This window comes from Anaerovibrio slackiae (assembly GCF_009695585.1).
GTDB classification, from domain to species: Bacteria; Bacillota; Negativicutes; order Selenomonadales; family Selenomonadaceae; genus Anaerovibrio; species Anaerovibrio slackiae.
The window spans coordinates 1-49008 of record NZ_VUNR01000022.1; the positions used below are offsets into that span (position 1 = coordinate 1).

Here is a 49008-nt window from a genome sequence, read left to right on the forward strand (position 1 = left end):
CATAATATTTACAAACATGCCTTTGGGATTTTTGCTTATAATCCTGAAGGTTTGTTAAGTGCACTTTATTTCAAGAATTTGCTTCAAAAACTTTTGAGAAAACCTGTTGACATATTACCAGGTTGCTTATGAAACACTTTAAAATGACACCGAAGCACCGTTACAAAAATAAAAAATTCCTCTGTAACAGTGCTTTTCTTTTTTCAGAGTTTTTTCATTTTTCCCAAACACTTCTACCAAGACACAAAAAAATAAGGACACAGCCCAAAACTGCATCCTCATTAGCAAGCCAAATACCCTGCCCAAAATATGAAACATGAATCATGAATCATCAAATATCAAATATGAATCATGAATCATCAAATATCAAATATGAAATATGAAATTTCAAATACCAAATTTTACATTTCAAAGCTCATTCATCTTATTCAGAAGCTCTTTTTCCAGCACAACAAAAGCCGCAATAAAGCTGTCCCTTATCAACAGCAACATTTCATCTACCTTATCTTCATCGTACATATGCGCAGCCATATTACGCTTTTTCAGCATCATCAGCCACACAGCTTCATCATTGATAAAACCATGCCTATAGGCAAGCTGCAAAATTTCCCTAGGAGAGCCTGTAGCAGCCCCCTCTACCCCATGCAGGCGCAAAGCTTCACCAACGGCTTTCCAAGCAAGTTCAAAAGTAAGATTAAACTGACCTATTACACCAGTACGATAAATTTCATCCTGCGTTGCCATCACAAAATCAGCACGCTTCAACACCTGTAAACAATTAGAAAAATTATCCAGTTTTTTCATAAAGCGTAATTCCGTCCCTTTCTATCTCACATTTCAACCCATCTGAAATTCCTTTATCCAGCTCCACAATATCAAACATAAGCAGTGAGAAAATCTTTTCCTTCACATCCCAATAAAAGCCGTCAAAATCCCCCCCGGCAACGGCAATGTCCACATCGCTTCTATCCACATTCGTTCCTCTAGCGCGGGAGCCAAACAATATCACTCTTTCAATCCCTCTAGCTTTGGCAAATTTCATAATATCTTTCAACACTCTATCAGGAAGATTATATCTCATAAGCAGCCCACCTTGCTTTTATCCAACCTGCCAAACCATCTCATAACTCCCGGCACATCACCCTGCACCGCTTCCGTTCTCATCTGCCGTATTCAATCAATCTAATAGCCTCAATACTGAAAATGCAGCTTCAGCCAGTTATCCCGCTGGCTCACATCCTTCAGCCCCTTCTGGGCCACCAGGGAGGCAAACAGCACATCCACCACATACTTGGCACCTGCCAGGAAAATCCGCGGCCCCAGCTCCTCCAGCTTCTTCACGCTGGCCACCGGCAGCATAATATCCGCCAGGCCGCCCAGGGTGGTATCTGTCTCCGAGGTAATCAGAAGTATCTTGCCGCCCTTGCTCTTGATGGTACGGGCCATATCTACCAGCATGCGGTTCTCACCGGTACGGCTGATAAATATGCTGAGATGGCTCCTGGGCGCACTTGCCGCCATCAGGTACATCTGCCCCACCGAGGCGGTCAGGCTATAGCTCTTATCCACCATAAGCAAGCTGGATGCCGCCAGATTGGCTATATTGTAGTTGTCATCCGTAGCATAAAAATCCAGATGCCCGGCCGCCTTGATAGCCTCAATAGCCTTCACCACCAGCACAGGCTGCAGCCCTGCATGGGTGTCCTTCAGGGCATTCACCTCCATATGGGTGACCTTGTCCATAATCATCCGCACCGTATCTCTGCTGTTGAAGCCCTCGTACTTCTGAGGCTGATTGACATATTGCAGCATCTCCGCCATAAAGCGTATCTTGAAATCCGTATAGCCCTCAAAGCCCATCTTCTGGCTAAAGCGCACAATAGCCGCCGAGCTGGTATAAGTCAGCTTGGCCAGCTGCCGAGTGGACAGTGCTGCCAGCCCCCGGTAATTCTCCAGCAGAAAATCAGCAATCATTTTCTCGGAGTCAGAAAATCCCTCTTGTTCCTTCAGTTCCTTAATCAGCTTTGACAAAACCATTCCCCCCAGCGGTTTATCTACTTACTTATATATCTAAGTATAGCAAAATTCCCCCTGCCTGAAAAGGAAACTGCACCATCACAACTAAAAAAGCGCAAAAAAAGACAGCTCCGAGGGGTTGGACTAATAGGAGCTGTCACAGAAAAGAGATGATTGCACGAAGAAACTGTGCAATATTTTTTATTTAAAGTCCCAGAGCGGGAAGTCTCTGGTGAGCTTCAAATCGTCAGCCTTGATATTCTTGTCCGGCTGCATGAAGTAAGACAGGGCATAAATGCCTGCACCGCAATAATCAATAGCATACTCGTTAGTGGACCAGGACATAAGCACATCAATATAGCACTTGGCCGGTGCCGGATTGTACTTGGCAATATACTCGGTCTGGTCAGGGTCACCGCCGGACACGGCATTCGGACCGCCAATCAGAAGGCCTGGCACATAAGCGCCGGTGCTTTCATGGATACGGTTATGAGGATGCTCAGGCGGATTCTCGCCTACGCCGGTCATAAAGCTCTTGTTGAGGACATTTCTGCCAAACATATAATGAATCTGGCTCAATGCACCCTCCACATAAGCCTGCTTCGGTGCCAGCTGGTTAGCCAGCAGCAGGATATCCCCCTTGGTTACGGCATTCTTGGTAGAAGCCCAGGTATATTCATTCTGCTTGAGGGAGCAGTCAAAGCCGTCCTTGCCGATAGTGTCTACAATATCATCGGCATAGCTGATGAGGGCTGCCTGCACCTTTGCCTTGAACTCAGGATTTGCCTTGGCGGCCTTGGCATAGCTGAACTGTGCCAGTGCCAGGGTATCATCCCAGGTAAAGAAGCTTGGCTTCCGGGTGATGACGTCCTTCTGCGCCGTCATGAGATACTTCTCATATTTCTTGTCGCCGGTGGTGCGGAACAGCTCCGCTGCCAGCCAGCAGCGCTCGGTGGCATCCGCAGTATCGTTATAAGGGCCGGAACCGCTTTCCTGTCCCTCATCCACCCGGTAGACGGACTCCTTCTCCTTGGCAAGATATGCCCATGCCTTCTCGGCATTCTTCAGGCAGTCCTTGGCAAATGCCTTGTCAATGTCAGCATACACCCTGCCTGCCATCGCCATGGAGGCGCCATACATTGCGGTGCTGGCAGTGCAGGTGCTGTACAGGTAACGCTGCTGGGTATCGGTATCAGGTGACTTGTCAAAGCCCGGCCACTGGGCACCGGAAATCTTGTGGAAGGTGCTGCCGTCGCTGCGCTGCATCTTCTTCATAAACTCCAGCTCGAACTTTACCTCGCTGAGGGCATCAGGCATATTCTCCTCCTGCACGCCCTCCGGGAAGAAAAGCTGCCCCTTGAAGAACTTGTCTGGATTTGCCTCATAAGCCATCATCAGCTCCGCGCTGGCAATGGCAGCCGTAGTGGTGTACTTGCCATAATCACCGGCATCATACCAGCCGCCGCTGGCATCCACCACATCACCCTTCTTGTTCAGCTTGTCAGTAAAATAAACCTGGGCTTCCTTGTCCTGGGCATGGCCGCTGACAATCTTCAGTCCCGTCAGCTTGTCATTCATCGGCGTATTGCTGCGGGACAGGGTGTATGAACGCCAATTCTGCAACGCAGGCACGGCATAAACATTCTTGCCAATAGCAAAGTCAGCAGATTCCTCGCCGCCTGCTACCAGCTTGTAGGTCCCAGGCACCTTAAAATCAGAAAAATCAGCCCTTGCCACATACTCGCCGGACATATCGTCATAAGCCTTGTCAGTGAGCTTGCCCTGATATACGGTCTTGCCGGTAGCAGTGTCCACGAGGGAAAAATCCTTGCTGTCCCCCTTCAGGGAAATCATGGCCACCTTGCTGTAGTCCTCCAGGTAGCCTACCTGGTCAACGTGAATCCCCTCTGAAGCTGCCATTGCCACATTATCATTCATTGTGCCCAGCGGCAGCAGCATGCCAATCCCCAAAGCCGCCATAATCGGCATTTTCCTTGCTAATTTCATTTATTCCTTCTCCTTTGCCTAAAAATCCTCTTTCCAAAAAATCATTGAGCTCTCTTATGGCTTAACAATACCACACCCACAATCAATAATAAACACTTGCAAATTAGCGTAAAACATCGTGCCAATAAAAAATACAATGCCGCGTAACATTGTTACACGACACTGTATTCAGTCAATTCATATAAGGTTCGGGAAATTTCAGTGCCCTTCCTTTTGGAAATGGCTCCTGAATTCCTCGGTGGCAATATAATGCTTGATAAAATCCAAAAATCTCCTGTCCATATCGCTCAGCTGCTTTTCCCCGCCCCAGTAAAGGCAGATATTCACCTTGAGGGGCGGTGTCAGCTGGCGGCGCACGAAAATCGTCTCCTCGTTGGTCACGAAGTCCGGCAGCACCGAAATCCCCAGCCGGTTGCCTACCAGCTGCTTGATGGTCTTCAGCTGGGTGGTGCACAGGAGGATATCCGGGATATACCCCCGCTCCACGCAGCGCTCGTACACTTGCTGGTACTGGTAGGTATTGGACTGCTGCATAATGAAGTGCTCATTCTTCAAATCATCAAAGCTGATTTCTTCCCTGCGTGACAGGGGCAGCTCAGGGCTGACGCACAGGCTCATGTTGTCGGTCATAATCAGCAGCTTGTTGCTCATTTCCTCCGCCCGGCTGGAAAAAATAATGCCAAAATCCAGCTCCCCGGAGTTGGCCTTCTCCATGACCTCCGTAGAGTCCCCGTACTCCTTCACATCCAGGTTCATATCAGGGTACATAGCCTTGAAGCTGGTGAAAAGATCCGGAAACAGGTATGCCTCCACCATAGGGGGAATGCCAAAATGCACCGTCCCCTGCTTTTCCAGCTGAAAACGCTCCATGTCCCGGTAGGTATCCTCCACGGATTTCATAATCTGCTCCGCATGGAGAAGAAACGCCTTGCCCTCATTGGTGAGGGTGACATGCTTCTGCCGCCTGTCAATCAAAGTCAGCTTCAGCTCCGTCTCCAGGGACTTGATGGCCTTGGTAACAGAAGGCTGGGAAACATGCAGTTCCTCCGCCGTCCTGGTAAAATTCTTCAGTCGGCTCAGGGTGCAGAAGTATTCCAGTTGTCTAAAATCCATGCCGCCACCCCCTACATCACCAGCATGGTAAAGGTGGTATTGTGGAAGGTATTCTTCTCCCTGCTGCCGCCTGCGGCACGGCTGGGGCAGATTTCCCCGAAGGAATAAAAGCCGGACATGCTCATGCCCTCAGGTATCATGTGCACATAGCCCTGTGCCTCCAGCTCGATATCATTGGCATAGCTCATCAGCCTTGAGGCGCAGGAGGTAATAATCAGCGTGGAAAAGTCATAGTCATGCCTTTTCTTGACCTCCGCCAGTGCCCTGATGGCAACCTCCTCCACGGAATCATGGATGTCCTCCTTGCTGATGATGCCAATCTGCACGTTGGCACCTAGGGGCACCTTGCCCAGAAACAGGCCGCCCCCGGTCTCCTTGTCCACAAAGGCCAGCTGGCGCATCAGCTCCATCTCGCCGCCTTCCTCCGTCCTGTAGCGAATCCTGAAAGGCGTATTCACATAATCGCAGACATTAACTTCGGGATTGATGCTGAAACCTGCCTTGTCAAGAGCTTCTGCCAGAGGCATATCATCCAGCTTCATGACCATGTTGCCCTGCACCTCTGTCACAACGCCCTCGTAGTCCAGAGTGCTTTCCACATTAAAGCCGTACTGAATTACCTTCTGCACCTTGCCGGTAATCACCATCAGCGCCAAGGCATGATTCATGACGCGCTTGCCGCAGACAACACGGCATTCATTCATCACAAAGCTATCGGAAGCCAGACCGCCATACACCGGCACACCGTGGCAAAGCTCGTCCAGGGTATCCACAAAATCCTCCCCCATCATATCCAGAGTAGGATTGCCATAGGCCAGCACCAGCTTTACATCCTCATCATCCACACCGGCAGTCAGGCTGTTGTACAGAGCCGTTATCCCAGCCCTGGCATTGGCAGCCGTCAGTTCATTGGTGCAGCCCGTATGAAAAACGCAGTCCCCGGAGGTAAAGATATGCAGGGAAATCCCCTCATTCTTGAAGCCATCCATGGTAAACATGGCCACAGCCGTAGTGCCCACAATGGGCACCCCGAACTCATCCTGCAACCTGCCGGCCAGCTCCTCCAAATCCGTATCAGGATGGGCAAACAGCAGCCCCGCGCTATGGGCCTCCAGCTTAAAATCACCGAACTGTGACACCAGCTCATCTATCGCTATATCCAAATCATCTATCTCATCAGTAAATAAAGCTACTGATTTCATTGCTCTCACTCCACATATATCTCAAAATCCCCGAATTTATGACCTCAAGCCACAGCCTGAAAACACGTCCCCAACATGTCAGGGGAGATATGCCCCGAAGCTATATCCCCCTTCAGGCAGGCTACTTCCACTGGCCGATCAGCTCCTCCAGGGCATCATAATCAAAATCATCCCCGGCGGTCTTCATCTGCTCCAAAAGCCGCCGCTGCTCATCAGTCACCTTGAACTTGGACATCTTTTTCAGCAGGCTGCCAAAGCCGTCCAGGTCATAATCCCCCAGGGCCTCGTTCATCTTGCCGATAGTTTCCTCCAGCTCCTGACGGGAAGCCTCCTCCAGCTGGCTGTCGTTCTGATGCTGCAGGAGCTCATCCACAAACCTGTCGCTGATAAAGGCCAGCACCGCGCTGTACTTGGCAAGGAGCTTGTCCAGATTCTTGATGATGTATTCGTAGTCACCATTCTTGCCTGCCATCTCATGAGCCTTGGCCATGGATGACAGCTCGTTCTGCCCGATCAGTGCCGCCACGCTCTTGAGGGCATGCACCTCGATGGTGTAATTCTTCAAGTCCTTGCTCTCAGCCAGCTCGCCCAAAAGGCGGATTTTCTTCCTGCCATCGGTGTACACCTGCCGCAGGATATCCTTGTCCACATCGTCCATCTGGGTAGTAAACGGCTTTTCCAGCACCACCAGCTTGCTGGAATCAATAAACTTTTGCAGGCATGCATCCAGTGCCTTGGCCTCAAGAGGCTTCGGCAAAAAGCCCTGGAAGCCATACTCCAGGTACTGCTCCCTGACACCGCTGATGGCATTGGCAGTCAGGGCAATCACCACGCTGTTCCGCTGCTCCGGAATCTCACGCAGCTTGTAAAGGGCCTCCACGCCATCCATCACCGGCATCATGTGATCCATGAAGACGATATCGAACAGCTCCTTGTTGAGGATATTCAAGGCCTCCATGGCACTCTCCGCCGTGTACACCTGCACCTTGTACGGGGTGAGCATACCCTCTGCCACCTTCAGGTTCACCTTGTTGTCGTCTACCACCAGCACCTTCACGTTCTCCGTGGTAAAGGTATACTTGAACAGCTTGTCCTGTCCGGCATTCTCCGCATGGTTCACCTTGCCCATAGGCCGCCAGTCCTCCACCTCGTTGACCATGGTCCAGGAGAAGGTACTGCCCTTGCCGTAAACGCTGTCCACCGTAATAGAGCCTCCCATAGACTCGCACAGCTTGCGGCTGATGGCAAGCCCCAGGCCGGTTCCTTCCACGGAACGATTTCTCTTGGTGTCCACCTGCTCAAAGCTTGAGAACAGCTTCACCAGGTCCTTGGGCTTGATGCCGATGCCGGTATCCTCTACGCTGCCATAGAGCTTGACGCTCTTGCCGTCACCCAGCTTCTCATAGGTCAGGCGCAGGGTGATAGTGCCTTCCTCGGTAAACTTCACCGCATTGTTCAGGAGATTCACCATGACCTGCTTAATCCTGATTTCATCCCCCAGCATGGTGTACGGGATGTTTTCATCCACCTCCAGCACCAGCTTGACCTTCTTGCCCTTCAGGCGGACATTGATCATGGTGGAAACATCAATGATAATAGAGGACATCTGGAATGGCAGTGTCACCAGATCCATCTTGCCTGCCTCAATCTTGGAAAAGTCCAGAATATCGTTGATAATCGTCAGCAGGGAAGCCGAGGCATTCTTGATCATGATGGCATTTTCCCTGGCAAAGGAATCCGTTGTATCGCGGATAATAAACTCCGACATGCCGTTGATGGCATTCATCGGTGTGCGGATTTCATGAGACATATTGGCCAGGAAGCTGGTCTTCGCCCTGTCAGCGCTCTCGGCACGCTCCTTGGCAGTGATGATATCCGTAATATCCACCATGATAATCATGACACCGGCAATCTCATTCTGGTCATTAATGGCAGGGCGGATGTAAATATCAAAGGTCTCCTCCGTTCCATGCACCACCATCTTGTCCATATACTGGATGTTCTTGCCCTCATCCCTGGCCTCCACGCACATAGCTTCCAGATGGCGGCGGCCGATGCGGTCAATCAGCCCGTCAAACACCTCAATCACAGGCACCCCCTGATTGACCTGCTCAGGGGTAAGGGTGGAACGCTGATAGTACGGTGCCGTAGCCATTACCGTGTTCAGATCCGTATCCAGCATGATAGAAATATTCGGCGAATTCTGCAGCAGCATGGCGTTATAAAAAACCTGCTGTCCCCTGGTTTTCTCGCTGAACTCCCTGAACTTGATTGCCTGCTCATTCATGACCGAGAGGATGTTGTTCTCCCTCTGCAGCCTCTTTACCTCCCGGTTAGCCTTTTTCAGCTCCAGCTTCAATGCCTTCAGCCGGTTCTCCCTTTCTTCTGCAATCACTGCATCCATTTCACTCACACTCAGCCCTCCCCAAAAATCAAATTCACCTTTAGCAATACTTTGCCACCACGGACAAAAGCTCCTCCTTCTTGAAAGGCTTCATCACAATATCCTGCACACCTGCTGCCTCCGCCCGTTCCCTGGTCTCCGGCTCCTCATCCGCCGTCAGGAACACCACCGGTATATCCTTGGCCGCCTGGTCTGCCCGGAGCCTCTCCAGCACCTCAAAGCCATCCATCTCCGGCATCATGATGTCCAGCAAAATCAAATCCGGCCTGTTCTTTTCCAGAAACTTGAAGGCACGCTCCCCGGAGGGAACCAGCACCGGCTTGTAGGCCTCATTTTCCTTCAGCACCTTGTCTGCCATCTTGAGATTGATTGCACTATCATCTACTACCAATATCTTCTTCATATCCATAATCCCCTTACCATTATTTCTCACGGAGCTCAAAATCCTTGTCCCCATCAATAATATCAATCATGATGTTGGCGAAAATCGGGTCAAACTGCGTCCCCATGCCCTTTTCAATCTCAGCCCGCACCATAGCCTGCGTCATCCGCTCACGGTAGGCCCGGATAGAGGTCATGGAGTCATAGGCATCCGCCACGCTGATGATCCGCACCAGATCAGGAATATCCATGCCCTGCTTGCCATCAGGATAGCCCAGCCCGTCATAGCGCTCATGGTGCCAGCGTGCCGCCTCATAGACACCGGGCACAGCGGTGATCCCCTGCAAAATCTCCGCCCCCAGCACAGGATGTGCCTTGACAATGGCATATTCCTTGTCTGTCAGGCTTTCCGGCTTGTTGATAATCTCATCGGGGATGCCGATTTTGCCAATATCATGCAGCAGGGCGGCATACTTGATGGCAGTAATCTGCTCCTCATCACAGCCCAGCTTTTTGGCAATCATCACCGCATACTTTGCCACACGCTCCGAATGTCCCTTGGTATACTTGTCCTTGGCATCAATAGTGCGCCCCAGGGCATCCACCACCTGGTCAAGAAGGTTTGCTATGCGCTGGTTCTTCTCCTTGTCCGCCTTGGTGCGCATATACACCTCATGCTGCAGATTGGTCTGCAAGCGGGAAAGCTGCAGCATGCGGTTGATGCGCATCATGACAATCTCCATGCGCAAAGGCTTGATCAGGTACTCGGCAGCCCCCTCGGAAATGCCCTGCAGCATGGATTCATGGGTATGCTCATCCACCATGATGGCCACAGGAATATCCATAAAGGCCTCGCTTCTTTTCAGCTCCCGCAGGGCCTCATGATTATCCTGGGATGCATCGCTGATATCCATCAGAATCATATCAGGCAGGGCTCCCCCATGAAGATGTGCAAACATCTGCTCACTGGTTTCTACCGCATCCACCTGGAACTGGTCCCGAAAAGCCTGCTTGATGCTCCCCTGGCAGCTCAGGTCAGAATCCACCACCAGAATCTTCAGCCGCTCAATCTGGTTGCCGCCACCCCGGTTGCGCAGGGACATGGCACTGTCAATCTGCCGCAGCACGCTTTCATAATAAGCAATAAAATGGTAATGGTTGCGATGGATGAATTCCTCATCACCCTCCTTTGCCGCCAGCTCAATCTGCTTTGCCCAGGCGGACAGCTCCTCCGCCCCGATATAGGCAGCAGAGCTTTTCAGCGTATGCGCCTTGATGCGGTACTTTGCCCAGTTATTCTCCAAATACAAGGATTTCAGCGCATCCAGCTGATTTTCCTCCACAAAGGAAGCGAGAATATCCAGATAAAAATCCTCATCATCCATGCAGCGCTCCAGCCCCAGCTCCAGATTCAAGAAGTCCAGCCGTGCCAAAAGCTCCGCATTGGCAAACCCCTGCTTCTCCTGTTCCATACAAATCACCATCCCTGACTACTGAAAAAACGTCCTAATGCACGTTGCCTATTGTTCTGAATTATTTATAACTACATATAATTTCCTTGCTTACTATAATAACTGAAAACTATAGAAATTTCAAGTAGTATGCATGTATTCCTAGGAAAATACACCTAGAAAATTCCTATCTGTAAAATCAACAAGCTTTTCCGCCTAGAAAAAATAGTGCAGAAGTCACAAAACCACTGCACTATCCTGAAAAACATACATATTTGCAACAATGATTGCTATAACCGCCCCCTATAGGCTGCCGAGGTTTTGGCAATCATTGATAATCGCCAACAGCTCCTGCGTCTTCTCCTGCATCAGCTGCCTGTCACCCCTTGCCTCCACATTCAGCCTGATAAGGGGCTCCGTGTTGGATTTCCGCAAATTGAAACGCCAATCAGCAAAGGCCACGCTGAGACCATCCACCTTAGACACCCTGCCGGAAGCTCCGTATAAGGCTTCTGCCCTCGCCAGGACAGCCTCCGCATCACTCACCTTGGAGTTTATCTCCCCACTGCAGGGATACATTGCCATACGCTCCTGCAGCACAGCCGACATAGGCTTGTCCAGCCTGGACAGCAGCTCAGTTACCAGCAGCCAGGGAATCATGCCGCTGTCGCAGTAGGCAAAATCGCGAAAATAATGATGCGCGCTCATTTCACCGCCATAAACAGCATTCTCACGCCGCATGGCTGCCTTGATAATGGAATGGCCGCTCCTGGACAATACCGGCACGCCGCCGCACCTTTCTACAATCTCCTGAGTATTCCAAAAAAGGCGCGGGTCATGCACTATCCTCTCACCCTTGTTTTTCGCCAGAAAAGCCTCTGCCAAAAAGCCTACCACATAATAGCTTTCGATAAAATTCCCCTTTTCATCAAAGAAAAAGCATCTGTCAAAATCGCCATCCCAGGCAATCCCCAAATCAGCTCCCTCACGCTTCACCGCCTCAATGGTAGAATGGCGATTTTCCGGCAGCAGCGGATTTGGTACGCCATTGGGGAAATTTCCATCCGGCTCATGATTTACCTTGATAAAAGTAAAGGGCAGATATTTTTCCAGCCTGTCCAGAATAGGTCCGGCAGAGCCATTGCCGCTGTTTACCACAATCTTTAGCGGCTTCAGCACAGAAACATCCACATATCCCAGCAAATGCTGCACATAGGCATCCATGATATCTATTTTTTGCACCCTGCCCTCCGGCTGCAAATTGCCGGATTTCAGCTCTGCGGAACGCTCATGATCTGCCACCTCATCGGAGGCAACTATCTTTTCCAGACCATTGCTGCCGGAAATGGGATAGGCTCCCTTCCCCACAAACTTCATGCCATTGTATTCCTTGGGATTGTGGCTGGCAGTAATCATAATGCCGCCATCGGCTTTCAAATGCACCGTACCAAAATAAACCATCTCCGTACCGCACTGCCCTATATCCAGAGCATCACAGCCAGCCTCGGTCAGACCGCGCATCAAGGCAGCCTTCAATGAAGGCCCGGACAGCCTGATGTCATTTCCCACCACAACACTGCGTGCAGCAAATCCCGTGGCAAATCTCCTGCCAATATCATAGGCCATTTCCTCATTGACCAAATCAGGATACCTGCCACGAATATCATAAGTACCAAAGCTTTTTTCAGACAAAACAAACCCTCCAATTTTTCTTAATAAAATCATATAAATCATATTTTCCCCAAAAATATATTCTCATCCTCTTTAAAAAGTGATATAATGTTTGTAGAATAACTTTTCGTATGCTGCAATGAAAGCAGTTTTCAAAAAGGATTATTTCTGATATAATGAAAGGAGAGGGAAACATGACTAACAAAAAGATTCGCGACACATTATTCTGCAAGTATGTCGGCACAGAACAACACCTGCTGGCTATTGCCAACGCAATTCGGGGCACTCATCACACCGATGCCTCCGGGATTCAGATCAATACCCTCAAGGGCAGCTTTTACAGCAATCTCAAAAACGACATTTCCTTTGTACTGGACACCCTCATCATGATGCTCATTGAGCACCAGACCACCCTCAACCCCAATATGCCTCTCAGGCTGCTGGGCTATGTAGACGAGCTTTTCCGGCTTTATATGGAGCCCGAAAAGCGGAAAATATACAGTACCGAGCTGATTCAGCTCCCTGCCCCGGAGTTTTATGTATTTTACGACGGTGACGATACCAGCTTTGAGCGTAAGACACTGAGATTAAGCGATGCCTTCAAGGCTCCCTCTCACAAGCTGGAGCTGATTGTCCATGTCTACAACCTGGCAACCGGCAAGAATGAGGATTTGAAAAGCATCTGCAAACCGCTACGGGAATACAGTACCTTTTCCAATCAGTACAAGCTCCTTAGAAAGCAGGGGCTGACTATCGATGAAGCCGTCAGGGACACCATCAGGTACTGCATTGACAAAAATGTTATGAAAGACTATCTTCAGCACAACGAAAGCGAGGTAATTGATATGTTTGGCTTTGAATGGGACGAAAAAGAAGAACGGGAAGCCCTGCTGGAAGCTGGCGAAGCACGCGGTGAAGCCCGTGGACGAATTAATTCTGCACGAGATTTACTCACCAAGGGAATTGTAACCCTACAGGCACTGAAATCATCCGGCTGTTATTCCCAAGAGGAACTGGCTGCTATCGCCAAGCCGTTGTAATAAAAATCTGTAATCGTAATACTAAAAGCGAGGTTTTTGATATGTTTGGATTTGAATATGACGAACAGGAAGAACGTGAGGCTCTGCTGGAAGCCGGATATCAACGTGGGAGAATTAAAGTTGCACGAGAACTAATCGCTAGGGGTATCGTAACCCTAGAAGCATTAAAATCCTCCGAATATTACTCCGAAGATGAATTAGTTGCTATCGCTAAACCTGATAGCATTGACTGCTCAGACATCTAATCCTATACATAAAACTCTGAAAGCGACAAATAATACCTTCTCGCTTTCAGAGTTTTTATTTATAGCGCATTTCCAAACACAAAAGCTCAATATCTACGACATGATGCATATTTTTTGGATAACGTTATAGTTGGCTTCTCAACTGTGATGTGCAATACCCATGATACAAGAACAACCACAGAAAATGTCACCATAAACCCTACCCATATATTATAATTAGCACGAACAAAGTATTCTAAAATTGTATAACCCAATACTCCATGAACTGCATACATCGGATATGATATATCTGCCATAAAACTAAATAATCGATTTTCCTTTATAACATTTTTCAAACAGTACCCCCCCGAAAATATTATAAAGGATATTATATAATTTATATAAGTATTTTCAGGCAATATACTTATATTGCTAGTTACTTTAAAAATCAGCAACAGCAATAGCATCATAATTAAGGAAACCCTAGGAGATAATATTTCACGATACATAAAATTAAATATACTGCCACACAGCATATAAATTAAAATAGGCACATCCAATAAAACAACAAACTTTTGGGTATATGGTATACTCTCAGAAAAATAGCTCATCACCAGCATCATACAACTCAAAGCTAATAACACCACAAGCAATCCGCATATTTTGTTTTTAGCAATTTTATACATAAACAAACAAATAATATAAAACTTAATCTCTATTTCTAATGTCCAAGATACCCCATCAAGGCTAGGCACCCAAAATAAATCCCTCACTAAGAATACCTGTCTCAAAAAATCACTAAACGTAATAGAAAATACACTATTGTAGATAGCACTATTAAGAAACAAAACCAATACCGTTATAGATAATGCACAAAAATATGTAGGGTATATCCTGCACATACGATTGAACAAAAAACCTTTTCCAGTGTATTTATCTAATGAAAACGGTATTACAAATCCACTAATGAGAAAAAACAAAGATACGCCTATAGCACCATAATTAAATATTGGAGGAAGTTGAAAAAAATTAAAAACTGGATATGCTGCTTCATGCAAATCCGTTCCACCTATTCTCAACAAATCATGTACAGCCTGTGGCATTGCATAAAAAACGCCAAAAAAATGACTTATTACAACTATTACGCAAGCTATCCCTCTAAGATTATTGGCAAATGCTACCTTATTATTCATTTGAAATCTCCCTTATTCTCGCTGGACAGCCAATATAAATACCATGTTTGCACAAATTTTTTACAACGATTCCCCCAGCACCTACAATAATATCGTTTTCAATATTGATATTATCTTTAACAACAGAGCCTACACCCAAAAAAACATCATCACCAATTTTAGAACGCCCTGATATTACAGCTCTAGGTGCAACATGAGTGTAAGCTCCTATCATTACTTCATGTTCAATTACAGCTGAATTATTTAAGATAGAAAAATCACCAATTTGAGCTTCCGGCCCAACATGGCAAAAATCACCTACAAAAATTCCTTTCCCCAAGTGAGCAAAACTGCTCACTGCCGCATATCTTGATATAATATTTTGAAAACTCACTTGAGAAACATTTTGAAACATGTTACACATATTTCGTCGTTTATCATTATCTCCTATCGCAACATGAATTTTCTTTCCAACAAAAAAATCTAATTCAGGCATCAATTTAACTGGAAACCCTAAAATTTTTTCTTCAGCACGAGCATTATTGTCATAAAAAACAATTTTTTCATCACAATCTGCTTGCAAAAAAACATCTGCTACACTTCTAGCATGGCCTCCACAACCAATAATATGCAACATGATATTATCTCCCATCTATACTGATAAAATACCTAAAAGCTTCTTCATATTCCTCTGCCACCTTGTCGGAAGTGCGTTTTTCCATCATCTTATAAAGTTTAAGCTGCTGTTCATATAATAAATCTGCATTAGACAATCCCCATTCAATCTTCTCAGCAATCGCCTTCCAGCTATATGGATTAAACATCATATTTTCAAGCCCAGCTGGTGCCAACACTTCTCTTACCTGAGGAATGTCACTCATAATTGATGGCGTACCAACCGACATCCCTTCTCCAAAAGTGAAGGGAAAACCGCCCTCATACAACGTAGGATTAACAACCAAGTCTGCACAGCAATATAATGCTGCTAAAGTTTGGGCAGAAACACCAGCAAAGCAGATAACATCATTCTCCAAATTATGTTCCGTTATATACTGTTTCATTTCCTTAGACGGTCTTGATACTGTTAGGAATAGTTTATGTCGAATAAACTTATTGTGCAGTAAAAACTCATAAGCCCTAAGTAAATTCATTATATTTTTACTTGGCCTACATTGGCTTGCATAAAAAATATACTTTACAGAAACCATATTCATCCGATATAAGTACCCATAACTCATTGAACTTTTTGCCATGGCAATATTAAGTAAAATATGAGAAAACTTATTATTTAAATTTTCTTTTACTCCAGTTTGTTGATTCACACCTTGCCCAATATTTATATAGTTAAGCATAGAATTATTAATATGTGATATAGATAAAACATATTCATCCAGCTTAGAGAATTTATCTTTTAATAACTTTTGTTTTATATAATCACAATATGTTATAAAATATTTTCCATGCTGCAATGTTTTTCTGCAAGACTCGATTGCATTATCCGCATTATATACACCAGCAAACCCTAGAGGAAATTTTTCAGATACTAAATCAGGTGCATTTATTACAACTGTCCCATTAGTAATTTTGCATACCTGAGGCCAAAACAAAGCAGGCACAAACCACACATCTCTCATTTCTTCAGAATTTATTTTAGAAACTAACACCTCTACTTCATTTTCATACATTTTCTCAAATAATATCAACGGCAAATCTATATGTCGTATACAAAAATACTTCACAATATAATGAGCTATTTTATTATTCTTAAAATATATTTTTGCCCTATTACCAAACAATTTAGATAAAAGCAGCAAACATATAAAAAACACAATAAAAAAACTATTTACTGCATAAATACTTGTACACATAAAAAATAAAATTTTATTACGTATTCTAGGTAATTTCATCATTTTTTTATGTGCGATTTTCATGCAAAAATGCTTGATACTGCTCAATTTTAGATTTTTTGTTTTCTTTTTATACAAAAAACTATACACATCCCATAAAGCAGGATTACCATCAGTAGTGATAAATTTTATTTTATTCAGTTGAATGCCAAAATCATCACACAAACACTTTACAGAATCCATTAACCAATTAGGGCAAGCAATTGTCACCTGATTCCCATTAGCTATAAATCCTTTTATCAATCCAGCTATATATCTGCCCAATCCTTCCTTATTCAATATTACTTGAGGTCCATAGCCTAAAAAAATTCCGATATTCATATTCCCTGCTACAATCAATAAGATTGTATATTCTCCCTTCCTGTTTGTTCATCAGAAAAACCGATAACATATTTTATATTCTCATACAATGTACCCGACACAGCCATATACGACTTTCTCATTAATAAATCCTTAGAAGGCAGTTTTTTTCTAATTTCTTCACCATTGCACTCCATATATCTAATTGCTTCAAAAACATCATCTGCTTCTAAAGCTGAAAAATAATGCACCGGAATATCCAAAAAATCGCAAAAACAGCGCATCCCTGGATAATCATTGCACATTGCCGGAACTCCTAATACCGCCCCATCGGCAACACAGAAGCTTCCATTATCCCCCTTTTGTGGCGAAATTATAAACGCAGCCCCATGCAATTTATTGAGATATTCTGCTTTAGGCAAACTTCCCACAAAATGAACTTTTTCGCGTAAAAATTTACTTTTTTTCACTATCTCCCTAATACTAGATATATATTTTTTATTACCATTATTTTGTAATTTTTTATTAATTTGTACAGAAAATAATTCCGTATCAGCACCTGTAACTATACAATCCAATTCTCCACCAGATTCATAATATTTTTCCAAACCTTGCAATACTACAATATGGTTATTATGAGGTGAAGCATTACACGACCACATAATGTAGTTGGAAGAAATTCCTTCTATTGTACCAACATTTTGCTTAAAGATACTTTCAAATTCACACAAATGAGATGATTGTATTAATTTATACTCCGGTATACCTGCATAAGACATAGCATCATCATATACTGCTTTGCTAGTAACCATAACCCTATCTGCCTGCCTTTGAAATAATAACTTCGCATTATTGACCTCCGATGTTGTTATTTCAGGAACATATCTCCAAATGTAATCATGTACAATAACTGTATATGGAACAGCAGAAATAAAGGATATTCCGATAGCATCACTTACAAATATCATATAATCAATATCACTAAAATCTGATGCATCATCATGCATAGCCATCACTTGAGCCCCAAAGAAGCTCAATTCATCTTTTGGAGCATAACCTGCAAGCTTTGTAACCCTAGTCGCCCAATCCCTATCGTGAAGCCTATAGCTACAATCACGTATTTCTATGCCCAATTTCTCTATAACTTCAAATCTTTTATATTCTCCCACCTCAAATAAACCAGGACAAATAAACGCCAATTCTACGTCTGCTTTCCTAGCCAATATTTGATGATGCAACGCCTTAATAAAACGAACTGTATAGTCAAACACACCGCCTTTATAATTTGCTGGCATGACAATACCTATTTTTTTCTTTGAACGTTTTTTGCGACTACAAGTTTCTAATTTTTGCATACCAGTCACCCAAAAAGGCATACAATATGCTTTAGACATATTATGCAATAAATTCCCCTGAGTGGCACAAACAGCTTTAATAAAATCTTTATCTCCGCGTATAAGCTTTTTAATTTTTTCCCTTGCCTCTTTGATACTTTTACAACGCCCTGGTAATGTCTTGCCGCCAAGATTATCCAGCATGCCCCCTGCCATAAACACTAACGGCATTCCATTTTTAATTGCTTCAAATGGATGATAATGTACATGCCTAGGCTCCTGGCTATGGTAAAACATGCAACTTAAAGACCGCATATTCCGTTCATAATCCTCTGCTGGTAAAAATCCTGTTACTGTGTCATCATCTACCTCAATGGGCTGTGCACCGCCAATTACATGAGGAATATCACCAAAATTTTTCTTAAAATCTTCGTATACCTTATGATAATAAGAATTACTATTTATTTTCGGACCTACAAATAAAAACCTATTATCTCCCCCTTCCCATTTATTATTGATTTCTATATTTGCCAATCCTATTGGCAAATACAAAGCTCTTTCTCTAAACAAGCTACACTCTATATCCAAAATGTTTTTATACGAAGGTGCAAACCAAAAACGCTCTCCCATATCTGCCAGCTTCTTGAAAATATTCACTGTATCACTAGCCCACAATATATCTGCATAACTTGAATTACCAGCCAATCCAAATACATGAAGGACGAGAGTCCCCTTAAAATGAGTGGCAAACCAATCTAGTACAGGTGCATAAAATAAAACAATGGCAATATCAAAATATCTATTAATTAATTCTATATGCTTACTGCTTAATCCCTCGTAAAAATCTACACCATTAAGAATATCTAATTCGTGCTTTGGTATACTTAAAGAACTATCATATTCATAAGTAATAGATGTACTATAATCAACCTCAGCAGTAAAACACTTAGGACAATAAACTTCATATCCCAATTCAATCAGGAGAGGAACAACAAATTTCCGTAAACTTGTATGATTAAACAACCATAAGACTCTTTTATTCGACATATAAATAAACCTCTTATAACTTTCATAACGTAGCTTTCAGATATTTGGATATAACCGTTTCAGGTATTCCATCTTCTATAATTTGCCCTTTTTCTATCCATATCACTCTTGTACAAAACTCTCTTACTGAGTTAAAATCATGTGAAACAAGCACCAAAATTTTTGCACTTTCAATCAACTCCGTAATTCGCTGCCTAGCTTTTTTAAAAAAAGAAGCATCCCCTGCTCCTATCACCTCATCAAGAAGAATAATATCTCCCCGTATACTGGTTGAAATGGAAAATGCAAGCCTTACCTGCATACCTGCTGAATATGTCTTCACCGGATAATCAATAAATTCTCCAATATCAGCAAACTCAATAATCTCCTTTGTCTTTTCCCTGACAATTTGTGGATGCTCTCCCAAAAGCAAGCCACGATACATAATATTTTCCCTGCCAGTAGCCTCAAAATCAAAGCCCAAATTCAACTCAAACAATGACCGAATAGTTCCTCTGACATCTACACTTCCATTAGACAAAGGATATATCCCTGCTATGGCCTTTAATAATGTTGACTTGCCAGCACCATTTCTCCCTATGATGCCAACACGCTCTCCCTCACCAATTTTCAAGGACATGCCATTTATAGCATGAACATCTTTTATTAATTTACTATTGCGTTGCTTCATTACATTACAAACCAAATCTTTTATGGAAAAAGCATTGTATGGCGATGATGGATATAATAAATCTGCATTTTCCAAACTGATATAGCAATTCTCCAAAATATCACCTCACAAAAAATATACAAGCTCTTTTTCTTCTTTACTTACTTGATAAGCACATACTATTGCCAATGCTACAATTATTCCTACAGCAAAAAGATAATCTATAGCATCAGGAAAAACACCTTCTAATAAAGGCTTACGTGCTAAATTTAAAATATGTGTAACAGGATTGTACACCAGCAATTCTGTTAATCCAGCGGCTACAAAAATCTTAGGTTCAAAATATACTGGCGAAACGAACCATATAGCCTGCAGAATAATCAACGAAAACTGCTGAAAATCTCTAAACTTGACATTTATAAAAGCTGTTAAAGTAGTTATTCCCCAGGACATAAAGATCAGCAAAACTATTGAGAATGGCAATGCACATATACTAATTAGAAAATTTTGCGGATACATAACAGTGCACCATACCAACAATCCTATTCCGGCAATAAGCAAATTAATGCTACATACTAACGCCTGCTTCAAACTATAAATCGCCATTGGATGCTTAAATTGGCGTATATATGCTTCTGCATTAATAATGGAATTTGAACCGGTAGTAACTGAAGATACAACAAAATCCCAAACGATCAGCCCTGAATACACAAATGGAGCAAAATCTAAAAATGGCGATTTAAATATAGTACCAAAAACCACAGCCAATAAAATGGTCAGCAGCAATGGATGCAATAATGTCCATAACATACCAAAAAAGGATCTACGATATTTTACATTTAATTCAGCCCTTACCAAATGAGACCAAAAAAAACGCGCTTTATATATATCTACTAAATATTCTTTTATCGTAATCACTTCCTTTTATTCAGATAAAACTCTTTTATCATATTGCAAATATAAACAACCTGTTCCTTCTGCAAGCCAGGCCAACTTGGCAAATTAATGCCACGCAAAGAAAAATCTTCACACACAGGATGCTTCTCATGACAATGATTATAAACTTCCATAGTATGAACTGGGAAAAATAAAGGCCTTGTTTCAATATTTTTTTCATCCAAGAAACTACGCAAACTATCTCTTTCCTGCTCGTTTGCTGTAAGAATGGAAAACATCCAATAGGAATGAGTTGTTCCTTCCTTCTCACCATGGCAAACTACAGGCACTTCTTTCAGAAAATCTCTATACATATCAACTAAAGCCCGTTTTTTTGCCAAAAATTCATCTGCTCTTTCCAGTTGTGCCAATCCAATAGCTGCCGCTATGTTAGTCATACGGTAATTATATGCTGGCAAATCATGCCAATATTGCTTATACGCTGATACGCCCTGAGTTTTCAGCCTTACAGCCTTATCATACAAAAGTTTATTATTAGTAACAACCATACCACCTTCGCCTGTAGTAATAGTCTTATTACCAAAAAAACTGAATGCAGAAATATCTCCATACGAACCTGCATATTTCTCACCAATCTTGCTGCCAAAGGCCTCAGCACAATCTTCTAAGACAAATAAGCCATGTTCTTTTGCTATCTTGCAAATTTTATCCATATCGCACATTTGGCCATATAAATGTACTGCCATGATTGCTTTTGTTTTTGGTGTAATTTTTCTAATAATATCCTCAGTATCCATTTGCCAAGTGTCAGGAAATGAATCAACAAAAATAGGCTTAGCTCCAGCCTGTACAATCGTATTGCTGCTGGCAATATATGTAAATGACGGAACAATAATCTCATCACCTACATTAAATCCTAAAGTTTCTAATGCCAAATGTAATGCCACTGTTCCATTGCTGCAACCAGTAGCATATTTTACACCTATGTATTCAGCAAACCTTTCTTCAAACAATTTTACATATTTTCCCTTGCATGATATCCAGGTACTTTCTAAACAGTCATCCACATATTTTTTCTCATTTCCGGTCAAATCACATTGATATACAGGTATTCTTTCCACAACTAACCTCTCCTTATTTGATAAACTGCTCTAAATTGCCATACACATACGCTTCTGCTTTTTCCATTGCAACCTTGCGTAAATCTGACTGCACCATTATTTTTACCAAATCATTAAAACTGGTTTTCACTGGATTCCATCCAAGCAAAGCCTTTGCTTTAGTAGGATCTCCCCATAAATTCACAACATCAGTAGGACGATAAAACGCCTCAGATACTTCTATTACAACCTTCCCTGTGGCTTTATCTATCCCCTTTTCTTCTAAGCCCTCACCAGTAAACTCCAAATCAATGCCTACCTCACGAAATGCTATCAAACAAAAATCACGCACTGAATGCTGTTCTCCTGTAGCAATAACAAAATCTTCCGGCTGCTTTTGCTGCAACATAAGCCACATACATTCAACATAATCTTTCGCATATCCCCAATCGCGCAACGATGATAAATTCCCCAAATATAACTTATCCTGCAAGCCTTGACTAATTCTTGCTGCTGCTAAAGTAATTTTCCTCGTTACAAAGGTTTCACCTCTGCGTTCTGACTCATGATTGAACAGAATACCTGAACAGCAATACATATTGTATGCTTCGCGATATTCCTTAACTATCCAATATCCATATTGCTTAGCAACTGCGTATGGACTATAAGGATGAAATGGCGTATTTTCATTTTGAGGAACTTCTTCCACCCTGCCATACAATTCCGATGTAGATGCCTGATATATCCTACACTTATCTTTCAGTCCACAAACCCTAACCGCTTCCAATACACGCAGGACACCAGTAGCATCAATATCAGCAGTATACTCTGGCACTTCAAAGGATACCTGTACATGGCTTTGAGCTGCCAAATTGTAAATCTCATCAGGTTTTACTGAAGAAACTAATGAAAAAATACTTGAACTGTCACTTAAATCGCCATATACTAAATGGAAATTATTATGTTTTTCTATATGATTAATGCGCTCATGATACTCAACTGATGACCGCCTGACAAGGCCATATACCTCATATCCCTTTTCCAACAAAAATTCTGACAAATAAGAACCATCCTGGCCTGTCACACCTGTAATCAATGCTCTTTTTTTCATATTTGCACTCTCCAATCTATTTTAGTTTATTCTAGTTTTATCTATTTCATAGCAATACGACATTATTGCATCCGTAAAAGCTTTCACACCAAATCTCTCCGCATTTTTCCTGCATGCCTCGCAGGATATGCTCACCTGCTCAAAATGCTCCACAGCCTCTTTTATGCTCGCCACGGTCTGCTCATCAAAGAACACCCCGGTAGCATCAGAAGTTCCCTGCCTATAGCCGCGCACCGTTTCCAGTGCACCGCCTCTGCCATAGGCAATAACAGGCGTACCGCACGCCTGCGCCTCTACCGGCGTTATGCCAAAATCTTCCTCGGCAGCGAAGACAAATGCCTTGGCATGCTGCATGTATTTTCGGAGCACATCATCAGGCTGATAGCCCAGAAGCTGCACATTATCACCGGCAATTTCCTGTATTTTCTTGAAGTCAGGCCCATCACCGATAACCACCAGCTCCCTCTCCGGCATTTCATTAAAGGCTTCCACTATCAGCTTCACCTTTTTATAGGGCACCATGCGCGAGGCAGTAAGATAATAATTCTCTTTATCCTCACAGTATTCAAAGCCTTCCACATCCACCGGCGGGTAAATCACCTCTGCCTCCCTGCCGTATACCTTTTTGATGCGCTTGGCAATAAACCTTGAATTGGCGATAAAATAATCAACGCCATTGGCAGTGCGGTAATCCCACAGGCGCATATAGTGCAAGATAGCTCTTGCCAGCCAGCCTTTTATGCCCCTGTCCAGCCCTGATTCCTTCAGATACTGGTGCTGCAAATCCCAGGCATACCGCATAGGCGAATGAACATAGCATATATGCACCTGATCAGGCCCCGTCAGTATCCCCTTCGCCACTGCATGGGAGCTGGAAATCACCAGGTCATAACCTGACACATCCAGCTGCTCTATGGCGAGGGGCATCAGCGGCAGATAGGACCTGTATTTTTTTCTTGACAAAGGCAGCCTTTGAATAAATGTGGTCTTCGGCAGCTTTCCCTGCAAAAATGCCCTATCCTTGTCAGGCAGAAAATCGCAGACACAAAACAAAGCCGCCTGGGGAAAGCATTTTAGCAGCTGCTCCAGCACCTTTTCTGAACCTGCATAAGTAACCAGCCATTCACATACAATAGCCACCTTCTTAGCCTTCACAGCTTGAACCGTCCTAGCATACCTATCAGCCTCAGCTATCTTAGCAACCTTCATGCCTGCTCTTACCCTTTCCGCCCATATACGTCATCAAAGCGAATAATATCATCATCACCAAGATACTTGCCATTCTGCACCTCTATAATCGTCAGTGGCATCTTGCCGGGATTTTCCAGCCTGTGCTTAGTAGCTATCGGTATATAGGTACTCTCATTTTCCTTAAAGATTACTGTCTTGTCATCCAGTGTCAGCTTGCCTGTGCCCTGCAGCACAGTCCAGTGCTCGCTTCTATGGTAGTGCATCTGCAAGCTCAGCTTTTCCCCCGGATTGACCGTTATTTTCTTTACCCGGTAGCCATCACCCTCGGATAGGGTTGTACTCTGCCCCCATGGCCGGTAGACGGTGATATTTTCCTGTACCTCCTGCCTCTCGGCAGCCTTTAGCTTGTTTACTATCTCCTTTACCTGCTGACTGCGGCCCTTCTCACAAATCAGCAGCGCATCGGGAGTATCCGCCACAATCAGGTTGCTTACTCCGATGGTGCATATCAGCCGTTCCCTGCCAATAATCAGATTGTCATGGGCATCAGCTGCCACCAGCTCACCGATAACCCTGTTGCCATCTTCCTCCGGCACAGTTTCCACTATGGCATCAAAGCTGCCCACATCATTCCAGTACACATCATCCATCAGGCACACCTGCATGTTGCCAGCCTTTTCCGCCACTGCATAATCCAGGGAAATATTTGGCATCTCCTGAAAATCCCTGACCAGCTCATCATAGCCCCGGGCAGTCAGCTCATATATATCCGAGGCATTTTTTGCCAGCTCCGCCAGCATCACCGCAGGAGTAAAGGCAAACATGCCCGAGTTCCAATAATACCTGCCCGATGCCACATATTGCTCTGCCAGGCTTTTATTGGGCTTTTCCTTGAAGGCTTCCACATGGTAGCAGCAATCTGACTGCTGCGCACCGCACATGATATAGCCGTAGCCAGTTTCCGGCTGCACAGGCTTGATGCCGATAGTGACGATGGCTCCTGTTCCTTCGCAGTTTTCCCTTACTTTTTTGACAACCGCCTGAAACCTGCCCACCGGCTCAATGATATGGTCAGATGGTGTCACAAAAATGCACTCGTCCTCCCGTGCCCCCAGCTTTTCCTGGCAAAATACCGTGGCAAGGGCGATGGCAGGCGCAGTATTCCTTCCCTCCGGCTCGCAGATGATATGGCAGTCCTTCAGGCCGATCTCGCTCATCTGGGACTTCACATGGTAATAATAGTCATTGTTCGTCACAATAACCATGTCCCTTGCCTTCACCATCCCCAGAAACCTGCCTGCTGTCTTCTGCAAATATGAAGTATCATCACTTATTTTGAGAAACTGCTTGGGATAATCAGCCCTGGAAAGTGGAAACAGCCTTGTGCCGCTGCCCCCTGCCAAAATGACAATCTTCATACATCAATACGCTCCTTTGCGACTTATCACTGTAGTAAAAGTCTTTATCAAATATTTTATATCCAGCCAGATGCTCCAATTGCGGACATACCATGTATCCATGGCTACCCGTTCCTCATAGGTGGTATCGCTCCTGCCGCTGGTCTGCCACATGCCGGTAATCCCCGGCCGTACCATGTAGTATTCCCGGATATTCTTGCCGTATTTTGCTATTTCGGCACGGACAATCGGCCTTGGCCCCACCAGGCTCATTTCCCCCCGCAGGACATTAAACACCTGAGGCAGCTCATCGAGGCTTGTTTTCCTGAGAAATGCCCCCAGCCGCGTCACCCTCGGGTCATTAGTCAGCTTGAAGCTGTCCTCCCATTCCCTGCGAGCGGCTGCATTCACCGACAAATACTGTATGAGCACCTTGTCAGCATCCGGCACCATGGTCTGAAACTTGTAGCAGGGAAACTCCCTGCCATTCCTGCCCACGCGCCTGTGAGCGAAGAAAATCCTGCCCTTGTTGTCAATTCCCACCAGAATGGACAGCGCCAGCAGGAGAGGCAGTATTGCCAAGGTTCCTACCAATGTCAGCACCATATCAAAAACAAACTTCACCAGCCGGTTTGCCCGCCGAGAAAGATTATTCTTGCTCTTGATCACTGTCAGCTGCTCCACAAAAAGGGTGCTGATTTCCACACTGCCAAGAGGGATGCCCACCAGATTTGGGGTAAACAGAATCGTGTCCGTTAAATGCTGCACGGAATATAGCAGCTTTTTCATGCCTTCCTCCGGCAAGCCGGGTGCAGCAATAATCAGAGTATGTATATGTCGCTCCTGAATGACACAAGCAGCGTCCCCGAAGCCCCCCAGCACGGGATATTTCCCGGGCAGGCTTTCAGATACCGGATGGTCATCCAAAATCCCTGCCACCTGATAGCAGTAGCAAGGATCCTTCTCCAAGGCAGACAGCAGTCTCTCGGCAGTTTTGCCTGCACCAATCAGCAATATCTGCTCCCTGAATGAAGGCACATGACTCAGGAGCTTGCTAATAGCTGCTCTGCCCAGAAAAATATACAGCAGGAAAAATAGCAAAAAGCAAAATGCATAGTATCTCGACACCTGCATGCTGTTGCGCATGAGGAAAATTACCATGATATACATCAGAAAGCCACAGCCGCTGCCCTTGAACACATCTCTTGCCATATCCAGGGACGGCCTGTTGAACCTGTAGCTGTCCGACATAAACAGGAACAGTAAAAACATGCACGGTATATACACATACTGATAATCCCAGGGCAGCAGCATTGCCGCACTCGCCTCCAGGCGAAATATGCTTTGCAGCCACAGGGCAGTCTTTTCCGCCAGCACTATGCAAATATAATCCATAAGGATGTGCATGCCCACCATAATCTGATGGTTATGCCGCCTGACAATTCTTCCCAATATATTCTCCAAAGATAAATTCTCCCCAAATAGAACAATTTATATATCCATATGTCTATTATGCTAGCACAATAAGCCTCTACTAGCAAGATATTTTTAACAAAAAGGATAAAAATTTTAACAATCACAATAAAACAACCGTTGCTGTCAATGGCTTATCTTCAGCATTGACAGGCTTTTACCCAATAAAAAACTCCTGACCAGCTAAAAGCCAATCAGAAGTTAACCCAAAAGTATAAAACTAATATACGAAAATATTCCTATCTTGCATATATTCATGTTTTACCAGATTATTTAAATTTTTATCTTGATGTTCTGACCTTACGCACCTTATCTGGCAGCCTTGATTTTGCTCTCGGTGCCGTTCAGGAGCCTTTCAATATTGCTCTTGTGACGGTAAATGATAAACACCGCCGCAATCAGCCCCAAAATCAAAAACTCTGTATGGAGCCCGAAGAACAGCGTCAAAATCGGCACCAGTGCCGCACCTACAATGGAGCCCAGAGACACATAGCCCGTAAAATAAACAATGGCGAACCAGACTGCAAAGACAATCAAAGTAACCATCGGCATAAGGGCCGCAATAACCCCCAGTCCCGTGGCTACCCCCTTGCCTCCCTTAAAGGCAAGGAACACCGACCAGGAATGTCCGGCAATAGCAAGGATGCCGCACAGCACACCGGCCAGCTCGCTGCCCCCCAGGTGAAGGCCCAGGTAGGCACTGACTGCACCCTTCAAAAAGTCCAGGGCAAAGATGCTGATGCCCCCGGCCTTGCCGATGGTACGCCAGGCGTTGGTGGCACCGATATTCTTGCTGCCATGCTGACGCAAATCCACGCCCCAGATGGCCTTGCCCAAAATCAGCCCGTTAGGAATGGAGCCTAAAAGATAGCTTATGGCAGCTGCCACAACAAAATCCAGCATTTTAGTAATCCTCCTCCTCTTTGCGGCCGCGGACAATCAGCTTCAAAGGCGTCCCCTCAAAGCCGAAGCTTTCCCTCAGGCGGTTTTCCAAGAAGCGCAGATAAGAAAAATGCATCAGCTCCGGGTCATTAACGAAGATGATGAACTTCGGCGGCTGAATATCCGCCTGAGTCATGAAGAATATCTTCAGCTGCTTGCCCCGATGGGACGGCGGCGGATTGACGGACACGGCATCCCGGATGAGCTCGTTCAGCACGCTGGTCTGGATGCGCATGGACTGCTGATCAGCCACATACTTCACCAGCTCCGTGATGCGGTGGATGCGCTGCCCGGTCAGGGCAGAGGTGTACAGCACCGGCGCATACTGCAAGAAGCCGATTTCATCCCGCAAATCCTCCGTAAAGCGCAGGGTGGACTTGTCATCCTTGTCAGGGAATACATCCCATTTGTTGACAACGATAATCACGCCCTTGCCGGATTCATGGGCATAGCCTGCAATCTTCTTGTCCTGCTCGGTGATGCCCTCCTCCGCGTTGATGACCATCAGCACCACATCGGCACGGTCAACGGCACGCAGGGAGCGCATGACACTGTAACGCTCAATGGCCTCGTCAATCTTGCCCTTGCGGCGCATGCCTGCGGTATCAATCAGCATGAACTTGATATTGTCCGACACAAAATGGGTGTCGATGGCATCACGGGTAGTGCCTGGCACATTGCTGACAATCACCCGGTTCTCCCCAATCAAGGCATTGACGATAGAGGACTTGCCCACATTCGGGCGGCCGATAACAGCGATGCTGATCTCGTCCTCCTCCTTGTCCTCCCCGTCATTCTCAGGAAAGGCAGCCACTACTGCATCCAGAAGGTCACCCAGCCCCAATGAGTTGGAGGCGGCAATCCCCAGAGGCTCCCCCAGTCCCAGGCTGTAGAACTCGTACACGCCGGCCTCCAGCTGGGGGCTGTCAATCTTGTTCACCGCCAGAATCACAGGCTTCTTGGTATTGCGCAGCATCCTGCCTACTTCCTCGTCAGCAGTGGTCAGCCCGGCACGGCCATCCACCACAAAGACGATTACATCGGCTTCCTCCATGGCCACCAGAGCCTGCTGGCGCATGGATTTCAGGATGTGGTCATCATCCTCGAACTCGATGCCGCCTGTATCAATCATAGTAAAGGTATGGTTCAGCCATTCTGCATCCATGTAGATGCGGTCACGGGTAACACCCGGCATATCATCCACGATGGAAACGCGCCTCTTGCCAATCTGGTTAAAAAGGGTGGACTTGCCCACATTGGGACGTCCTACAATGGCTACGATAGGTTTACTCATATCACATTCCTCCTCTCTTGGTATAGGCAGCATTGCTCTGCCACATATAAGAAGCGGCCGTATCGCCTACGCCGCTATAGTTTTCCCAGTCCGTCAGGGCGTGGAAATACTCCCTGCCGCTGCCCACGGTCTCCACCCGGCAGGACAGCCGGGCACAAAAATCACTCAGGGAAACATCATCCAAAAAGACATTCTCCCCGGTTCGGAGGGCTGACTCAGGAATCAGGATGCCGTCCACCTTCCCTGCCACATCCTGCAAAGCTGCCAGCATATCCTTTGCCGTGAGGAGGCCGGACACATTGACCGTGGTGCCAAAATGATGGTTAGGCACAGGCACCATAGTAACCTGCTCCCCTGCCCCGCTAATCGACTCAGCCAGCTCTGCCATCAGAGGCGAGATGGAAGTGCCTGAGACCACCGCCAGCCGCAGCTTTGCCCGATTGTCCCTATTGTCCTGCTGTTTATGCGCAGCCAAAGCAGCCTTGCTATCATCAGCCTCTGCCACAGCTGCAGCAAATTCCTCCATGAAATTCCTGGCCAGGCCGATGCCGTTATCCAGCTGGGGAAAGCCGTCGTAGTATTCCGCCGGTGGCAGCTCCCTGCCAGCCAGCAGGTAGAACTCATCCGCCAGGTAAATAAAGGTGCGGCCGTCCCTTTTCCGTTGCTGCCTCTGATAGGCCTCCACCTGCTCCACCACCCTGGCGGCACTTTCCTTATCAAAGGACTTTAGCGGATAGCAATCCTGCCGGAATCTGGTCAGGCCTACAGGCACGATGGCAACGGACAGGGCATGGGGCTGCCGGGCCACTATATCCCTGAGGGAACGTTCCAGCTCCTCCCCATCGTTCAGATCACGGCACAGGACAATCTGGGTATGATACTCCACATCCGCCGCTTCCAGCTTGTCCAGCTGGGCAGACAGGTTGCCAGCCGTCCTGCAGCGCAGCAGCTTCTGCCGAAGGTCAGGATTGGTGCACTGCACCGATACAAACAAAGGTGAAAGATGATATTGCTTGATGCGCTGGAAATCAGCATCCACCATGTTGGTCATGGTGATGAAATTGCCATACAGAAAAGACATGCGGTAGTCATCATCCTTGATGTTCAGGCTTTCCCGCATATCAGGAGCCACCTGATCCACAAAGCAGAACAGGCAGTTGTTGGCACAGTGCCTGATGCCGTCAAACACAGCCGACTCAAACTCAACTCCCAGCTCCTCGTCATAGTCCTTGTCAAACTCATAGACCTCCTGCTGGCCGTCCTCATGCTCCACCAGCATTTCGATTTCCTCATCAGCAAAGGCAAAGCTCACATCGATAATATCCCGGAGCCGGGTACCATTGATTTCCAGGAGCTTGTCACCGGGAACCAGCTCCAGCTCCTCTGCCAGGCTGCCGGGATAAATCTTCAAAATTCTGCCGTACATCTTCCCCCTCCTTTGTAACAGAAAGTAAGGAGTGATGAACCCACCACTCCTTGCAATAAATCTTTGTTTTGTTGGAAGCCGTATTACTCAGCAGCCTCGGCGTTGTTAGCCTTGGTAATGCTCAAGGAAATACGCTTGCGCTTCATGTCGATGTGGAGAATCTTTACATTAACCTGCTGGTTCAGCTCTACAGCCTCATCTGCACGGTTGATGCGCTTGGTAGCCAGCTCGCCCATAGGAATCAGGCCGTCAAAGCCAGGCTCAATCTCCATGAATGCACCGAAGTCAGTCAGCTTAATGATAGTACCGCTGATGATGGAACCCTCGGTGTACTTCTCAGCCTTCTCCAGCCATGGATCCGGCATGGTCTCCTTAACGGAGAGGGAAATGCGGCCGGCCTCAGGGTCAATGTTCTTAACCTTTACCTGCAGAACCTGACCTTCCTGCAGAACATCAGCAGGCTTCTTTACACGGCTCCAGGACAAATCGGAGATGTGAGCAAGACCGTCAACGCCGCCGATATCGATGAATGCACCATAGTCAACCAGACGCTTAACGGTACCCTCTACAACATCACCCTCATGGATGTTCTCGAATACCTTGGCACGGTTAGCCTCGCGCTCTGCCTCCAGCACCTGACGGCGGGACAGTACGAGACGCTGCTTGCGGATATCCAGCTCCAGTGGCAGAGCCTTTACGGTCTGACCTACATAGCCGTCCAATTCCTTTACATAGTGGAGATCAACCTGGGAAGCAGGAATGAATGCGCGAACACCCATCACACGTGCAACCAGGCCGCCCTTAACAACCTGGGTAATCTCGGCATCAACAGGCTCAGCCTTCTCAACGATGCCATCCAGCTCCTTCCAGGATGCCAGGCGGTCAGCCTTTACCTTGGATACAACCAGGCCGTTCTCGCCGCCCTTGGATACAACCAGAACCTCGATTACATCATCAACCTTGACAATGTCCTTGGCAGACTCAGGAGCCGGCTCAGCCAGTTCGTACTTTGCAATAGGAACATCATTCTTATTACCCTTGATATTGACGATAGCTTCGTTGTCATTTACTGCAACAACTAATGCTTCAACCAAATCGTGCTCATTTATCTCCTTAATAGATTCTTCTTCTGCTGCTAATAAAGCTTCCATGTTCATTTCTTCTGACACTTCTCGTAAACCTCCTTGATAATCCAGTCAGGCGTTGAAGCACCCGCTGTAATACCAATTTTTTTTATTGTAGCAAACCACTCGTCACACACCTCGGCAGCGGTTTCGATATGGTATGTTTTACACTTCTCTGAACAAAGCTGGGCAAGCTTTGTGGTATTGGCACTGTTCTTGCCGCCCACCACTATCATCAGCTCAACCTCACCGGCCAGCTTTACGGCTGCCGACTGCCTGAGATCAGTGGCCGTGCAGATAGTGCGGATAATCCTCACGTCCGAGGACTTGTCCAAAAGAACACTGACAATCTTCTTGAACCTGGCACCGGAAAAGGTGGTCTGGGACACAATCCCCAGCCTGCCGTACATCGGCAGCCCGGCAGCCTCCTCCTCGGTATCAACCGCTACAGCTCCCTCACCAGCCCACTCAAGAATGCTGCGCACCTCCGGGTGGTTCTTGTCACCTACAATAACCACCTGACAACCGTCATCAGACAGCTGCCTTGCCGCATTCTGGGCCTTGCGCACATGAGGGCAGGTAGCATCTACCAGATTCAGCCCTTTTGCCTCAATCTTCTCATAGACATGAGGCCCTACGCCATGGGAGCGGACAATCACCGTTCCCTGGGCAATCTCATCCAGTGTCTCAATCTTGCCAATCCCTTCCTCTGCCAGCCGCGCAACCATCTGGGGGTTGTGAATAATCGGTCCGAGGGTATAGGACCTGCTCTGAGGCGTCACAGAATCCTCCGCCAGCTGGATAGCCCGCTTGACTCCATAGCAAAACCCGAGATTTTCTGCCAAATAAACTTCTCTCATCAGGTCACCTCAAAACAAATTTCAAAATAGAAAACTGCATCTTAAAACACTCTGCCATTATATCATGAAATTTGCATATTGGCTATGCAAATTTAGCAATTTTTTAATTTTTTTTCAAAACCTGCTCATTTTCTGCCAGCATACAGGAAATTCTCTCCATAATTTTTTCCGAAAAGGCTGCCAGAGCTTCCTTGTCATTGTGCTTGCCTTCAAAGTAAAGGGGCTCTCCAAAGATGATTTTTATCCGGGGCAGCAGGCCGCCATTCTGAAAAATCCTGTTGGTGCCGATAATCGCCGTTGGCACTACAGGCACCTTGCCCATTGCCGCCAGCAATGCCACGCCGGACTCAGCCTTGCCCAGCTTGCCGGTCCTGCTCCTGGTTCCCTCCGGGAACACTCCCAGGCACAGCCCCTGCTTCAATATGCCCAGGGCCGTCTTGATGGCGCCCCTGTCCGCAGCCCCCCGCTTTACCGGGAAGGCGTACAGTGCCCTGATAATGGCCCCGGCAATGGCAGGCTTAAAGAGCTCCTCCTTGGCCATGTATGCCACAGGCCGTGGCATATATGTACCGGCCATGGGCGGGTCCCAGTTGCTGAGATGGTTGGCAGCCATAATCATGCCACCCTCCATGGGCACATTTTCTTTTCCCTTGATGACAGGGCGGAACAAAATACCAAATAGAATCTGGAATAATACCTTCAGGCATCTGTAAAACATTTTCCCTTCTCCTGTTTTTCCTGTCTGTTATCTATCTACCATCATACCCTGCTGCAGCGGTCGATGATGGCCTGCACAACCTCATCAATCCCCATATTGCTGGTATCCAGCAGCTCTGCATCAGGTGCCTGCACCAGAGGGGAAATCTCCCGCTCGCTGTCTGCCTTGTCACGGGCGGCAATATCCTTTTGCAGCTCCTCCAGGCTTACATTGTATCCCTTTTCCTGCATTTCCTTGAAGCGGCGGCGTGCCCTTTCCTCAATGGATGCCGTCAGGAAAATCTTCACATTGGCATCAGGCAGCACGCTGGTGGCAATATCCCTGCCATCCATCAGCACGGAGCCCTTGGCTGCCATGCGCCGCTGCAGCTCCACCATCCTGCTGCGGACAGGCCCCAGGGCAGCCACCTGGGAAACGATGGCCGTCACCTCCGGGGTGCGGATTTCGCCGGTAACATCCGTGCCATCCACACTGACGGTAGTCTTGCCCTCCACATAGGCCAGTTCCACATGAACATCCTTCACCACATCCAAAATCAGCTCATCAGTCACAGGCTGTTTTCTCTGCAAGGTCTTCCATGCCACCGCCCTGTACATGGCACCTGTGTCAATATAGGTGCAGCCAAGCTTCCTGGCTGCCAGCTGCGCTACCGTGCTCTTGCCGGCTCCTGCCGGTCCATCTATTGCTACTACAAGATTTTTCATATTCTCTCAGTCTCCCCCACAAAATTAGTACAGCCCTGCCATTTCCTCGTAGAAGGAAGGGTAGGAAATAGCCACGCAGTCAGGCTGCTCAATCTCCACGCCATTGCCAGCCATACCGGCAATAGCCAGTGTCATGGCAATGCGATGGTCATCGTAGCTGAAGCAGGTTCCCTGCTGCCATACATTCTGGCTGCCACCCCGGATAATCAGCCCATCCTTCGTAGCCGTGATGCAGCTGCACAGCTTGTTGAACTGGTCGCTGATGGCCTGAATGCGGTCGGTTTCCTTGACACGCAGCTCCCCGGCACCAGTAATCACCGTCTCTCCCTCAGCAAACATGGCCGCCACCGTAATGGCAGGGATTTCATCCACCAGCCGCGGCATGATATCCGCCCCAAAGCTGGTGCCATGCAGGCTGGCGGAACGCACCAGGATATCTGCCACCGGCTCGCTGCCACTGCTACGCTCATTGGTCAGGGTAATATCCGCTCCCATATCATTCAGCACATCAAGAATGCCGGTACGGGTAGGATTGATGCCCACGTTCTTCAGCAGCAATTCACTGTCTGGAATCACCGAAGCTGCCACCAGCCAGAAGGCTGCGGAGCTGATATCCCCAGGCACCAGGATTTCCTCCGGGGCGGTCAGCTTGTCCTGGGCCTGAATGCTGATGGCAGTGCCCTCATAATCAAGCTTCACTCCGAAGGACTCCAGCATCAGCTCCGTATGGTTGCGGGACTGATAGGGCTCCACCACTGTCGTGGTTCCCTCGGCAAAAAGCCCTGCCAAAAGGATTGCCGACTTCACCTGGGCACTTGCCACCGGCATATCGTAGGTAAAGCCCTGCAATTTTTTGCCGGCAGGGACTACCGTAATAGGCAGCTTGGTATTCCCTGCCCTGCCCACGATATGGGCCCCCATCTGGCTGAGAGGCTTGATTACCCTGCCCATAGGCCGCTTGTGCAGGGAGCTGTCACCGGTAAAGACAGACACGAAATCCTGTGGTGCCAGCATGCCCATCATCAGGCGCAAAGTAGTGCCTGAGTTGCCTGCATCCAGCAGGGTTTCCGGCTCCTTCAGGCCGTGCAGGCCGTTGCCTGTCACCACCAGCTCCGTAGGGCTGAGCATCTCCACCTTTGCCCCCAGGCTGCGCATTACGCCTACCGTGGAAAGGCAGTCTGCCGAGGGCAGGAAATTGGTAATGCGCACCGGCGTATCCCCCAGTGCCGAAAACATCACGCTGCGATGGGAAACGGACTTATCCCCAGGTATGACCAGCTCTCCCCGCAATCCCTTTTTTATCTTTTCAACCACTCTGTTAGCCATGTACAGGCCTCCCATTCATTTTTATGTATATTGTGCATTTATGCCTTTTATGTTGCCACATAAAAAATATATATCAGTAACTGTATCAGCTGTTCCAGACGCTCCAGCAGCCTGCCGCCGCCCCCATGGAAAATGCCGCCTGCAGGTTAAATCCGCCGGTGTAGCCGTCCACATCCGCTACTTCACCGGCAAAGTACAGCCCCTTTACCAGCTTGGACTCCATGGTCTTGGGATTGATTTCCTTCACATCCACGCCGCCTGCCGTGACAATAGCCTCGGCAATCGGCCTGGTGCCGGAAATCACCATGCTGAGCCCCTTGAGAACCTGCGCCAGCCTGTGGCGTTCCTCCCGGGTGACGGTATTCACCATCCGCTCCGGCTCAAGATAGGCCGCATCCAGCACCGGCTCAATCAGCCGCCCCGGCAGGAGATCCTTCATGCCATTCTTGATTTCCTTGCGCTGATATTTCTCAAAATCACGCAAAAGCCGTGCATCCAGCTGCTCAAGGCTCAGGGCAGGCTTCAAATCTATCTCCAGCTCCAGGAAGCTGCCAGCCTCCAAAAGCTGTGCCGCCTGACGGCTCAGGGACAGGATAATAGGGCCGCTGACGCCAAAATGGGTAAACAGCATCTCCCCGAACATCTCCCCGGCCTTTTTGCCATCGGCAAGGAGCGTAGCACGCACATTCCGAAGTGCCAGCCCCTGCAGCTCCTTCACCCAGTCATCCTCTGCCTCCAGGGGTACCAATGCCGGAAGGGGCTTCACCACATGGTGTCCTGCCTCCGCCGCCCAGCGGTAGCCATCCCCGGTAGAGCCTGTCCCCGGATAGGAAGCTCCCCCGGTGGCCACAATCACCGCCCTGCCGTGGTACTGGCTGCCATCAGCCGTCCTGACGCCCTTGACACAAGCTTCCCCTTTGGCACCAGCCTCCAGCAAAAGCCCTGCCACCCTGGCATCAGTAACCAGCCTGATGCCCAGCTCGTGCAGCCGCAGCACCATGGCATCCACCACGTCGGCAGCCCTGTCGCTGACAGGAAAAACCCTGCCGCCCCGCTCCACCTTCACGGGAACGCCCAGCCCCTGAAAGAACAGCTGCACATCCTCATTGTCATAGGACTTCAGGCAGCTATGCAGAAACTTGCCGTTGCCGGGAATATTCTTAATCAGCTCCTGCTTTTCCGCCACATTGGTAATATTGCAGCGCCCCTTGCCGGTAATCAGCATCTTCTTGCCAGCTCTCGGCATCTTCTCCAAAAGGGTAACAGCTGCACCGTTTTCCGCTGCCTTGATAGCCGCCATCATACCGGCAGGGCCTGCCCCTACCACAACTACGGTATCCGTATTTTCCACATTATCTGCACTATCTATGCTATCCATATCATCCATATTATCCATGCGATTCATCAGGCTACGACTCCTTGCGCGCATTTCCAGCCGGTTTCCCTGCCGCTGTTCCTGCTATTTTCTTCAGACGGGCAACTTCCTCACCTGTGAGGCTGCGGTAGCCGCCTCTTGGCACACCTTCAAGGGTAAGCCCGGCAAAGGCAACCCGCTTCAGCTCCTGCACCCTGTGCCCGATAGCCTGCAGCATCCGGCGCACCTGACGGTTGCGCCCCTCATGGATGGTGAGCTGCACCCTGCACCAGCTGCCGTTATCAGCACGCTCCAAAAGCTTTGCCCTGGCCGGGGCAGTCATGCCGTCCTCCAGCATGATACCCCGGCAAAGCTTCTTGATATCCTCCCCGGTCACCACGCCCTGTGCCTTGGCAATATAGGTTTTTTCTATCTCATACCGGGGATGCAGGAGGCCGTTCATCAAATCACCGTCATTGGTCAGGAGCAGCAGCCCTTCCGTATCATAGTCCAGCCTGCCTACAGGATAGATATACTCCTCTACCTCCGGCAGGAGGTCAATCACCGTGCGACGCCCCCTATCATCCCTGACGGCAGAGATGCAGCGTTTCGGCTTGTTCAGCAAAAAATACAGCTTCTCCTTCGGTGCGCTGATATTCACCCCGTCAATGGCAATAACATCCTGCTCCCCATCTGCCTGAGTGCCCAGCTCCGTGACCACCCTGCCATTCAGGGTAACCCTGCCAGCCAGAATCAGCCGCTCCGCCTCCCGGCGTGAAGCCGCCCCTGCCTTGCTGATGATTTTCTGCAAACGCTCCATTACATCCCCTCACATAACTCTGTTCTTCATCTGCACCCTGCCAAATATCAGGCAGGATACAGCAAATTTCTCAGCTAAAAAAGTTATACAGCATATAGGCTATAGCAGCCGCAATGACACCCACTGCCACGATGGGAAAGGCCACAAAAATCAGGAACCAGATGACAGCCGCTGCCACCAGGGCACCGATTATCCTGTATTTCCACTTCTGCCAGGTTGTCAATCCCTGCCCCATGCCAAAGGTATACACCCTTGGGCCGCGGCTGCCGCCATAGCTCCTGAAATTCTGGCGGAAATCCTGGCTGCGATGGCTGTTATCCTCATATGCCTCGTTAAAGGTCTCAGGACGGCTGCTGCCAGCCTGCTTGCTGCCTGCACCATTGCCGGTGCTTTCCTCATAGCTGCAATCCTCTATGGTAATATCGTCGTATTCCAGCCTTTCCTGCCGTGTCATCACACGGACTATCTCGCCATCTTCTCGTTTTTCTTCCATGAAAATACACCTCTTTTCACTCTGCTGTTCCTGTTCTGCTATGCTTTCCCTGCTTTTACGATGCTGAACCTGTCGTCGAGCCTGTCACGGCACTGAACCGCCGTCATCCCGTTGGCCAGCACCAGCTCCGGGGCAATCTCCGCCAGGGGAACCAGCACAAAGGAACGCTCCAGCATATAGGGATGGGGCAACACCAGCTCAGCCTCCGCCAGCTGTACCCCCGGAATGTACAAGAGGTCGATATCAATCGTCCTCGCCCCCCAGTGTTCATGCCGCACCCTGCCCAGCTTCTTTTCAATCTGCTGACATGCCGTCAGAAGCTCCACCGGCGCAAGGACTGTCTCCACAGCCGCTGCGCCATTGATAAAGGGCGGCTGGTCCAGCTTGCCCCAGGGCGGAGTTTCATACATAGAAGATACACATTTCACATGAATTTTTTCTGTATTATCCAGCATTTCCACAGCCTGCCGGATAGTGCCCAGCCTGTCCCCCAGATTTGCCCCCAGGCTGAGATAGCAAATATATTTTTCCATATTATCTCTACTATCTTTTATCCATTATCTTTCCAAGGTCACGGACACATCCCGGAAAACGCCTGCCACCGGCGCCCCCGGCTTGTGCACGGTAATCGTGATATGCTCCAGCATGCTGTACTTTGTCCACAGCATACTGACAATCAGCTCCGCCAATGCCTCTATGGTCTTCATCGGCTTGTGGGCATCCTCCACCAGCTCCCTGACCTCCTGATATACCTCCGCATAATTGATAGTGGCATTCAGGTCATCATTGAGCCCTGCCTGATGAAGGTCCAGCTCCAGCACCAAATCCACCACGAAACGCTGCCCCAGCTTGTTTTCCTCAGGCAGCACGCCATGATAGCCAAAAAATTCCATCCCCGTCAGAGTAATCCTGTCCATTTCCAATCCCTCACATATCCGTGTATTATCAGCTCTTGCCGCTGCCCCATATCCACCTTGGCAACTGCCCAATAGCCGTATCTTATCCCTTGCGGCTGCCGGCTGCCAGAATGGCATCCGTTATTTTGCACATCCTGCTGATAGGCAGCACATCATGGACACGCATGATTTCACAGCCCTTGGTAATCCCCAGCACGCAGGTGGCCCCGGTAGGCTCCATGCGCTCATCCACCGGCAAATCCAGGGTATTGCCAATAAAGCTCTTGCGGCTGGTGCCCAGCAGCACAGGATACCGCCTGCCGTCAAACTGCTTCAGCTCCTGCAAGCGGTTCATCACCTCAAGATTGCCCTCCACAGTCTTGCCAAAGCCGATGCCCGGGTCCAGAATCAGCTTGTCAAGGTCAATACCGGCCTTGTCCGCTATCTCAATGGATTTCAGGAAAAATGACCGCATGCTGTCAATAATATCACCCTTGTACTCCTTGGAATTGCGGTTGTGCATTACCACCACCGGCAAATCATACCGGGCAGCCACCTTTGCCATTTCCCCCGGTTCTTCCTCATACTGAAGGCCCCAGATATCATTCAGGATATGCACACCATGCTCTGCTGCAAAGGCTGCCGTTTCCGCCTTGAAGGTATCAATGGAAACCGGCACCGGGCATGCCGGAACCACCGCCTCAAGAAACGGCTTCAGCCTTTCTATCTCATCCTTGGCAGACATGGTCACAAAGCCAGGACGGCTGGACTCGGCACCTATATCGATAATATCGGCACCATTGACCACCATCTCCAGCATGTGCTGCACAGCTTTGTCCACGCTGTTCCACTTGCCGCCATCAGAAAAAGAGTCCGGGGTTACGTTCAATATGCCCATAATCAGGGTTCTGCCGCCAATTTCCAGCTCCTTGCCATCCTGCCATGTATACTTCCTATCTGCTTCACGCAGTACATTTGCCATCTTTGCCACTTCCTTATGCTTCCTTATACATCCTTAATTCTGCCTTTATTCGCCCTTGTTCCAGCCCAGCAGGTTCCAGGCCTGGCTGTACATGCTGCTGTCATTGTCAAAGCACCCTCGGCATGCCGAGGTAATCGTGGAGGTGCCGTTGGCCAGGTCACCACGCATAGTCATGCACAGCTGCTGAGCTTCCGCTATGACCAGCACGCCCTCTGCCTGCAAGCCATCCATAACCGCCTCTGCCAGCTGCTCTGTCATGCGCTCCTGCAGCTGGGGGCGATGGGACACCATATCCACCAGCTTGGTGAACTTGCCAAAGCCTGCCACCATGCCGCCTTGCGGCTTGTAGGCGATGGACACCCTGCCAAAAAACGGCACCAGATGATGCTCGCACATGGAGTAAAAAGGTATATCCTTTACTGCCACAATGCCGTCATTCTCACTCTGGAAAAGCTCTCCCCACACATCTGCGGTATCCTTCCCCAGGCCACTGAACAGGTAGCCGTACATCTCCGCTACCCGTGCCGGTGTCTTCTCCATATCCAGCTGCTGCAAATCCAGTCCCAATGCCTCCAAAAAATCCCTCATGGCACTTACAGCCTTTTCATTCATCTCTATCACTCTCCAGGACGCCTAATCAGCATTGCATCACCAAAAGAAAAGAAGCGGTATTTCTCCTGCACGGCAGTCTCATACGCCTTCAGCACAAATTCCCTGCCTGCAAAGGCACTTATCAGCATAATAAGCGTAGACTTGGGCAGATGGAAATTAGTCACAATCCCATCCACCAGCTTGAACTCATAGCCGGGATAAATAAAAATATCCGTCCAGCCGGACTTGCCGCTGATCCTGCCAACCCCATCAGCTGCCGACTCCAGGGTGCGGATAGAGGTAGTGCCCACGGCAATCACCCGCTTTCCGGCAGCCTTGGTACGCAAAATCAGGTCTGCCGTCTCCTGGGAAATGCTGTAATACTCCTTGTGCATCACATGCTCCTCAATGTTTTCCACATTGACGGGGCGGAAGGTTCCCAGCCCCACATGCAGGGTAACAAAGCCCAGGTTGACACCGTATTCACGCAGCTCCGCCAGCTGCTCCTTCGTAAAATGCAGCCCTGCCGTAGGAGCTGCCGCCGAGCCCTGCTCCCGGGAGTATACCGTCTGATACCTTTCCTTGTCCGCCAGCTTTTCATGGATATAAGGCGGCAGGGGCGTTTCCCCCAGCCTGTCCAGAATTTCCTCAAAAATTCCCTCATACTGGAATTTCACAATGCGGCCGCCAAAATCCGTATGGTCAGTCACCGTGCAGGCCAGCTCATCGCTGAACCTGACCACCTGCCCTATCTGTGCCTTGCGCCCCGGCTTCACCAGGGTTTCCCAGGTATCGCCATCAATGCGCCTGAGCAAAAAGACCTCCACCTTGCCGCCGGTGCCGTCACGCCAGCCCAGCAGCCTGGCAGGCATCACCCGGGTATCATTCATAATCAGGGTATCCCCTGGCTCAAGATATTCCTTCAGGTCATAAAAATGACGATGCTCGATAGTCTTCTCCACCGGGTCCAGCACCATCAGCCGGGAAGAATTTCTCGGCTCCACAGGTGTCTGGGCAATCAGCTCCTCCGGCAGATTATAGTCAAACTCTGATAATTGCATTACATGCTCTCCAAATTAAAACGTTCACAACCAACAAACCGACAAATTAATAAATCAATAAATCTCCTGAATCACCACATCGGTATAATAGTGATGCAGTATGTCGTCATACTTGCTGCCCTTGTCCGCCATGGCCTTGGCACCATACTGGGCCAGCCCCAGGCCATGGCCGAAGCCGTGGCCGTCAAAGACAATGGTCTCAGAGCCATTAATCTTCATGGCAGAGCCGTTCATAGCCGCAGGTGCCTCAGAAAATGTCCCCTGGCTACCCTTGGAAGCAGCGGCAGTCTTCTTGCTGTTTTCGGCAGCTGGCAGCTTGACGCTGCGCTCCGTGCGGACATTGAACATGGCACTTTTCAAGCCGAAAATCGTCCTGGCCTGCTCCCCGGTAATAGTCACCGTGCCGCTGCTGCCGGTGAACTTCACGCCATAGGCACGGCCGGAGGCAGTCCTGCCGGTGACAGAACCGCTGGAGGAAATAGGGCTGAGGGAAATGGATTTCAGCGTACCCACGCCCTTTCCGGCAGAAGCCAGCTGCTTTTCCACCTGGACTACCGTGAACTTCGCTGTCCAGTTGTGGTAAGGTGACTTGCTGTCATCATCAGTTACGGAGCGGAGATATGGCTGATACACGCCCCATACGTCCTCGCTGTTTTCCGTAGCACCGCCGGAGGAGGAATGGAAAGCTGCATAAATCACCTGATGCTCATAATACATCACCTGTCCGCGAGTGGCATCCACCGCGCTATTGGTTGCCGCAGTTTCTGCCGCCATGCCGCTGTACACCTGGCAATGGCTGGAACCGCACAAATCGTAGCCGACAGCCTTGTGCCCCCCCTTGCTCCTGTTGTACAGGGCAAAGGTTCTCGCCGCCACAGCCTGGGCCTTCAACGCCTCCCCATGCCAGCCGGGAGACATTTCCGATGGCAGCACCCCCTTGACATAATCCTCCAAGGACAGCTGGTTCAGCACCTGCAGCCGCACACCGTCAGAGGTAAGCCGCAAGCTGCCCCGATAGCTGCTGCCGTTGTATTTCATCACGCCGTCAGCACCGTTCTTCGCCTGCACGGTCACAATCCTGCTCTTGGTCTTTTTGCCGTTGATGGCGATATAGCTGCCATCCACAGTGATATTCAGGCTCTTGTTGGCACCGCAGCTTTCCAGCACCTTGCCGGCATTGCCGTCCACCACCTCAAAATCACTGATGCCGGACACACTAGCAGAAGCAAGCCCCTCCCCCAGCATCACGCTCAGCATGGTCATGGGCACATTCTTCTTGTCCAGCTTCTTGACGCCCTTTGCCGCACCGCCATTCTGCTCAGCAGCCTTGGCAGAGACATTCTTCTCTTCCTTGCCCTTTTCCACGTTCCACTCCGGCGTCTTGGGGGGCCGGTTGCCTGCCCCCGGATAGAGCGTGCTGACACCTGCCTCCGCTATCCCCAGCTGAAACAGGAAAAAAGCCATTGCCATGACTGCGGCAAACATCCCCTGCAGCCTCCTGCCCTTATATCTCTCCACTTGCCTCTGCCTCCAATCTTGCCCTTTTCTTGGCCTTGTTGGCCTTTTTTCTCGCCTTTCTCAGCTCCCTGCTGTAGCGTTCCTCCTCGCTGAAGATACAGCCGCAGTAAGGCTGGCGATATAAGCCCATTTCCATGCTCATGTCGATGCCCTCCTGCCAGCCGGGACGGAAATCCTCATAATGAAACTTCACCCCGTACACCTTGGCAAAATGCTCCGCCGTCTCCTTCATCAGCTCATGCTGCTGATAAATGCTGTAGAACAGCGTGGAAGTAAAGGCATCAAAGCCGTTTTCCGCCGCATACCTGGCAGTTTCCTCCAGCCGCCAGGTATAGCACATGCGGCAGCGGCCATTCTCCACCTGCTCTGCAGCCAGGGCCCGGCGCAGGAAATCCCGCAGCATATAGTGCTTGTCCGTGATTATTTGCAGCTCTGACCTGGCGGCAAATTCCTCCGCCGCCTTCAGCCGCATATCCCATTCCTTATATGGGTGGATGTTGGGGTTGAAAAAATAGCCTGTGGGCTCTATGCCCTGTTCCCTCAGCACCTTCACAGGGTAGCAGGAGCAAGGGCCGCAGCACATGTGCAACAAAAGATTCATCTAGCTCTACGCCTCCGGATAAGGAATATTCATGTGTTCATAACCGGCCCTTGTCACCACACGCCCCTTGGGGGTGCGGTTAATAAAGCCCAGCTGCAAAAGATAAGGCTCGTACACATCCTCGATGGTATCCCGTTCCTCGCTGGTGGCTGCCGCCAGGGTGTCCAGCCCCACCGGGCCGCCCCCGAACTTCATCACCATGGTTTCCAGCATCCGCCTGTCCGTATGGTCAAGCCCCATCCTGTCCACCTCCAGCCTCTGCAAAGAAGCATCCGCAATCTCATCTGTAATGATGCCGTCACCAGTAATCTGGGCAAAGTCCCTGACACGCTTCAGGAGGCGGTTGGCAATCCGGGGAGTCCCCCGGGAACGACGGGCAATCTCCCAGGCTCCCTTTTCCTCAATGGAAATCTGCAATATCTCCGCCGCACGCTTCACAATCAGCACCAGATCCTCCGGCTGATAATATTCCAGCCGGGAAATCACCCCGAACCTGTCCCTGAGAGGGCCTGCCAGGGAACCTGCCTTGGTGGTGGCTCCTATCAAAGTAAAGGGTGCCAGATCCAGGCGGATGGAACGGGCACTAGGCCCCTTGCCGATGACGATATCAAGGGCAAAATCCTCCATGGCAGAATACAGAACCTCCTCCACATTCCGGGATAATCTGTGGATTTCATCAATAAACAATACATCCTTCTCACCAAGATTGGTCAAAAGTGCCGCCAAATCCCCGGCATGGTTGATGGCAGGCCCCGATGTCACCCGAAAATTAACCCCCAGCTCATTGGCAATAATCCCTGCCAGAGTGGTCTTCCCCAGCCCTGGCGGACCGTAAAACAGCACATGGTCCAAAGCATCCCCCCGGGACATGGCAGCCTTGATGAATATATCCAGATTATCCTTCACCTTTTTTTGCCCGATGTACTCCCTCAGGTGACGAGGCCGCAGGCTGTACTGCCACTCATCACCGTTCTGCACATTCATGTCTATGACACGCTCCTGGGCAAAATCCCCGTAATTAATATCCTCCAACCTCTATCACCTCCCGGAAAGCTCTTTCAGGGCAAACTTTATCACCGACTGCACATCCTGGTCGCCCTTCAGCCTGCTGCATTTCTCCAGCACAGGCGCCAGCTGCTGGGCATTGTAGCCAAGGCTCTGCAAAGCTGCCGCCGCCTCTGCCACCACGCCCTCGCCAATCTCCGGCAGGGCAAACAAATCTGACAAATCCTCCACCTGGCCGTCATCGCCTGCATCGGCAAAGTGCAGCTTGTCCTTCAGCTCCACAATCATCCGCTCCGCGGATTTCTTGCCCACCCCCGGCAGCTTCACCAGCACGGAGGCCTGCTTCTTCTGAATGGCCTGGCACAGCCTGGCCGGGGTAATCGCCCCGATAATCCCCAGCGCCACCTTGGGTCCGATGCCGCTGACCGTCAGCAAAAGCTGAAATAAATCATATTCCTCCTGTGAATAAAAGCCATACAGCTGGATAGCGTCCTCACGCACGCTGGTATGGGTAAAAAGCATCGCCTCCTGCCCCAGCTTCAGCTGGTTGTGGGTGTTCCCGGCAATAAAAACCCGATAGCCCACGCCATTTACATCCAGCAGGCAAACATCCGCCAGCAAATAGGCAACCCTGCCCCGCAAAAAACCAATCATCTGTCAACCCTCTGCCCTAATTCTGCCACAGCACTGCAATAATTCTGCAACCATCTTATAATCATTCTACAATATCATCTTATTATACAACAAGATGTTTGATTTAACAAATTCCCCAGCAAAAAAAGAGGCAAAATTTTGCCTCCTTCCTCAAAAATTATTTCCCGGCAGGATTTCCCCCCGCAGCTGCAAGGCCTCACCGATATGTATCTCGCTTATAATATCGCTGCCGGACAAATCCGCCACCGTCTGGGCTACCTTCACGATGCGGTCATAGGAACGGGCAGACAAATTCCTCTCCTGAAAGGCTGTTTCCATCAGCTCCTGGGCCTCATCTGTCAGCTGGCAATATTTTTTCAATATGCCGTGATTCATCTGGGCATTACAGACAATATCCAGCTCCCGGAACCTGTCCAGCTGGATTTTTCTGGCTGCCACCACCCTCTGGCGGATGACGGAGGATTTTTCCGCCCTGACCTCCGAGGTTATCTCCTGGTAGGACACCCGGGGCACCCGGATCTGAATATCAAACCTGTCCAAAAGCGGGCCCGACAGCTTCCGGGTGTACTTCTTGATCTGAGGCAGGCTGCACTCGCAGGGAATCTCGCTATCCCCATAGTAGCCGCAAGGGCAGGGATTGAGGGCAGCTATCAGCATAATACGGGAGGGAAAGCTCAGGGTGGCATTCACCCTGGACACGCTGACAAAGCCATCCTCAAGGGGCTGCCGCAGGCATTCCAGGGCATTTTTGCCAAACTCCGGCAGCTCATCCAGAAACAGCACCCCGTTGTGGCTGAGAGTCACCTCCCCGGGCTTGGGGATGCTGCCGCCCCCTATCATGGCAGCCGAGGAGACAGTGTGATGAGGGCTCCTGAAGGGACGCCGGGTAATCAGGCCGCTGTTGTTTTTCAAGAGCCCGGCAATGCTATAAATCTTCGTAACCTCCAAGGCTTCCTTCCGTGTCATATCCGGCAGGATGGAGCCCATCCGCCGTGCCAGCATGGTCTTGCCAGCCCCGGGGCTGCCGGACAGGACGATGTTGTGACCGCCAGCAGCCGCAATCTCAAAGGCACGCTTGGCCAAAAACTGCCCCTGCACGTCGCAAAAATCATCCTGCAATACCTCCCGTTCCTCCTGAGCTGGTTCCTTGGCAGCTGGCTGCAGCTCCCCCCTGCCGCTGAGAAACTCCACCAATTCCGACAGATTCTCAATGCCGTACACCGCTATACCATCCACCAGCAGGGCTTCATTGATGTTCCCCTTGGCCACCACTACTGCCTGCAAGCCGCTTTCCTGTGCCTTGATAGCCATGGGCAGCACGCCGCTTACCCGGCGGCACTCCCCCTCCAGGGACAGCTCGCTGATGAACAGATACCTGTCCAGCCCTTCCGTGGGAATCACCCCGTAGGCAGCCAGAAGTGCCACCGCAATGGGCAAATCCAGCCCGGCACTGTCCTTCCGCATACCTGCCGGAGCCAGATTGACCGTCACTTTGTCCTGCTGCAGCCTAATGCCGGAATTGCGGATGGCAATCCTCACCCTCTCCTTTGCCTCCCTCACCATGGCATCCGGCATCCCCACCATCTCAAAGCAGGGCAGCCCGTTGGACACATCCACCTCCACATCAATAATCACTCCGTCCACGCCCAGAGTCGTAGCCCCCTTGGTACAAGCATACATACCATCTCACCCCTTTTGTTCTATTACAGGTGATTATATTACATTTCTGGTATTATGTAAAGAATTTTTTTAAGTATTTTTGGTATATTAACTTATATATTAATATATAAGTTAATATTAATATATATATCTATATTTATATTAATAGGCAGGTGCAGTCTGCTGCACAGTGCATATAACTATTTGTTTTGTTCTAAAGCCCCCAAAAATGCAATTCCAGCAAACCCAAATAGGATAATGGTCTGTTGCCTTTTGAACAAACAAAGGTGTATAATTATATTTGGTGTATTGGGAGTGTACTTATGTCTAAATACTTGCAGGCATGTACAAATTTCTCCCATAAAAATGCATCTATTTGCATCTTGACAGAATATCATGCAGCTTGATTTTGCAGGCTATAAAGAAGACTGAGCAGCTTCTAAATTTCCGAAGGAGGAGCGTATATGATTGGTAAACCAAAAAGATTAAAGAAAAGCCAAAAATCTTTGAATGGCAAGACTGACAAAAAAAATTCCCTGAGCAGGAAGGTGCTGCATTATGTGCTGGCAGCTGGCTTTGTTTTTGCGCCTTGGCTGGGGGGCGAGGCGTATGCTGGCAATATTGTGCGTATTGACGCAAATGGAGCTTCAATAGGTGATAACCTAATGCAAAATGGTGTTGCTGACATTTATGCCGGAGAAGTTGATACATCTGGCAAGGTGGGATTGAATCGTTTCAATACATTTACCGTGGAGAATGGTGAAATTGCTAATCTGTATTTCAAAAACTCCTCTACTGGTTCTGCTTTAGATACCCTGGTGAATACTGTAGAAAATCAAATTAATATTAGCGGTATTGTAAACGGTATACGCAATAATACAATTGACGGCAACTTATATTTCATATCCCCTCAAGGCATGGTTGTCGGTTCTACTGGCGTAATTAATGCAGGCTCACTTACGGTTGTGGCTCCTGAATCTGACTTTTGGAAATACTATTTTGCAAACGCTGATACATCTGCTAATGCAGTGAAAAATAGAAACTGGGGACGTTTATCTGATGAGGGAAAAATTAACATTGATGGACATATTAATACTGCAACCGGAATAGATTTGGAGGCAGTGTCTATAAATCTGGGTTCAACTGCTAGTTCTAGTCCTGGTTTTTCTTTAAAGACAGGCGTGGTGTTCAACGAAACCGTTAACACTGATGATATTGACCAACAAATTAATAACGTATTAACCAATGAGCGTCTAACTGCTTCAACCGATGAAAATGGTAACATCTATCTCTATGCTCGAAAGGATGAAGGAGGTGGTTACTATGCAGGAACATTAAATATTAATAATGGTCTTCTGGACTCGGCTGGAAATGTTCGGTTGGAAATTGGTAATACCATCACAACTAACGAGGATGCTTCTATAAAGTCAGGAAAAGAAATGAATATTTTTACAGAAACAGGTAGCATTAGCAATGACGGTAACATTGATGCTGTACAAATGATCCAGATTACCACCGGCAACTCTCCAGGGGATAGTTCTGATGCTAATTTTATCAATCGTGGCACTATTTGCTCAACGGATGGTGGTTTTTCTCTTACGGCAAGGAATAGCGTATTAAACCTTGGCACTATAAAGAGTAATGGAGAGAGCAAGTTTACAGCTGGGAATACCATAATCAATACTGGAGAGATTATTTCAGAAAATAGTAATGTACAGGCACACATTGGCAGAAACTTCTGTAATATATCCCATAAAAGCGACCTCTGGAGTTAGAATATAAATAGTACAAGTCAAAATGAGAAATCCTAAATAAGTTCATGACATGGTACAATATATGTACCTATCTTGAGGAGGATTTCAGAATGGCTAAACAACATGACAAACAGTTTAA

Annotated in this window: 45 protein-coding genes; 3 read left to right on the top strand and 42 right to left on the bottom strand. The window is 48.3% G+C overall.

The genetic code is table 11. The features are described 5' to 3' along the window. Positions 1–408 precede the first annotated feature (408 nt). From FYJ84_RS10360 to FYJ84_RS10405, 10 genes are all read right to left on the bottom strand, one after another. Complete coding sequence (locus FYJ84_RS10360) at positions 409–804, bottom strand: HI0074 family nucleotidyltransferase substrate-binding subunit (RefSeq protein WP_154407539.1); 396 nt, start codon at positions 802–804, stop codon at positions 409–411. Next, positions 788–1081, bottom strand: coding sequence for a nucleotidyltransferase family protein (locus FYJ84_RS10365; protein ID WP_154407540.1), 294 nt, complete (start codon positions 1079–1081; stop codon positions 788–790). Before FYJ84_RS10365 ends, FYJ84_RS10360 begins: the two co-directional genes overlap by 17 nt. 110 nt (positions 1082–1191) lie before the next feature. Further along, positions 1192–2031, bottom strand: coding sequence for a MurR/RpiR family transcriptional regulator (locus FYJ84_RS10370; protein ID WP_154407541.1), 840 nt, complete (start codon positions 2029–2031; stop codon positions 1192–1194). A 186-nt stretch (positions 2032–2217) separates the two neighbouring features. Beyond that, positions 2218–4023: a glycoside hydrolase family 9 protein gene (locus FYJ84_RS10375; RefSeq protein WP_154407542.1), complete on the bottom strand. Its 1806-nt coding sequence runs from the start codon at positions 4021–4023 to the stop codon at positions 2218–2220. Between the two features lie 198 nt (positions 4024–4221). Then, positions 4222–5136, bottom strand: a complete 915-nt coding sequence (locus tag FYJ84_RS10380) for a LysR family transcriptional regulator (protein WP_154407543.1) — start codon at positions 5134–5136, stop codon at positions 4222–4224. 11 nt (positions 5137–5147) lie between these two features. After that, on the bottom strand, positions 5148–6338 hold the full coding sequence (locus tag FYJ84_RS10385; RefSeq protein ID WP_154407544.1) for an FIST N-terminal domain-containing protein: 1191 nt from the start codon (positions 6336–6338) through the stop codon (positions 5148–5150). 121 nt (positions 6339–6459) lie between these two features. Further along, a complete protein-coding gene (locus tag FYJ84_RS10390; protein ID WP_235901429.1) occupies positions 6460–8742 on the bottom strand; it encodes an ATP-binding protein in 2283 nt (760 codons plus the stop codon). Positions 8743–8782: 40 nt separating this feature from the next. After that, positions 8783–9145 (bottom strand): response regulator, encoded by a 363-nt coding sequence (locus FYJ84_RS10395; RefSeq protein WP_205764210.1) that lies wholly within the window; start codon positions 9143–9145, stop codon positions 8783–8785. Between the two features lie 19 nt (positions 9146–9164). Further along, complete coding sequence (locus FYJ84_RS10400; protein WP_205764211.1) at positions 9165–10595, bottom strand: HD domain-containing phosphohydrolase; 1431 nt, start codon at positions 10593–10595, stop codon at positions 9165–9167. Between the two features lie 282 nt (positions 10596–10877). After that, on the bottom strand, positions 10878–12299 hold the full coding sequence (locus tag FYJ84_RS10405) for a phosphohexomutase domain-containing protein (protein WP_235901426.1): 1422 nt from the start codon (positions 12297–12299) through the stop codon (positions 10878–10880). 140 nt (positions 12300–12439) lie between these two features. Here FYJ84_RS10405 and FYJ84_RS10410 point away from each other — a divergent pair, with 140 nt between their 5' ends. Together FYJ84_RS10410 and FYJ84_RS10415 are read left to right on the top strand one after the other, a co-directional pair. Beyond that, a complete protein-coding gene (locus tag FYJ84_RS10410; protein WP_205764212.1) occupies positions 12440–13285 on the top strand; it encodes an Rpn family recombination-promoting nuclease/putative transposase in 846 nt (281 codons plus the stop codon). Between the two features lie 41 nt (positions 13286–13326). Continuing rightward, complete coding sequence (locus FYJ84_RS10415) at positions 13327–13530, top strand: hypothetical protein (protein ID WP_154407550.1); 204 nt, start codon at positions 13327–13329, stop codon at positions 13528–13530. 86 nt (positions 13531–13616) lie between these two features. Here FYJ84_RS10415 and FYJ84_RS10420 read toward each other — a convergent pair whose 3' ends face one another. The 32 genes from FYJ84_RS10420 to FYJ84_RS10575 form a co-directional block, all read right to left on the bottom strand. Continuing rightward, entirely contained in the window at positions 13617–14702 is a 1086-nt protein-coding gene (locus FYJ84_RS10420) for an acyltransferase family protein (protein WP_154407551.1), read from the bottom strand. Then, the gene (locus FYJ84_RS10425; RefSeq protein ID WP_205764213.1) at positions 14695–15318 is read right to left on the bottom strand and encodes a NeuD/PglB/VioB family sugar acetyltransferase; all 624 of its coding nucleotides are present in this window, start codon (positions 15316–15318) and stop codon (positions 14695–14697) included. The genes FYJ84_RS10420 and FYJ84_RS10425 overlap by 8 nt, the downstream gene beginning before the upstream one ends. Positions 15319–15322: 4 nt before the next feature. Next, positions 15323–16909 (bottom strand): glycosyltransferase, encoded by a 1587-nt coding sequence (locus tag FYJ84_RS10430; protein WP_154407553.1) that lies wholly within the window; start codon positions 16907–16909, stop codon positions 15323–15325. Between the two features lie 14 nt (positions 16910–16923). Beyond that, positions 16924–19269: a glycosyltransferase family protein gene (locus FYJ84_RS10435; protein WP_154407554.1), complete on the bottom strand. Its 2346-nt coding sequence runs from the start codon at positions 19267–19269 to the stop codon at positions 16924–16926. A gap of 22 nt (positions 19270–19291) precedes the next feature. Then, positions 19292–20035 (bottom strand): ABC transporter ATP-binding protein, encoded by a 744-nt coding sequence (locus FYJ84_RS10440; RefSeq protein WP_205764214.1) that lies wholly within the window; start codon positions 20033–20035, stop codon positions 19292–19294. A 9-nt stretch (positions 20036–20044) separates the two neighbouring features. Beyond that, positions 20045–20836, bottom strand: coding sequence for an ABC transporter permease (locus FYJ84_RS10445; RefSeq protein ID WP_154407555.1), 792 nt, complete (start codon positions 20834–20836; stop codon positions 20045–20047). Next, a complete protein-coding gene (locus FYJ84_RS10450; RefSeq protein WP_328596378.1) occupies positions 20833–21936 on the bottom strand; it encodes a DegT/DnrJ/EryC1/StrS family aminotransferase in 1104 nt (367 codons plus the stop codon). Before FYJ84_RS10450 ends, FYJ84_RS10445 begins: the two co-directional genes overlap by 4 nt. Before the next feature lie 13 nt (positions 21937–21949). After that, complete coding sequence (gene gmd / locus FYJ84_RS10455) at positions 21950–23026, bottom strand: GDP-mannose 4,6-dehydratase (protein ID WP_154407556.1); 1077 nt, start codon at positions 23024–23026, stop codon at positions 21950–21952. A gap of 21 nt (positions 23027–23047) precedes the next feature. Next, positions 23048–24235: a glycosyltransferase family 4 protein gene (locus FYJ84_RS10460; RefSeq protein ID WP_154407557.1), complete on the bottom strand. Its 1188-nt coding sequence runs from the start codon at positions 24233–24235 to the stop codon at positions 23048–23050. An 8-nt stretch (positions 24236–24243) separates the two neighbouring features. Next, positions 24244–25635, bottom strand: a complete 1392-nt coding sequence (locus tag FYJ84_RS10465) for a mannose-1-phosphate guanylyltransferase/mannose-6-phosphate isomerase (protein WP_154407558.1) — start codon at positions 25633–25635, stop codon at positions 24244–24246. A 3-nt stretch (positions 25636–25638) separates the two neighbouring features. Then, entirely contained in the window at positions 25639–27078 is a 1440-nt protein-coding gene (gene wbaP / locus FYJ84_RS10470; RefSeq protein ID WP_235901427.1) for an undecaprenyl-phosphate galactose phosphotransferase WbaP, read from the bottom strand. Positions 27079–27396: 318 nt separating this feature from the next. After that, a complete protein-coding gene (gene plsY, locus FYJ84_RS10475; RefSeq protein WP_154407559.1) occupies positions 27397–27990 on the bottom strand; it encodes a glycerol-3-phosphate 1-O-acyltransferase PlsY in 594 nt (197 codons plus the stop codon). 1 nt (position 27991) lies between these two features. Beyond that, entirely contained in the window at positions 27992–29323 is a 1332-nt protein-coding gene (gene der / locus FYJ84_RS10480; protein ID WP_154407560.1) for a ribosome biogenesis GTPase Der, read from the bottom strand. 1 nt (position 29324) lies between these two features. Further along, entirely contained in the window at positions 29325–30749 is a 1425-nt protein-coding gene (locus FYJ84_RS10485) for a DUF512 domain-containing protein (protein WP_154407561.1), read from the bottom strand. 83 nt (positions 30750–30832) lie between these two features. Next, positions 30833–31900 carry a 30S ribosomal protein S1 gene (gene rpsA / locus FYJ84_RS10490; RefSeq protein WP_154407581.1) on the bottom strand — a complete coding sequence of 356 codons (1068 nt, stop codon included), beginning with the start codon at positions 31898–31900 and terminating at the stop codon, positions 30833–30835. Between the two features lie 2 nt (positions 31901–31902). Then, positions 31903–32733 (bottom strand): 4-hydroxy-3-methylbut-2-enyl diphosphate reductase, encoded by an 831-nt coding sequence (gene ispH, locus FYJ84_RS10495; RefSeq protein WP_154407562.1) that lies wholly within the window; start codon positions 32731–32733, stop codon positions 31903–31905. 103 nt (positions 32734–32836) lie between these two features. After that, a complete protein-coding gene (locus FYJ84_RS10500; RefSeq protein ID WP_154407563.1) occupies positions 32837–33451 on the bottom strand; it encodes a lysophospholipid acyltransferase family protein in 615 nt (204 codons plus the stop codon). Positions 33452–33492: 41 nt separating this feature from the next. After that, a complete protein-coding gene (gene cmk / locus FYJ84_RS10505; protein ID WP_154407564.1) occupies positions 33493–34155 on the bottom strand; it encodes a (d)CMP kinase in 663 nt (220 codons plus the stop codon). A 24-nt stretch (positions 34156–34179) separates the two neighbouring features. Continuing rightward, positions 34180–35481, bottom strand: coding sequence for a 3-phosphoshikimate 1-carboxyvinyltransferase (gene aroA / locus FYJ84_RS10510; protein WP_235901428.1), 1302 nt, complete (start codon positions 35479–35481; stop codon positions 34180–34182). A gap of 85 nt (positions 35482–35566) precedes the next feature. Continuing rightward, the gene (locus tag FYJ84_RS10515) at positions 35567–36859 is read right to left on the bottom strand and encodes a BaiN/RdsA family NAD(P)/FAD-dependent oxidoreductase (RefSeq protein WP_154407582.1); all 1293 of its coding nucleotides are present in this window, start codon (positions 36857–36859) and stop codon (positions 35567–35569) included. 31 nt (positions 36860–36890) lie between these two features. Next, positions 36891–37655 carry a pseudouridine synthase gene (locus tag FYJ84_RS10520; protein WP_154407566.1) on the bottom strand — a complete coding sequence of 255 codons (765 nt, stop codon included), beginning with the start codon at positions 37653–37655 and terminating at the stop codon, positions 36891–36893. A gap of 70 nt (positions 37656–37725) precedes the next feature. After that, entirely contained in the window at positions 37726–38148 is a 423-nt protein-coding gene (locus FYJ84_RS10525; protein WP_154407567.1) for a hypothetical protein, read from the bottom strand. 38 nt (positions 38149–38186) lie between these two features. Then, on the bottom strand, positions 38187–38681 hold the full coding sequence (gene folK / locus FYJ84_RS10530; RefSeq protein ID WP_154407568.1) for a 2-amino-4-hydroxy-6-hydroxymethyldihydropteridine diphosphokinase: 495 nt from the start codon (positions 38679–38681) through the stop codon (positions 38187–38189). A 24-nt stretch (positions 38682–38705) separates the two neighbouring features. After that, a complete protein-coding gene (folB, locus tag FYJ84_RS10535; protein ID WP_154407569.1) occupies positions 38706–39065 on the bottom strand; it encodes a dihydroneopterin aldolase in 360 nt (119 codons plus the stop codon). Between the two features lie 82 nt (positions 39066–39147). Beyond that, the gene (gene folP, locus FYJ84_RS10540; protein WP_154407570.1) at positions 39148–40026 is read right to left on the bottom strand and encodes a dihydropteroate synthase; all 879 of its coding nucleotides are present in this window, start codon (positions 40024–40026) and stop codon (positions 39148–39150) included. Between the two features lie 45 nt (positions 40027–40071). Further along, the gene (folE, locus tag FYJ84_RS10545; RefSeq protein ID WP_154407571.1) at positions 40072–40638 is read right to left on the bottom strand and encodes a GTP cyclohydrolase I; all 567 of its coding nucleotides are present in this window, start codon (positions 40636–40638) and stop codon (positions 40072–40074) included. A gap of 5 nt (positions 40639–40643) precedes the next feature. After that, positions 40644–41678 carry a tRNA preQ1(34) S-adenosylmethionine ribosyltransferase-isomerase QueA gene (gene queA, locus FYJ84_RS10550; protein ID WP_154407572.1) on the bottom strand — a complete coding sequence of 345 codons (1035 nt, stop codon included), beginning with the start codon at positions 41676–41678 and terminating at the stop codon, positions 40644–40646. 54 nt (positions 41679–41732) lie between these two features. Continuing rightward, positions 41733–43196 carry a SpoIID/LytB domain-containing protein gene (locus tag FYJ84_RS10555; RefSeq protein ID WP_154407573.1) on the bottom strand — a complete coding sequence of 488 codons (1464 nt, stop codon included), beginning with the start codon at positions 43194–43196 and terminating at the stop codon, positions 41733–41735. After that, positions 43183–43797 (bottom strand): epoxyqueuosine reductase QueH, encoded by a 615-nt coding sequence (locus FYJ84_RS10560; RefSeq protein ID WP_154407574.1) that lies wholly within the window; start codon positions 43795–43797, stop codon positions 43183–43185. Before FYJ84_RS10560 ends, FYJ84_RS10555 begins: the two co-directional genes overlap by 14 nt. Positions 43798–43803: 6 nt before the next feature. After that, the gene (gene ruvB / locus FYJ84_RS10565; RefSeq protein WP_154407583.1) at positions 43804–44781 is read right to left on the bottom strand and encodes a Holliday junction branch migration DNA helicase RuvB; all 978 of its coding nucleotides are present in this window, start codon (positions 44779–44781) and stop codon (positions 43804–43806) included. 54 nt (positions 44782–44835) lie between these two features. Then, positions 44836–45456: a Holliday junction branch migration protein RuvA gene (ruvA, locus tag FYJ84_RS10570; RefSeq protein WP_154407575.1), complete on the bottom strand. Its 621-nt coding sequence runs from the start codon at positions 45454–45456 to the stop codon at positions 44836–44838. A gap of 150 nt (positions 45457–45606) precedes the next feature. Next, complete coding sequence (locus FYJ84_RS10575; protein ID WP_154407576.1) at positions 45607–47136, bottom strand: YifB family Mg chelatase-like AAA ATPase; 1530 nt, start codon at positions 47134–47136, stop codon at positions 45607–45609. A gap of 443 nt (positions 47137–47579) precedes the next feature. Here FYJ84_RS10575 and FYJ84_RS10580 point away from each other — a divergent pair, with 443 nt between their 5' ends. After that, entirely contained in the window at positions 47580–48890 is a 1311-nt protein-coding gene (locus FYJ84_RS10580) for a leukotoxin LktA family filamentous adhesin (protein WP_154407577.1), read from the top strand. Positions 48891–49008: the final 118 nt, after the last annotated feature.

Coding starts and splice junctions, on each gene's coding strand:
- FYJ84_RS10360 (WP_154407539.1), bottom strand. CDS start 804: ATGAAAAAACTGGATAATTTTTCTAATTGTTTACAGGTGTTGAAGCGT.
- FYJ84_RS10365 (WP_154407540.1), bottom strand. CDS start 1,081: ATGAGATATAATCTTCCTGATAGAGTGTTGAAAGATATTATGAAATTT.
- FYJ84_RS10375 (WP_154407542.1), bottom strand. CDS start 4,023: ATGAAATTAGCAAGGAAAATGCCGATTATGGCGGCTTTGGGGATTGGC.
- FYJ84_RS10380 (WP_154407543.1), bottom strand. CDS start 5,136: ATGGATTTTAGACAACTGGAATACTTCTGCACCCTGAGCCGACTGAAG.
- FYJ84_RS10385 (WP_154407544.1), bottom strand. CDS start 6,338: ATGAAATCAGTAGCTTTATTTACTGATGAGATAGATGATTTGGATATA.
- FYJ84_RS10390 (WP_235901429.1), bottom strand. CDS start 8,742: ATGGATGCAGTGATTGCAGAAGAAAGGGAGAACCGGCTGAAGGCATTG.
- FYJ84_RS10395 (WP_205764210.1), bottom strand. CDS start 9,145: ATGAAGAAGATATTGGTAGTAGATGATAGTGCAATCAATCTCAAGATG.
- FYJ84_RS10400 (WP_205764211.1), bottom strand. CDS start 10,595: ATGGAACAGGAGAAGCAGGGGTTTGCCAATGCGGAGCTTTTGGCACGG.
- FYJ84_RS10405 (WP_235901426.1), bottom strand. CDS start 12,299: ATGATTTTATTAAGAAAAATTGGAGGGTTTGTTTTGTCTGAAAAAAGC.
- FYJ84_RS10410 (WP_205764212.1), top strand. CDS start 12,440: ATGACTAACAAAAAGATTCGCGACACATTATTCTGCAAGTATGTCGGC.
- FYJ84_RS10415 (WP_154407550.1), top strand. CDS start 13,327: ATGTTTGGATTTGAATATGACGAACAGGAAGAACGTGAGGCTCTGCTG.
- FYJ84_RS10420 (WP_154407551.1), bottom strand. CDS start 14,702: ATGAATAATAAGGTAGCATTTGCCAATAATCTTAGAGGGATAGCTTGC.
- FYJ84_RS10425 (WP_205764213.1), bottom strand. CDS start 15,318: ATGTTGCATATTATTGGTTGTGGAGGCCATGCTAGAAGTGTAGCAGAT.
- FYJ84_RS10430 (WP_154407553.1), bottom strand. CDS start 16,909: ATGAATATCGGAATTTTTTTAGGCTATGGACCTCAAGTAATATTGAAT.
- FYJ84_RS10435 (WP_154407554.1), bottom strand. CDS start 19,269: ATGTCGAATAAAAGAGTCTTATGGTTGTTTAATCATACAAGTTTACGG.
- gmd (WP_154407556.1), bottom strand. CDS start 23,026: ATGAAAAAAAGAGCATTGATTACAGGTGTGACAGGCCAGGATGGTTCT.
- FYJ84_RS10460 (WP_154407557.1), bottom strand. CDS start 24,235: ATGAAGGTTGCTAAGATAGCTGAGGCTGATAGGTATGCTAGGACGGTT.
- FYJ84_RS10465 (WP_154407558.1), bottom strand. CDS start 25,635: ATGAAGATTGTCATTTTGGCAGGGGGCAGCGGCACAAGGCTGTTTCCA.
- plsY (WP_154407559.1), bottom strand. CDS start 27,990: ATGCTGGATTTTGTTGTGGCAGCTGCCATAAGCTATCTTTTAGGCTCC.
- der (WP_154407560.1), bottom strand. CDS start 29,323: ATGAGTAAACCTATCGTAGCCATTGTAGGACGTCCCAATGTGGGCAAG.
- FYJ84_RS10485 (WP_154407561.1), bottom strand. CDS start 30,749: ATGTACGGCAGAATTTTGAAGATTTATCCCGGCAGCCTGGCAGAGGAG.
- rpsA (WP_154407581.1), bottom strand. CDS start 31,900: ATGGAAGCTTTATTAGCAGCAGAAGAAGAATCTATTAAGGAGATAAAT.
- ispH (WP_154407562.1), bottom strand. CDS start 32,733: ATGAGAGAAGTTTATTTGGCAGAAAATCTCGGGTTTTGCTATGGAGTC.
- FYJ84_RS10500 (WP_154407563.1), bottom strand. CDS start 33,451: ATGTTTTACAGATGCCTGAAGGTATTATTCCAGATTCTATTTGGTATT.
- cmk (WP_154407564.1), bottom strand. CDS start 34,155: ATGAAAAATCTTGTAGTAGCAATAGATGGACCGGCAGGAGCCGGCAAG.
- aroA (WP_235901428.1), bottom strand. CDS start 35,481: ATGGCTAACAGAGTGGTTGAAAAGATAAAAAAGGGATTGCGGGGAGAG.
- FYJ84_RS10515 (WP_154407582.1), bottom strand. CDS start 36,859: ATGGATAGCATAGATAGTGCAGATAATGTGGAAAATACGGATACCGTA.
- FYJ84_RS10520 (WP_154407566.1), bottom strand. CDS start 37,655: ATGGAGCGTTTGCAGAAAATCATCAGCAAGGCAGGGGCGGCTTCACGC.
- FYJ84_RS10525 (WP_154407567.1), bottom strand. CDS start 38,148: ATGGAAGAAAAACGAGAAGATGGCGAGATAGTCCGTGTGATGACACGG.
- folK (WP_154407568.1), bottom strand. CDS start 38,681: ATGGAAAAATATATTTGCTATCTCAGCCTGGGGGCAAATCTGGGGGAC.
- folB (WP_154407569.1), bottom strand. CDS start 39,065: ATGGACAGGATTACTCTGACGGGGATGGAATTTTTTGGCTATCATGGC.
- folP (WP_154407570.1), bottom strand. CDS start 40,026: ATGGCAAATGTACTGCGTGAAGCAGATAGGAAGTATACATGGCAGGAT.
- folE (WP_154407571.1), bottom strand. CDS start 40,638: ATGAATGAAAAGGCTGTAAGTGCCATGAGGGATTTTTTGGAGGCATTG.
- queA (WP_154407572.1), bottom strand. CDS start 41,678: ATGCAATTATCAGAGTTTGACTATAATCTGCCGGAGGAGCTGATTGCC.
- FYJ84_RS10560 (WP_154407574.1), bottom strand. CDS start 43,797: ATGAATCTTTTGTTGCACATGTGCTGCGGCCCTTGCTCCTGCTACCCT.
- ruvB (WP_154407583.1), bottom strand. CDS start 44,781: ATGAATGTGCAGAACGGTGATGAGTGGCAGTACAGCCTGCGGCCTCGT.
- ruvA (WP_154407575.1), bottom strand. CDS start 45,456: ATGATTGGTTTTTTGCGGGGCAGGGTTGCCTATTTGCTGGCGGATGTT.
- FYJ84_RS10575 (WP_154407576.1), bottom strand. CDS start 47,136: ATGTATGCTTGTACCAAGGGGGCTACGACTCTGGGCGTGGACGGAGTG.
- FYJ84_RS10580 (WP_154407577.1), top strand. CDS start 47,580: ATGATTGGTAAACCAAAAAGATTAAAGAAAAGCCAAAAATCTTTGAAT.